The sequence below is a fragment of the Kaistella sp. SH40-3 genome (assembly GCF_030686865.1).
In the GTDB taxonomy this organism is placed as follows: Bacteria; Bacteroidota; Bacteroidia; order Flavobacteriales; family Weeksellaceae; genus Kaistella.
The window spans coordinates 403701-459590 of record NZ_JAQYUS010000002.1 but is presented as its reverse complement, the minus strand read 5'-3'; the positions used below and the strand labels follow the sequence as shown (position 1 = coordinate 459590).

At 35.1% G+C, this 55890-nt stretch carries 48 protein-coding genes, 1 rRNA gene and 1 riboswitch (1 of these 50 cut by a window edge); of the genes, 27 read left to right on the top strand and 22 right to left on the bottom strand.

The features are described 5' to 3' along the window. Positions 1–132 precede the first annotated feature (132 nt). Both rrf and PUH65_RS05875 read left to right on the top strand, forming a co-directional pair. Positions 133–240 (top strand): 5S ribosomal RNA (gene rrf / locus PUH65_RS05880). Between the two features lie 486 nt (positions 241–726). Continuing rightward, positions 727–1572 carry a DUF2911 domain-containing protein gene (locus PUH65_RS05875; protein ID WP_305518888.1) on the top strand — a complete coding sequence of 282 codons (846 nt, stop codon included), beginning with the start codon at positions 727–729 and terminating at the stop codon, positions 1570–1572. 279 nt (positions 1573–1851) lie between these two features. Here the strand turns inward: PUH65_RS05875 and PUH65_RS05870 are convergent, their stop codons facing one another. Beyond that, positions 1852–2583, bottom strand: coding sequence for a hypothetical protein (locus PUH65_RS05870; protein WP_305518887.1), 732 nt, complete (start codon positions 2581–2583; stop codon positions 1852–1854). Positions 2584–2661: 78 nt separating this feature from the next. Here PUH65_RS05870 and PUH65_RS05865 point away from each other — a divergent pair, with 78 nt between their 5' ends. The 4 genes from PUH65_RS05865 (at position 2662) to PUH65_RS05850 (ending at position 5851) form a co-directional block, all read left to right on the top strand. Then, positions 2662–2874, top strand: a complete 213-nt coding sequence (locus PUH65_RS05865; protein ID WP_305518886.1) for a hypothetical protein — start codon at positions 2662–2664, stop codon at positions 2872–2874. 315 nt (positions 2875–3189) lie between these two features. Further along, positions 3190–4461 (top strand): DNA cytosine methyltransferase, encoded by a 1272-nt coding sequence (locus PUH65_RS05860; protein ID WP_305518885.1) that lies wholly within the window; start codon positions 3190–3192, stop codon positions 4459–4461. Then, a complete protein-coding gene (locus PUH65_RS05855) occupies positions 4458–4784 on the top strand; it encodes a hypothetical protein (protein ID WP_305518884.1) in 327 nt (108 codons plus the stop codon). Before PUH65_RS05860 ends, PUH65_RS05855 begins: the two co-directional genes overlap by 4 nt. Next, entirely contained in the window at positions 4778–5851 is a 1074-nt protein-coding gene (locus PUH65_RS05850; RefSeq protein WP_305518883.1) for an HpaII family restriction endonuclease, read from the top strand. Before PUH65_RS05855 ends, PUH65_RS05850 begins: the two co-directional genes overlap by 7 nt. Before the next feature lie 68 nt (positions 5852–5919). On the opposite strand, the gene PUH65_RS05845 is transcribed toward PUH65_RS05850, so the two are convergent. After that, on the bottom strand, positions 5920–7584 hold the full coding sequence (locus PUH65_RS05845; protein ID WP_305518882.1) for a sodium:solute symporter: 1665 nt from the start codon (positions 7582–7584) through the stop codon (positions 5920–5922). Between the two features lie 440 nt (positions 7585–8024). After that, the gene (locus PUH65_RS05840) at positions 8025–10397 is read right to left on the bottom strand and encodes a PIG-L family deacetylase (RefSeq protein ID WP_305518881.1); all 2373 of its coding nucleotides are present in this window, start codon (positions 10395–10397) and stop codon (positions 8025–8027) included. Positions 10398–10915: 518 nt separating this feature from the next. Between PUH65_RS05840 and PUH65_RS05835 the strand changes: the two genes are divergently transcribed. Genes PUH65_RS05835 through PUH65_RS05825 form a run of 3 tightly spaced genes read left to right on the top strand, consistent with a single transcriptional unit; the run spans position 10916 to position 13442 of the window. After that, entirely contained in the window at positions 10916–11698 is a 783-nt protein-coding gene (locus PUH65_RS05835; protein ID WP_305518880.1) for an ABC transporter permease, read from the top strand. After that, positions 11699–12451, top strand: coding sequence for an ABC transporter ATP-binding protein (locus tag PUH65_RS05830; protein WP_305518879.1), 753 nt, complete (start codon positions 11699–11701; stop codon positions 12449–12451). A 4-nt stretch (positions 12452–12455) separates the two neighbouring features. Beyond that, positions 12456–13442: an MlaD family protein gene (locus PUH65_RS05825; protein ID WP_305518878.1), complete on the top strand. Its 987-nt coding sequence runs from the start codon at positions 12456–12458 to the stop codon at positions 13440–13442. A 78-nt stretch (positions 13443–13520) separates the two neighbouring features. On the opposite strand, the gene PUH65_RS05820 is transcribed toward PUH65_RS05825, so the two are convergent. Further along, the gene (locus PUH65_RS05820; protein ID WP_305518877.1) at positions 13521–14816 is read right to left on the bottom strand and encodes an O-acetylhomoserine aminocarboxypropyltransferase/cysteine synthase family protein; all 1296 of its coding nucleotides are present in this window, start codon (positions 14814–14816) and stop codon (positions 13521–13523) included. Between the two features lie 135 nt (positions 14817–14951). Further along, positions 14952–15057, bottom strand: a riboswitch (SAM riboswitch). A 175-nt stretch (positions 15058–15232) separates the two neighbouring features. Here PUH65_RS05820 and PUH65_RS05815 point away from each other — a divergent pair. Next, positions 15233–15433, top strand: coding sequence for a dodecin family protein (locus tag PUH65_RS05815; RefSeq protein WP_370692018.1), 201 nt, complete (start codon positions 15233–15235; stop codon positions 15431–15433). Between the two features lie 82 nt (positions 15434–15515). Here PUH65_RS05815 and PUH65_RS05810 read toward each other — a convergent pair whose 3' ends face one another. After that, positions 15516–16082 (bottom strand): hypothetical protein, encoded by a 567-nt coding sequence (locus PUH65_RS05810; RefSeq protein ID WP_305518876.1) that lies wholly within the window; start codon positions 16080–16082, stop codon positions 15516–15518. A gap of 103 nt (positions 16083–16185) precedes the next feature. Beyond that, entirely contained in the window at positions 16186–17676 is a 1491-nt protein-coding gene (gene hutH, locus PUH65_RS05805; protein ID WP_305518875.1) for a histidine ammonia-lyase, read from the bottom strand. A 193-nt stretch (positions 17677–17869) separates the two neighbouring features. Here hutH and PUH65_RS05800 point away from each other — a divergent pair, with 193 nt between their 5' ends. Then, positions 17870–19684 (top strand): hypothetical protein, encoded by a 1815-nt coding sequence (locus tag PUH65_RS05800; protein WP_305518874.1) that lies wholly within the window; start codon positions 17870–17872, stop codon positions 19682–19684. Positions 19685–19784: 100 nt separating this feature from the next. After that, positions 19785–21578 (top strand): excinuclease ABC subunit UvrC, encoded by a 1794-nt coding sequence (gene uvrC / locus PUH65_RS05795; RefSeq protein ID WP_305518872.1) that lies wholly within the window; start codon positions 19785–19787, stop codon positions 21576–21578. 3 nt (positions 21579–21581) lie between these two features. Here uvrC and PUH65_RS05790 read toward each other — a convergent pair whose 3' ends face one another. The 4 genes from PUH65_RS05790 to PUH65_RS05775 all read right to left on the bottom strand — a co-directional run bounded on the left by PUH65_RS05790 (position 21582) and on the right by PUH65_RS05775 (position 27340). Then, on the bottom strand, positions 21582–22391 hold the full coding sequence (locus tag PUH65_RS05790; protein WP_305518870.1) for a hypothetical protein: 810 nt from the start codon (positions 22389–22391) through the stop codon (positions 21582–21584). 50 nt (positions 22392–22441) lie between these two features. After that, positions 22442–25252, bottom strand: coding sequence for a T9SS type A sorting domain-containing protein (locus tag PUH65_RS05785; protein WP_305518869.1), 2811 nt, complete (start codon positions 25250–25252; stop codon positions 22442–22444). Positions 25253–25397: 145 nt separating this feature from the next. Then, positions 25398–26480, bottom strand: coding sequence for a PorV/PorQ family protein (locus PUH65_RS05780; RefSeq protein WP_305518867.1), 1083 nt, complete (start codon positions 26478–26480; stop codon positions 25398–25400). Then, a complete protein-coding gene (locus PUH65_RS05775) occupies positions 26480–27340 on the bottom strand; it encodes a DMT family transporter (protein ID WP_305518898.1) in 861 nt (286 codons plus the stop codon). The genes PUH65_RS05780 and PUH65_RS05775 overlap by 1 nt, the downstream gene beginning before the upstream one ends. Positions 27341–27673: 333 nt before the next feature. On the opposite strand from PUH65_RS05775, the gene PUH65_RS05770 reads away from it, so the two are divergent. Together PUH65_RS05770 and PUH65_RS05765 are read left to right on the top strand one after the other, a co-directional pair. Beyond that, positions 27674–29302, top strand: a complete 1629-nt coding sequence (locus PUH65_RS05770; RefSeq protein WP_305518865.1) for an acyl-CoA carboxylase subunit beta — start codon at positions 27674–27676, stop codon at positions 29300–29302. Positions 29303–29325: 23 nt separating this feature from the next. Next, positions 29326–29934: a hypothetical protein gene (locus PUH65_RS05765; protein WP_305518864.1), complete on the top strand. Its 609-nt coding sequence runs from the start codon at positions 29326–29328 to the stop codon at positions 29932–29934. 50 nt (positions 29935–29984) lie between these two features. On the opposite strand, the gene ygiD is transcribed toward PUH65_RS05765, so the two are convergent. Then, positions 29985–30812: a 4,5-DOPA dioxygenase extradiol gene (gene ygiD / locus PUH65_RS05760; protein WP_305518863.1), complete on the bottom strand. Its 828-nt coding sequence runs from the start codon at positions 30810–30812 to the stop codon at positions 29985–29987. Between the two features lie 65 nt (positions 30813–30877). Next, positions 30878–31387, bottom strand: a complete 510-nt coding sequence (locus tag PUH65_RS05755; protein WP_305518861.1) for a YceI family protein — start codon at positions 31385–31387, stop codon at positions 30878–30880. Between the two features lie 119 nt (positions 31388–31506). Here PUH65_RS05755 and PUH65_RS05750 point away from each other — a divergent pair, with 119 nt between their 5' ends. From PUH65_RS05750 to PUH65_RS05740, 3 genes are all read left to right on the top strand, one after another. Continuing rightward, positions 31507–32214: a phosphatase PAP2 family protein gene (locus PUH65_RS05750; RefSeq protein ID WP_305518860.1), complete on the top strand. Its 708-nt coding sequence runs from the start codon at positions 31507–31509 to the stop codon at positions 32212–32214. Between the two features lie 110 nt (positions 32215–32324). Next, positions 32325–34466, top strand: a complete 2142-nt coding sequence (locus tag PUH65_RS05745) for a DPP IV N-terminal domain-containing protein (RefSeq protein WP_305518859.1) — start codon at positions 32325–32327, stop codon at positions 34464–34466. A 2-nt stretch (positions 34467–34468) separates the two neighbouring features. Then, positions 34469–34927 (top strand): DUF1801 domain-containing protein, encoded by a 459-nt coding sequence (locus tag PUH65_RS05740; protein WP_305518858.1) that lies wholly within the window; start codon positions 34469–34471, stop codon positions 34925–34927. Positions 34928–35528: 601 nt separating this feature from the next. On the opposite strand, the gene PUH65_RS05735 is transcribed toward PUH65_RS05740, so the two are convergent. Next, positions 35529–36095, bottom strand: a complete 567-nt coding sequence (locus PUH65_RS05735; protein WP_305518897.1) for an L-threonylcarbamoyladenylate synthase — start codon at positions 36093–36095, stop codon at positions 35529–35531. 132 nt (positions 36096–36227) lie between these two features. On the opposite strand from PUH65_RS05735, the gene PUH65_RS05730 reads away from it, so the two are divergent. Beyond that, the gene (locus PUH65_RS05730) at positions 36228–37247 is read left to right on the top strand and encodes an LLM class flavin-dependent oxidoreductase (protein ID WP_305518857.1); all 1020 of its coding nucleotides are present in this window, start codon (positions 36228–36230) and stop codon (positions 37245–37247) included. A 109-nt stretch (positions 37248–37356) separates the two neighbouring features. On the opposite strand, the gene PUH65_RS05725 is transcribed toward PUH65_RS05730, so the two are convergent. Both PUH65_RS05725 and sbcD read right to left on the bottom strand, forming a co-directional pair. After that, positions 37357–40395, bottom strand: a complete 3039-nt coding sequence (locus tag PUH65_RS05725) for an SMC family ATPase (RefSeq protein ID WP_305518856.1) — start codon at positions 40393–40395, stop codon at positions 37357–37359. 3 nt (positions 40396–40398) lie between these two features. Then, positions 40399–41604 carry an exonuclease SbcCD subunit D gene (gene sbcD, locus PUH65_RS05720; RefSeq protein WP_305518855.1) on the bottom strand — a complete coding sequence of 402 codons (1206 nt, stop codon included), beginning with the start codon at positions 41602–41604 and terminating at the stop codon, positions 40399–40401. A 140-nt stretch (positions 41605–41744) separates the two neighbouring features. Here sbcD and PUH65_RS05715 point away from each other — a divergent pair, with 140 nt between their 5' ends. Further along, the gene (locus PUH65_RS05715; RefSeq protein ID WP_305518854.1) at positions 41745–41993 is read left to right on the top strand and encodes a VF530 family protein; all 249 of its coding nucleotides are present in this window, start codon (positions 41745–41747) and stop codon (positions 41991–41993) included. 185 nt (positions 41994–42178) lie between these two features. On the opposite strand, the gene PUH65_RS05710 is transcribed toward PUH65_RS05715, so the two are convergent. From PUH65_RS05710 to PUH65_RS05690, 5 genes are all read right to left on the bottom strand, one after another. After that, the gene (locus tag PUH65_RS05710; RefSeq protein WP_305518853.1) at positions 42179–42556 is read right to left on the bottom strand and encodes a YchJ family protein; all 378 of its coding nucleotides are present in this window, start codon (positions 42554–42556) and stop codon (positions 42179–42181) included. Between the two features lie 5 nt (positions 42557–42561). Continuing rightward, positions 42562–43074: a DinB family protein gene (locus PUH65_RS05705; protein ID WP_305518852.1), complete on the bottom strand. Its 513-nt coding sequence runs from the start codon at positions 43072–43074 to the stop codon at positions 42562–42564. 166 nt (positions 43075–43240) lie between these two features. Further along, entirely contained in the window at positions 43241–44380 is a 1140-nt protein-coding gene (locus PUH65_RS05700) for a cystathionine gamma-synthase (protein WP_305518851.1), read from the bottom strand. A 47-nt stretch (positions 44381–44427) separates the two neighbouring features. Then, on the bottom strand, positions 44428–44754 hold the full coding sequence (gene gldC / locus PUH65_RS05695; RefSeq protein WP_305518850.1) for a gliding motility protein GldC: 327 nt from the start codon (positions 44752–44754) through the stop codon (positions 44428–44430). A gap of 48 nt (positions 44755–44802) precedes the next feature. After that, on the bottom strand, positions 44803–45783 hold the full coding sequence (locus tag PUH65_RS05690) for a gliding motility protein GldB (protein ID WP_305518848.1): 981 nt from the start codon (positions 45781–45783) through the stop codon (positions 44803–44805). 43 nt (positions 45784–45826) lie between these two features. Between PUH65_RS05690 and PUH65_RS05685 the strand changes: the two genes are divergently transcribed. The 4 genes from PUH65_RS05685 (at position 45827) to PUH65_RS05670 (ending at position 48467) form a co-directional block, all read left to right on the top strand. Beyond that, positions 45827–46375, top strand: coding sequence for a GNAT family N-acetyltransferase (locus tag PUH65_RS05685; RefSeq protein ID WP_305518847.1), 549 nt, complete (start codon positions 45827–45829; stop codon positions 46373–46375). Positions 46376–46544: 169 nt separating this feature from the next. Continuing rightward, positions 46545–47336 carry an NAD(+) synthase gene (nadE, locus tag PUH65_RS05680; RefSeq protein ID WP_305518846.1) on the top strand — a complete coding sequence of 264 codons (792 nt, stop codon included), beginning with the start codon at positions 46545–46547 and terminating at the stop codon, positions 47334–47336. A 110-nt stretch (positions 47337–47446) separates the two neighbouring features. Further along, on the top strand, positions 47447–47971 hold the full coding sequence (locus PUH65_RS05675) for a ribonuclease domain-containing protein (protein WP_305518844.1): 525 nt from the start codon (positions 47447–47449) through the stop codon (positions 47969–47971). A 202-nt stretch (positions 47972–48173) separates the two neighbouring features. Continuing rightward, the gene (locus PUH65_RS05670) at positions 48174–48467 is read left to right on the top strand and encodes a barstar family protein (protein WP_125023807.1); all 294 of its coding nucleotides are present in this window, start codon (positions 48174–48176) and stop codon (positions 48465–48467) included. Positions 48468–48528: 61 nt separating this feature from the next. On the opposite strand, the gene PUH65_RS05665 is transcribed toward PUH65_RS05670, so the two are convergent. Together PUH65_RS05665 and PUH65_RS05660 are read right to left on the bottom strand one after the other, a co-directional pair. Next, on the bottom strand, positions 48529–49752 hold the full coding sequence (locus PUH65_RS05665; protein ID WP_305518843.1) for a hypothetical protein: 1224 nt from the start codon (positions 49750–49752) through the stop codon (positions 48529–48531). 33 nt (positions 49753–49785) lie between these two features. Next, on the bottom strand, positions 49786–52380 hold the full coding sequence (locus tag PUH65_RS05660; RefSeq protein WP_305518842.1) for a TonB-dependent receptor plug domain-containing protein: 2595 nt from the start codon (positions 52378–52380) through the stop codon (positions 49786–49788). Between the two features lie 192 nt (positions 52381–52572). On the opposite strand from PUH65_RS05660, the gene PUH65_RS05655 reads away from it, so the two are divergent. From PUH65_RS05655 to PUH65_RS05640, 4 genes are all read left to right on the top strand, one after another. Next, positions 52573–53250, top strand: a complete 678-nt coding sequence (locus PUH65_RS05655; protein WP_305518841.1) for a response regulator transcription factor — start codon at positions 52573–52575, stop codon at positions 53248–53250. Positions 53251–53276: 26 nt separating this feature from the next. Continuing rightward, positions 53277–54308 (top strand): cell wall metabolism sensor histidine kinase WalK, encoded by a 1032-nt coding sequence (locus tag PUH65_RS05650; RefSeq protein WP_305518840.1) that lies wholly within the window; start codon positions 53277–53279, stop codon positions 54306–54308. 128 nt (positions 54309–54436) lie between these two features. After that, positions 54437–55012, top strand: a complete 576-nt coding sequence (locus tag PUH65_RS05645; protein WP_305518839.1) for a hypothetical protein — start codon at positions 54437–54439, stop codon at positions 55010–55012. 248 nt (positions 55013–55260) lie between these two features. Further along, positions 55261–55890, top strand: partial view of an alpha-amylase family glycosyl hydrolase gene (locus tag PUH65_RS05640; protein WP_305518838.1) — the 5' end (the start) only. The gene runs 645 nt beyond the window's last position; 630 of the gene's 1275 nt are visible here — the first part of the coding sequence; its start codon is at positions 55261–55263; the stop codon falls past the right edge of the window.

Below are 55890 nucleotides of genomic sequence, written 5' to 3'. Positions count from 1 at the left end.
AGTGCAACAAGGTTTGCTCTTTGTGATATTTTTTATCGATATTTATAAGGTATCAGTTATAAGGTATTGGGTATTAGTTTAACAACTACAACCTATTCCCTACTAACTACCTCCTTCATATAAAACAACTTTTAGGGTGGTTTTAGCAGAGGGGCTCACCTGTTCCCATTCCGAACACAGAAGTTAAGCCCTCTAGCGCCGATGGTACTGCTAACGCGGGAGAGTAGGTCGCCGCCAGTTTTTTTAAACCTCATACATTTATTTGTATGAGGTTTTTTTGTGCAATAAACTCAAAGATAAATAGACGAATAGATAATAGACATAAGACCAAAAGAGAATAGACGAATAGAGAATAGATGCAAGGTTCAAGATGCAAGATGCCAGAGTTGATACACATGATCAACATGAACTACGAGACTCGAAATTGAGATCATAGTTATGATGACTAATTTCCCTTTGTAAAAGAAAACCGACTGAAGTTATAGCCCGGATGGGAGCGGCATCCTTTTTTGATTAGGACGGGTTTTATTTTAATCGTAAATGTTATAAGCAAAAAAGATAGAGCGGACAGCCGGACGGGTTTTGTAAGAAGCGAAAGTTTTGTTGCTCCTTATGGAGAAATTAATTATTTCATTTCTTCTTAATTTTCACTTCACGCTTTTTCTTGTCAATGATTAAAAAATGGAGTAGATTTAAAGATTGTAAAAAATATTAAATTAAATAATAATGAAGAAAAATTTGTTGTCTTTATTTTTAGTGGGTGCATTTGCAATGGGTAATGCACAAGTGAAAACGCCGCAACCGAGCTCGTCTGCGAGTGTAAAACAAACGATCGGACTTTCTGAAGTTAGCGTAGATTATTCGCGTCCTTCTGCGAATGAGCGCAAGGTTTTTGGGAATTTGGTTCCGATGGATGTGGTTTGGAGAACTGGGGCGAATGGTTCTACGGATATCACGTTTGGGAATGAGGCGAGTTTTAATGGGATTAAAGTACCAGCAGGGAAATATTCTTTATATACTATTCCATCTGCTAACGAGTGGGAAGTGGTTCTTTATAAAGATACGGAACAGTGGGGCGCGCCGAAAGAATTGAAAGCGGAGGAAATTGTGGCCAAAACGAAAGTGAAAGCGGAGAAAAATCCATTGTTTGTAGAAACTTTTTCAATCGGTTTTAATGATCTAAAGACTGATAGAGCCAATTTAATTTTAAGTTGGGAGAATACGATGGTGAAAGTTCCGATTGTTATGGATTCGAAGAAGGAGGTGTTGGAGTCGATTAATGCTACTTTGGGTAAAAAGGAAGCGAAGGCTTCTGATTATAATCAAGCGGCAGGTTATTATTTCCAAGAGAAGATGGATTTAAAAAAGGCTCTGGAATATGCGACGAAAGCGAATGAAATGCAACCGGATGTTTTTTATATGCTGAAGTTGAAAGCGGAGATTCAAGCGGCAAATGGAATGAAGAAAGAGGCGATCGAAACCGCGAAGAAATCAATGGAGTTGGCAAAGAAAGCGAGCAATGATGATTATGTGAAAATGAATGCGGATAATATTGCGAAGTGGAGTAAGTAGTAATATTGTTTTCGCTTATAAAAAAAATGGATACCAGATTTTGGTATCCATTTTTTTTTGATTGTAATAGAGATTTCTGATGGTGTGTCCGATTATTTGTTCTGTGAATGAGATTATCTTATCTGTGGATGCTGTATTCTAATTTGCGGTTGCAAGGTTCAAACTTGTGGATGAGATATTCTAAGTTGAGTGTCACATAATCAGAGTTGAGTGTCACATAATCGGATTTGAGTGTCAGATAATCGGATATTAGTGTCAGATAATTCTTTTTGTGAAGGGTTATAAATTGGGTTTCACAATTTTAATTCCTTTTACCTGTGCGAATTCTGGACTTGTGGAGCCGAATAGCGCTTTGATGTAGAGTTTTATTTCTTTGGCGATTTCGTAGATTGAGTTTTCGTTGGTGTAAAGGTTTTTGTTTCTGATGATTCTTGAATTGCTTACCGCGGTGTAGGTTTGCGCAACTGCTGTATTTTTCTGGGTAAGGTCTTCGATTTTTGCATCGATGGTTGCTATTTGGAGGTCTGTTTCATTTGGGGTGTAGGAGACTTCTGCTTCTAATACTGCTTTTAAACCTGCTAAATGCTGAATGATTTGATCATAAGATTGCTGACTTGTAGAGATAGTTTTGGGAGGTGGATCATTTGGGTTTAAAGGTGGTTTTTGAGTGGATGAGCCTTTGCCCTGAATTTTGTTATTGAATGTTTTTGCATCTGCAATGGTTTCTTTGGAAGCATCTGTGGTTTGCAGGGCTGCGATGAGCCTTGTTGCCAGGGCTCGTACATCGCTAAAGGCATCAACACGTAGATTGACTTTGTTATTGTAGTCTGTGTTTTTGGTGATGACTTCTGCGAGATTGTTTTCGGCCTCTGCTTTTTGCGCGATAATTTGGGGCAGTTTGAGGGTGTTTTTTGAGGGGTTGTAGTTTGCTCCGTAGGCGGAAATGAATTCGATTAGGTCTTGGAAATTAGCGACATTTTTCGCGTGTCCCACTTCTGATGTTGATGCCATGTTTTTGATTTTTTAGTTAATTAAATGTGAAACTAATTAAAATATGGTTTACTATGTACCGTTAAAAGACCCTTATTTATGAATTATTTTTTCAATGTTACTGTTTTTGGAAGAAATGTGAGTAGGGATATGATTGGTAAATGGTGGTGGGTTGTGGTTTGGGGGCACTGGGAATATGGTGAAGTTTTTGGAAAGCCTTTAATTAATGAAGGTTTTTTTGGTTATAGAAGTTATTTAATTTTTTTATTTTCTAAACTAATTATGGGATCTATAAAAAATTTGTCTTTTTAATATTGTATTTTTGCATTCAATGTTTTTTATTTTTGGACGTTGAAATTGCAAGAGGTAGTAAAAAGGTTTGTAATGAATTGAAAAAATGATTCGACCAAAATGACATCAATAAATGAGATGAAAATTAAAATAAATATGTAAAATTATTTGACGAAGTTGAAGGTCTGGAAGATTGAATAGAAAGACTTCAACTGCAAATAAATAGGGTACCGAACATATTAAAAAGATCGAAAATATATTTTTTATTAAAATAATTTTTGAAACAATAAAAAATTAGGAGTGTAAGTAATGAGCGGGGAGATAATAGAATATAAAATGAAGTTAACAGAAAAAATATCTTTGGAGTCAATCGGTGACAAAAAATTTAAAATTAAATTAATAGAACCAGAAAATAATCAAGAAGCAGTTCTTACACATTATTTACAAAGTTTAAAAAATAAAAAGATTTCTAATTTCTTTAAAGATGATGCGATTAATTTTACTAAAGAGATTTTAGAGAATAAGTATCCTGAAAATATAATTACTAATAAAGTAGCGGAAGAGGCATTGCAAATGGGACTTTTTGAAATGTTAGAAGTTCCATTTCCACCAGTAGAAAATCCCAAGTTTACATTTATCGATTTATTTGCAGGAATTGGAGGATTTCGTTTGGCGTTGCAAAACTTAGGAGGAAAATGTGTTTTTACAAGTGAATGGGACAAAGAAGCAAAACGAACGTATAAAGCCAATTTTGGCGAAAAACCTTTTGGTGATATTACAAAAGAAGAAACAAAATCATATATACCAGACGAATTTGATCTTCTATGTGCTGGTTTTCCATGTCAAGCGTTTTCAATTGCTGGGAAACGCGGTGGATTTGAAGATACGAGAGGAACATTATTTTTTGATGTTGCCGAAATAATTAAACGCAAAAAACCGAAAGCAGTATTTTTAGAAAATGTGAAAGGTTTGAGAAGTCATAACGGAGGAAAAACTTTAGCAACAATTTTGAATGTTTTGCGAAATGATCTGGGTTATTTCGTTCCTGAACCACAAATTGTAAACGCGAAAGATTTCGGCGTTCCCCAAAATAGAGAGAGAATTTATATTGTTGGTTTTAGAAATGATTTAGGAATTGAAAGTTTTGAATATCCAAAACCATCATCTCAAAAAGTAACTTTTGCCGATATTAAAGAAGAACATGTACCACCTACGAAATATTTTCTTTCCACCCAATATTTACAAACTCTAAAAGATCATAAGGCAAGGCACGAAAGTAAAGGCAATGGTTTTGGGTATGCAATTATACCTGATGATCAAATAAGTAATGCTATTGTGGTCGGTGGAATGGGGAGAGAAAGAAATCTGGTTTTAGACCACAGAATTACAGATTTTACTCCGACAACACATATTAAAGGAACAGTTAATCGAGAAGGAATTCGAAAAATGACACCAAGAGAGTGGGCAAGACTACAAGGTTTTCCTGATGACTATTTAATCCCAGTTGCTGATGCTTCGGCATATAAACAATTTGGTAATTCCGTTGCGGTACCTGCAATACAGGCAACTGCAAATGAAATCTTAAAACAATTAAAAGTAAAAAGATGAAATCAATAAAAAAACACACTCAGAATTTATATGTTAGTTTAGGTTCAGAAACAGATGTTATACGTTTTTCTCAACTTTCTAATAATGCACAATTAGAAGAATTGATGAAGCCAGCGGAGTTTCTATACATTCAAATTAAAGACTTAAAAGAAGCAAAGATAATTTGTCAAAATTTTATAGAATATTTTAATCTTGGAGGATCAAACTGGATTGGTGGTCGAATTATAGATGAGGATAACAACTTTATTGCTAGCATATCTTATAACGGTAAAATATGGGATAATGAAGATTGGAAATTAGCAAAAGAGATTGAAATATGTTAACAGGAAACAAAGGAGAATGGAGCGAAATTTACGCACTTTTTAAACTGTTAGGTGATAAAGAATTGCATCCAGGAAATAAAGATATTAAGAAAATTAACAATCTTGTATATCCAATTTTAAAAATAATTAGAAACGAAGTTAGTAGTAATTTTGAATATTCGATTCAAGATGATATCGTGATTATATCGGGAAATAAAGAAATGTTTCGCATTCCAATCGTTGAATTTCAACAAAGAGCAAAATATCTACTAGATGAAATAAAAAGTAATTCAGGCACTTTTTCTGTTCCAGAAATAGAGGATTTTATGAAAAGTATAAATTGTATTTCATTGAAAGCAAAATCTACTTCCAAAACTGACATTACAATTGTTGTTCATGATCAACGGACAGGGCTTCAACCCGCTTTAGGATTTAGCATAAAATCACAATTAGGTCATCCTTCTACTCTATTAAATGCAGGAGAGACAACCAATTTTATTTTTAAAATAATCGGTCGAAAATTCAATAAACAGGAAATAGTTGATATAAACAATATTTCATCAAAAAGTAAAATTAAAGATAGGATAGTAGAAATTGAAAATAAAGGTGGGAAATTGCAATTTGCAAAAACTCAAAGAAGTATTTTTGGTAATAATCTAATTCTAATTGATAGTTTATTACCAGAAATCTTAGCAAATATTGTCTTAGATTTTTATTCAACTCCCTACTCTCATACTTCCGATTTAGTGCAACTTACAGAAAATAAAAATCCCTTAAACTTTGATATTACAGATAAACATTTATTCTATGGTTATAAAATAAAAAGATTTTTAACCGATGTGGCGTTAGGAATGATGCCTTCAAAAGTTTGGACAGGCGATTATGAAGCGACAGGAGGTTATTTAATTGTAAAGGAAGATGGAGATATTCTATGTTATCATATTTATAATAAGAACGAATTTGAAAATTATTTACTTTCCAATACAAAACTCGAAACCGCCAGTAGTTCAAGACACAACTTTGGAGAAGTTTACGAAGAAGATGGAGAATTGTTTTTCAAACTAAATTTACAAATTAGATTTTTGTAAGATTTTTAAATAACGAGACTTAATATAGATTCTAAAACTAATGGACACCCAATCTCGGTGTCCATTTTCTATATCGTTACCTTCTTAAACATTCCCTCCAACAAACTCGCAGCCCCAATCATCAACAAACACCCAATCGGATTCAACCACAAAAACTCCAGTTGAATCACCTCTTTTACATCTAAAAAATAAAGTAAAATAATCACAGGTTCAACAATCAGAATACTCCACATTGTTGCTTTACCGCCGATTTTTGGGAAGAGAAATGCAATTGCAAATACGCCGAGAATTACACCATAAAACAAGGAGCCAATAATATTAACGGCCTGAATTAAGTTTTCAAACAAACTCGCATTCACGGCAAAGAATATGGCGACCATTCCCCACATCAGCGTGAAAAGTCTGGAGGCGTTCAAGTATTTTTTCTCTGAAATATCGGGTGCGAAATTTCGCTTATAAATATCTACGACTGTCGTTGTTGCCAAAGCATTCAGTTCGGAAGAAGTAGAACTCATGGCGGCAGAGAGAATAACGGCGATCAATAATCCGACAATTCCGGTGGGTAAATAATTAAGGATATAATAAATGAAAACGTAATCCTTGTCATTCGATTCGATTTCCGGAGCGACTTTATTAATTAACTTTTTAACATCTTCTCTGATGACCACTTCTTTTGCCTGAAGATCTTTCAACTCCGACATTGTTTTTTCGGAATGATCGGTTTTCCAGGCGATAATTTTTTCTTTTTTCTCCTCGTGAAGTTGATCAAAATCAGAATTTAAGATTTTGTATTCTGTATTATTTTTCAGTGTTTGAGAAAGTGGATTGAAATTTAAAGGCGTCTTTTCAAACTGAAAAAAAACGAAAACCATCACTCCAATGAAGAGAATAAAGAATTGCATCGGGATTTTGAATAAGCCATTAAAGAGCAAACCCAATCGTGCTTCCTTCAAACTTTTCCCGGTCAAATATCTTTGAACCTGACTTTGATCGGTCCCAAAATAACTCAAAAACAAAAAAGTTCCACCCAAAAAGGCAGACCAAATATTGTAGCGGTTATTCAAATTAAATTCAAAACTCACCGGATTGAGTTTCCCCATTTGTCCGGAATAGAGGAGCGCGTCATTTAAGCCTAATGGTAAATTTTCAACGATGAGAAAAAACGCCAAAAACATCCCGATAAAAATAACAATCATCTGCTGTTTCTGCGTCTGACTCACCGCTTCTGTACCACCAACTAAAGTATAAATGGTGACCAAAGTTCCGATCACAATATTGGTTAAAATAAGATTCCAGCCCAAAATGGTGGACAGAATAATGGCCGGCGCAAAAATCGTAATTCCTGCCGCCAAACCTCTTTGAATTAAAAATAGAATCGCTGTTAAAATTCTGGTAGAAAGTCCAAACCGTTTTTCTAAATATTCATACGCCGTTAAAACGTTCATTTTGAAAAATTTCGGAAGTACCCAAACGCAGAGAATCACCATCGCAATAGGCAATCCAAAATAGAATTGCACGAATCCCAAACCGTCGTGATAGGCTTGTCCGGGCGTTGATAAAAAAGTAATCGCACTCGCTTGAGTCGCCATAATGCTTAAACCGACCATCCACCAGGGATTGGTTTTTCCGCCCAAAAAGGACGCAGAAGTCTTTACTTTTTTGGATTTATAAATCCCGTAAATAACGATAAATAATAACACGAAAATTAAAACCGCCCAATCTAAATTCTTCATTTATAATAGTTTTGAAAGAGTAACATCGCCACAATCATCAAAACTGTAATGACTAAAAGAGAAGTGTAAAGGGTTTTCCAATTCGTGTTTTTTTCTTGATTCATATTTTAAAATTTACTTAAAACCGTAAAAGTTTTTACCACAAAGTCACAAAGATTTTCTTTTATTATTCTTCTTTATCATGTTTTGAGAAATCATAGAGTTTATATTGAACTTTTTGACATTGTTTTTTTTTTTAACACATTAGTCACATAAGTTTTTTTTAGTTAGGTCAAGAACACATGAGTTTTAAAAATCTTTGATTTTTTACTTTGTGCACTTTTAGTAAGTTTACTATTACTTAATACTAATGTGACTAATGTGTCAAAAAATTATAGTATCATTAGTTTACATTATTCTTTGTGACTTTGTGGTTTAAAAAATCTGTGAAATCCGTGCGATTACTTTTTCGTGTTTCCCAGCGCCAATATATTCATAAATAATTTATACGCACCCGGAACGCCCGCCGGTAATTCTCTGAAGAACGATAATCCCGTATAAACATAAGTTCCTTTTCCGTACTTTCCTGCCAGCAAAATTCCTTTCTGTGGAGATTCTCCTGTATCATTTCCTTCTAAAAGTGGAATTAAATTTTGATCATAAGAATCGGCAAAATACAATCCTCTTTCCTGAACCCAATTCTTAAAATCGTCTTCTGAAATTTTATTGGGCGTATTAAAAACTGGACTGTTTGGAACCAGGAATTTCATTTTTGCATCTTCTTCGGAAATTCTGTTGGGTCCTAATTTTAATTGGAAAGGTGCAATTTCTTCCGTCAATAAACCGCGATTAACATTATATTGATTAATCACCAAACCACCGTTTTCTACGAATTTCCAAAGGTCTTTATTGATCAAAGCCATTTCAGGCTGCGTATTATAAATTCTGATTCCTAAAATTAAAACATCATAATTTTTGAGTAGTGATGGATTCCAGTTTTTGAGATCCAATTCATCAACCTGTAAACCGATTGCTCTTAATGAAGAAGGGATTTCGTCGCCCGAACCTTTCAAATAAGCAATCTTAATATTCGGGATTTTTAAATCTAAATTTTGAACTTTTGCCTGCGCATTTCGAAGCCAGATCTGTCGGTCGATATGCGGATAATCGACCACATTTAAAGATTGATTATAGATTTTCCCATTAGATTCAATGATGGCGCTTAAATTAGAATTTGCGTTTTTTGAAAGAGGTTCAACCGTAAATAATAGTTTTTTCTTTTCACCAATTTCCTTGAAATCAATTGTTTGTGGCGCAGATATTTTCCAGTCTTTACTGCCATTTAAAGAAACTTTTGCAGAAGAATTTGCGACGAAACTTTCCACTTCAACCGCTATTTGTTTGGGTTGATTGCTGAAAATAAAGTTTTCCTGATCGAAATTGGCCACAAAAGCAGGAACCGTATAAAAAGGTTCGTAACGCTCACCAATAGAAGGATTCACTGTTTTTTGCTTTAATGGAATATCGTAATCAATTTTTGTAGACCCAAAATTAATGGTAATTGATTTTTTTATTGGATTCAAAATTTCAGGTTGTCCAATATCTTGTGGATTATTTACGACGTACAGATTGTTTTTCGGAGTTTCTTGTAGCCAATAAGGATTAGATAATTTAGCATCATCGATTTTTAATTTCTCTGTTGATTTAAATGATTCGTTGGCTAAAATTTCTTTGTCAGCACTTCCGGAAATAGAAATATTAATATTTTTATTGCTTCTATTGGCGATTTCCAATTGAGTTGTAATTTCTTGGTTTAATGTTCCGAAACCTTTTGGTGTCGTCCATTCAAAATAAATTCCCTGCGTTTTTAAAATCAAATCTTTGACTTGTTTTAATTTTAAATCATCTGCATTATTTTTTTTCAATAAGGCATAAACTTGAAGTAGATTATTTAAGGAAAGTTGCGGATCATTAAATTGATAATCAGAAATCAATTGGTCCATTTGGGTTTTAAGCGGTCCATTTTCTGTGGATAATTTTATTCCTTCGAAAATATCATTGGATTTCGGTTTGTCACCTTTTAAAAATTTTAAATATTCGATATCAGAACCTCTTTCCAGCGCCATTCCAAAACCTTGACAAGCGTGTTTACTTCTTGATTTAGAGGATATTTCATTATTAGAAGTTCCAAGTGTCGAATAATAAGTTCCAACATTGATGGAGAATAAATTGGTTTTATCGGCTTTATCAAAGTTTTCTTTGCTGCCAAAAAACCACCAACTCGTATTGTAAAACATTCTTTTGGGTTTCCAAACTTTTACAGAGTTCAACTGTTCCGGAAAAGCAGTTGGATCTCCTGCCAAATCAAATGCTTCCATTGCTAAAAGTGCAGAAGCAGTATGATGGCCATGAGTTTCTCCATTTGAATTTGGATCAAAACGGGTAATGATAATTTCAGGTTTATTTTTACGAATTGCCCAAACGACGTCCGCTAAAATTTTCTGCTTATCCCAAAATTTCAAAGTTTCTGTAGCCGTTTTAGAATATCCAAAATCCAAGGCTCTGGTAAACCATTGTCTTCCTTTATCAACTTTTCGTGCTTCCAAAAGTTCCTGGGTTCGGAGCAATCCTAATAATTCTCCTTTTTCAGTACCGATTAAATTTTGTCCACCATCGCCACGAGTTAAGGAAAGATAAACTGCATCAACATGTTTTTCATGAGTGAGCCAGGAAATAATTCTGGTATTTTCGTCATCAGGATGTGCAGCCAAATACATGACTGTGGTATTATTTTGCAACCGAAGTAGGTCATCGTAAATTTCTGCTGAACTCATTGGAACCGATTGTGCTGAAAATAAAAGGGATATAAAAAGACTCATCCCAACTAAAAACTTTATCATTGGCTAAAGATAAAAAAGTTATTCGAAAATTATTTGATAATGGAGGAAAGCTTTCTGCCCATATTTTTAATTGTTCTACTATGAAAATATAAACAAGTACTACATTTTTTATAACCTCAAAAGATGTAAAAGTTTAAGTGTAATAATTGGATCCAAAGTTTGAAAAGCATTATGAAATTAAGATTTTACTATTATTCTTTCTTTGTAAATTTTTATGAATACAATCTTTTATCCTTCCAAAGTTCGTAAATGGTTGATAAAATCCTTTTCAAATATGAACTGAATGAAGTTCTAGCCCCGATGGAAACGGCATCCCCCGAATCCGCGACAGCGGTGAGGGGATATAGTGTACAGCGGGACGGGTTTTGTAAGAAGCGAAAATGTAGTGCTCCCGTTATTTTGTACGATACTATTTTGCCGAATTATAACTATATTTACTTATACATTTTTGTATGTTCAACTTAACTTCAATATTGCATTCTTTAAAATCTTTCTTTAATGAAATTGGCGATATTACGTTATTTGCCGGTCGATTTTTTCGGGAAGTTTTTACTGCTCCTTTTGAGTTTAAGGAACTGTTGCGACAGTGTTACAACATGGGAAACCGTTCTTTATTGCTGGTTGGTGTTACGGGATTTATTTTAGGATTGGTTTTTACATTGCAATCTCGGCCGACGCTAGAACAGTTTGGCGCTACTTCCTGGATGCCTTCTATGGTTAGTATTTCTATCGTGCGGGAAATTGGTCCTGTAATTATTGCCTTGATTTGTGCCGGCAGAATTGGGTCTGGAATTGGAGCTGAACTCGGTTCTATGCGCGTGACAGAACAGATTGATGCCATGGAGGTTTCGGGGACCAATCCTTTTAAGTATTTGGTAGTGACCCGTATTCTTGCAACAACTTTTATGTTGCCGTTATTGATTATTATGGGAGATGCGATTTCGCTTTTCGGATCCGCGATCGTCGAGAATTTGAAGGGCGATGTTTCTTTTGTGCTCTACTTCAATAAAGTTTTTGGGGCGTTGAGTTTTAGCGATATTCTGCCTGCTTTTATCAAGTCATTTTTCTTTGGTTTTGCTATTGGATTAATTGGATGTTATAAAGGGTATAACTGTTCGAATGGAACGGTGGGAGTTGGTGAAGCCTCGAATTCGGCGGTGGTTTATACCTCGATGTTGCTGTTTGTAATTGATTTTATTGCGGTATTTGTAACCGATATAATTTTTGAAATTTAGATGAATAACCAGGATCACAAAAAAGTAGTTTTAGAACTGAAAAACCTGACTAAAAGTTTTGGTGATAATCATGTATTGAAAGGTTTTAATCTTAAATTATATGAAGGTGAAAATCTGGTCGTCATGGGAAAATCTGGTTCTGGGAAATCCGTCATGGTAAGATGTTTGGTTGGTTTGATTCAACCTGATAGTGGCAGTATTTCGATTAAAGGCGAAGATATTATTACAATAGGACACAAAGAATTGGATTTGCTTCGTACAGAAATTGGTTTTCTTTTTCAAGGAAGTGCGTTGTATGATTCCATGACGGTGCGTGAAAACCTGGAGTTTCCGTTAAGACGGCATAAAGATAAAATTAAGAATTTCACGGGAACAGAAGTTTTGGTAAGGGAAGCGTTGCAAAATGTTGGTTTGGAACATGCAATTGACTTAATGCCGGCAGAACTTTCCGGTGGTATGCAACGTAGAGTTGCGCTGGCGAGAGCCTTGATTTTGAAACCCAGCATTATGATGTACGATGAACCGACGACAGGTTTGGATCCAATTACGGCAAAAGAGATTATTCAATTATTGAGAAATATTCAGGTAAAATATCAGACTTCATCCATAATTATTACGCATGATGTGGATTGTGCCAGAGTAATTTCTAACCGTATGATTTTGTTGGTTGATGGTATTAATTATGCCGAAGGAACTTTTGAAGAACTTTCTAATTCCGAAGATCCACAAGTTCAGGCATTTTTTAAAAATTGAAAGTATGGGAAAATATAATTCAGAAAAAATAAAGGTGGGTATTTTCGTTTTAGTTGGAACCATTCTTCTGGTGGCTGCACTTTATTTGGTTGGAAAAAAACAACATCTTTTTACGGATAACATTAAACTGTATGCGGTATTTGCTAATGTGAACGGTTTGCAGATTGGAAATAATGTTCGCTATTCTGGTGTTGATGTTGGCACGGTGAGTAATATTGAAATGATTGAAGAAGGAAAAATAAAGGTTGAAATGTTAGTCGAAGAAGAAACTTCTCATTTTATTAAAAAGGATGCTACGGCTTCGATTGCTTCGGACGGATTGGTGGGAAGTATGGTCGTGAATATTTTGCCTGGAAAAGATGAAACTGCGAAAATCGTAAAATCGGGTGATACCATTCGAACTTCAAAAAAAATAAGCATAGACGAAATGCTTGATACCTTAAGCAAAACCAATGAAAATGCTGCTTTATTAACTTCTGATCTCGTAAAGATTACCAACAAAATTCTGGATGGTCAGGGCACGATTGGATCATTGTTAAATGATACTTTAATGATTAAAGACATTCGTCAATCAGTAGCAGAATTAAAAACTACAGCGACTGGAACTTCAGAAGCGATTGGTAAAGTGAATACGATTATTTCAAAAATAAATTATGACCAAAGTGCAGCCGCGGTTTTTTTGAGTGATAAAAATTCGGCTGATCAAATAAAAAATGTGTTCAGCAATTTAGAAAAATCCAGCAAAGAGATTAATTTGGTAACTAAAAATTTAGATGATTATATGCTGGATATTAAATCTGGAAAGGGAACTTTAAATCATATTGCAAACGATCCAGTTTTGGTTAAAAACATAGACTCTACCGTTGTTAGTGTTAAACAGGCAGCCGAAAAATTAAATGAAAATATGGAAGCCCTCAAACACAATTTCCTCTTCCGTGGCTATTTTAGAAAACTGGAGAAACAAAAAGAAAAGGAGGCTTTGAAAAAGTGATTTTTAAGCATTGACGAGAGCATCAATTAAATAAGAAAAAGAGTGAAAATTTTCACTCTTTTTCTTTAACCTTAAAAACTAAATAATCGAAAAACCTGATTCTAAATCAGCGATAATATCATCGATGTGTTCGATCCCAACACTCAATCTTATTTGTCCCGGGCGAATTCCGGCTTTTTCTCTTTCTGCATCAGACAATTGTTCGTGCGTGGTTGAGGAGGGATTGATGATTAATGTTTTTGAATCTCCCACATTAGCAACGTGACTGATCAATGACAAATGATTAATAAATTTCACAGCGGATTCTTTTCCGCCTTTAATGTCGAAACTTAGGACTCCACCGAATCCTCTTTTTAAATATCTCTTCGCATTTTCATGATCGGGGAAATTGGGTAATCCTGGATATAAAACCTTTTCAACTTTCGGATGATTTTCTAAATATTCTGCGATGGTTTGTGCATTGCTCACTGTTCTTTCTAATCGAAGTGACAAAGTTTCTAGACCTTGCAACAAAAGGAAAGAGTTGAATGGAGAAATCGTTGGACCGAAATCTCTCATGCCTTCGACTCTGGCTTTAATGATAAATGCGATATTTCCGAATTGAGAATTTACTCCAAAAACATCGGTGAAAACCAAACCGTGATAACTTTCACAAGGTTCTGATAGTTGCGGGAATTTCCCATTACCCCAATCAAAATTTCCGCCGTCAATAATGATTCCGCCAATTGAAGTTCCATGTCCGCCAATCCATTTAGTAGCCGATTCTACCACGATGTTCGCCCCATGTTTCAATGGTTGAAAAAGATAACCGCCCGCACCGAAAGTGTTGTCGACGATTAATGGAATTCCGTGTTTTTTTGCCACTGCTGCAACTGCTTCAAAATCGGGAATATTTAAACTCGGATTTCCGATGGTTTCCAAATAAATGGCTTTTGTATTTTCATCGATAAGTGTTTCAAAACTTTCGGGTTTATCGTTGTCGGCGAAACGGGTTTCGATTCCTAATTTTTTAAAAGAGACTTTGAACTGATTATAACTTCCGCCGTATAGATAAGGCGAACTCACGAAATTATCGCCGTTTTGAAGAATATTAGTTAATGCTAAAAACTGGGAAGCATGTCCGGAACTTGTTGCCAAAGCTGCAACACCGCCATGCAGGGCTGCCATTCTTTTTTCGAAAACATCGGTGGTTGGATTCATCAAACGCGTGTAAATATTCCCGAACTCTTTTAAACCAAAAAGATTGGCTGCATGATCTGCATCATTAAAGGTATAACAGGCGGTTTGATAGAGCGGAACTGCTCTGGAGTTGGTGGTTGAATCTACGGTTTGACCGGCGTGAACTTGTAAAGTTTCAAATTTTAAATTGCTCATATTTTAATTTATTTGTTTTAAATTTTGGGCAACTTATCCTTTGAAAATATTGGTCGAAAGAGCATAAAAAAAGCTCTTTCGACAAATCAAAAGAACTTAATATATAGAATTTCTATTTTCTAAATTTTAATATCTGACTTATCTTTCCCGCGCTGGCGAGTTGAATTTTGCACCTTATTTATTTCTAAACAGGTTGCCAAAGTTTCAAAGGGTCAATTCCCTCCACTTTTCTGAATAAGTTGCGATTTTTTAAAGAACGTCTTTAGTGCTGCAAATCTATAAAATTATTTTTGAAGTAAATGAGTGTTGAATCAAAAAAATAAAATTATTTATTTAACTCCTTGTATTAAAGTTTGTTAAATGCTCTTTTGTTCGTGAGGATTTAATTAATTTTAATGAAATTAAAACCAAATATTATGATTGTAAAAGTACTTGAAGTAATTGCTACTTCAGAAATTAGTTTTGATGATGCTATTAAAAATGCTGTAAAAGAAGTTTCTAAAACGGTAAAAAACATTGATAGCGTTTATGTAAAAGACATGAAATGTCATGTAAAAGATGGGGAAATTTCCACTTATGGATGCGTCTGTAAAGTATCTTTCAGAGTTGAATCTTAAAAGTTTCCTGCTGAAAAAATCCATTTTGCACAAACAAAATGGATTTTTTTATGGCTTTTAATTGTCGGTAGTTTTGAGAAATTTATTCTTTCGTTCCCCAAGGTGCGCCTGGAGTTTCAATTGCTTTTGTCAAATCAAATCTTACCGTAAACAATCGTTCGCTCCCTACACGACGAAGATTATAAGTAAAACTTTCCTTATCGATTGTAAACCACCAAACATTGGTTGCCGCGGCTGGAATCAATTGAGCTGTGTGCGCATCTGCAGGAAACATTTGAAAATTTTCTAAACCAACATTAGAACTGGTTCCGCCATATTGAGTCGATTTTTCTTCAGTTCCGTCTGGATTGCGGTGATCGTGTTTTAATCTTAAAATTTTATCTGCATTCATATGCAAAACCCAAGTTCGGGATTTATCTTCACCCACAAAAAATGGAATTCTGATATCATTTTTTTCACAAGACCGAACGTGCATGACCAGTTTTTTTCCGGTAAAACCATCGCCTTCTTTACCGCCAGATATTATTTCACCTTCATAGGCTTTTCCACAATGGGTTTCTAATTGGTTCCAGAATTTTTCAGAAGGCTTTTGTTCCTGCGCAAAAAGACCAATAGGAATTAGGAGTAGTAAATAGAGCAGTTTTTTCATGTTTTCTTTTTAAATAATTTTTTCTTTTATTAAAAGCTAAACATACGGAAATTTCCTGTGAGAACTTATCTTCAGAAGGAATAGGAATAACTAAATTTTTTTATTAATTCACCTTAAATTTTCGCTCTCTGATCAAATCCGCAATCGCCAGCATATCTTCACCAATCAATCGGTCATTCTCTAATTTCGCTACTTTTGTTCGGATTAATGAATACGCGTTTTCGACATATTTAGAACATTTTGCCGGACGTCGGAATTCTAATCCTTGCGCACCAAACATAAGTTCTACGGAAAGAATGTTTTCTAAATTTCCTAAAACCTGGTTGAATTTTCTGCCAGAAATACTTCCCATCGAAACATGATCTTCCTGTCCCAAACTCGTCGGAATAGAATCTGCCGATGCCGGGAAACATAACGTTTTATTTTCTGTAACCAACGCCGCAGAAGTATATTGTGGAATCATAAAGCCGGAATTTAAACCTGAACTTTCCGTCAATAATCTTGGTAAACCATATTTCCCTTCAAGTAAAAGATAACTTCTTCTGTCAGAAATATTCCCTAGTTCTGCTGCTGCTAAAGTTGCGTAATCTAAAGGTAAAGCCAATAACTGCCCATGAAAATTTCCGCCGGAAATCGATTCTTCCGCGCTTAAAACAATCGGATTGTCAGTCACAGAATTTAATTCTGTTTCTGTTAAATGTTTTAAATGCTCGTACGCATTTCTGCTCGCACCATGAACTTGCGGAACACATCGCATTGAATAAGGATCTTGAACGCGATCACAGAATTCATGACTTTTTAAATTATCAGAATCCTTTAGAAACTTTCGCATTCTTGAGGCTACTTTTCTGCTGCCATCAAACGGGCGAATATCATGAAGTTCCTTTTTAAATGGACTTGCTGATCCTCGATAGGCTTCTAAACTTACTGCTGCAGTTAAGTCGGCCAAGTCAAGTAAATATTTGAATTTATTTAAACCTAAAATAGCGTGTGCTAAAATAAACTGCGTTCCATTAATTAAACCTAAACCTTCTTTTGGTCCGAGTTGTAAAGGTTTTATCCCATGTTTTTTTAAGGCTTTTTCAGTTTCTACGATTTCATTGTTCTGCCAAACTTTTCCTAACCCTAAAAGTGGTAAAACCAAATGAGCCAGTGGTGCCAAATCTCCGGAAGCACCTACAGAACCTTGTTCTGGCACAACTGGAATAATATCTTTTTCCAGCATTAAGATTAACCTTTCAATCACTTCCAATGAAACTCCCGAAAATCCTTTTGATAAAGCATGAATTTTTGCAATCATCATCACTCGAGAATAGTCTTTAGCAATCGGTTTTCCAACACCAACGGCGTGAGAAATAATTAAATTATGTTGAAGTTGAGCAGTTTCCTCTTCGGAAATTTTAACGTCGCAAAGTGGTCCGAAACCCGTATTAATTCCATAAACCGTTCGGTCGGACGCAACGATTTGCTGCACGTTTCTCTGAGATTTCAGAATCTTTTGTTTTGCTTCTTTATTCAGTTTTGCATTGCTGGGATTTTTTAAAATCGCCATGATGTCTTTGATTGTAAAAGTATCTACGCCGTAAATTTTCATTGATAAGAATTTGTCTAAAAATACACCTTTTTGAGAAGTTAGGAAAATAGTTGAAAGTTATTTTAATTAACTGATAAAAGTCATAAATTCAAGCCACTAATAAAAATGTTATCCTGTACATAATTAAAAATTTAATTCTAATTTTGATGGTTATTTAAAATTATCTATTAAAATAAAGAGACCCTTAAAAAATATGAATAAGAAAAAGCCCGCACATAACTTTCACATTCCGGTAATGGGATTGGCGTATACGATCGACAGTCCGATTCGTGTTGCGCAATACGGAATCTCCTCCGTGATTTCGATTATCGATGATGAGATTATTGAGAAAATGAACAGCCTTTATCATAAGAGAAATAATTTTTCTTATAGCGAGATTTCCAACAAAATTGAAGATTACCGCGCCAAAAGAATTACAGCGTACCTTGATATGGTGCACGATGTGGTGAATATGAAATTTGAAAATTTCAAACAGGAATTAAGCAAAAGCAAAGAAGCATTGAATGAATATATCGACATGCTTCCGAATAAATCTGACCTTAAAAAAGGTTTAGAAAACTTAGTGGAACAAAAAGAAAACTTTACTGAAAATGTTCGCAAGTTTTTAGAAAACAATCTGTCTCCCGGAAGTATTGACGTAAATGTCATGACCAAAGTAGACAAAGATAATTTTGTGAAAGGTGAGCAATTGCCGGTCATGTATAATGACGCTCACGTTTCTTTGCGAGGATTTGCCAACAGTAAACTTTCTTCTTCAATTGTGCTTTCTGCCGGAATGAATCCAAGATTGTACAGTTATTTTGAATCTTTTCCAGATTTTTTTCCGAACGAAAAAGGAGAACTCAAAAAGAAAATTATTTTAAAAGTAAGTGATTTCCGGTCAGCGATGATTCAGGGGAATTTCCTGGCAAAAAAAGGGCTCTGGGTTTCAGAATACCGCGTAGAATCTGGTTTGAATTGTGGAGGTCATGCCTTTGCGACAGATGGTTTATTGCTCGGTCCGATCATGGAAGAATTCAAACAAAAGAAAAACGACCTCGTTGCTTCTGCTCACGAATTAATGGTGAATGCTTTAACACAAAAGGAAATTCCTGTTCCGGCACAACCATTAGACATGAAAATTACCGTTCAGGGTGGAGTAGGAACTGCAGAAGAACACGAGTTTTTATTGGAGAATTATAAAGTAGACAGTATTGGTTGGGGTTCGCCATTTTTGTTGGTTCCTGAAGCGACGTCTGTGGATAAAGAAACCCGTGAATTATTATCGAAGTCCAAAGAGCAAGATTTCTATTTAAGTAATATTTCACCACTTGGAATTCCGTTCAATACGGTTAAAGGAAGCACGAATGAGTTTTTCAAACAGGAAAAAATTAATAAAGAAAGGGCCGGAAGTTCGTGTCCGAAAAAGTATCTGGCTCTAAGTAAAGAATTTTCACCAGAAGGAATCTGTACTGCTTCCAGAAAATATCAAACGGTACAACTGAAAGATTTGGAAGAAGTAAAAGAGGAAATAACTTTAAAAGAATACGATAAAAGGAAAGCAAAGATTACCGAAAAATCTTGTCTTTGTGTCGGATTGGTCAACTCTTCTTATCTGGAAAGTGAAATTCCTATTAAAGGTGAGAAACAAGGAGTCGTGGTTTGTCCGGGACCTAATTTGGCGTATTTTGATAAAGAGGTTTCTCTTGCCAATATGGTAAAACATATTTACGGAAACGAAAATGTCATGCCCGAAACCAATCGCCCGAATATTTTCGTGAACGAGTTGAAAATGTATGTTGATTATTTGAAAAATGAAATCGAAGAATTCTCTGACAGTTTCACCAATGCTCAAACTAAAAAATGGAAAACCTTTAAGAATAATTTGATTGAAGGCATCAATTATTACGAAACGTTATTTGCAGAAACTTCTTTTTTCAAAAACAATTTGAAAACGGTTGAAATTCAACTGGCAGATTTTAAGAACAAAATTATTGGGATTTATATCCCTGAAAATGTAAAAGCATAATATTTTTAAAATGTATTTTAAAACCAGTCTGTCAATTTCGGCAGACTGGTTTTATTTTTAGCAGTTCTTTTTTTACAAAGCAAATCCCTATTTTTGTATCATGAATGCTGATCTTGAACTTCAATTAAAAACTTTGCCGTCTGATCCTGGAGTTTATCGATATTATGATAAAAACGGAAACTTATTATACGTTGGTAAAGCGAAGAATTTAAAGAAAAGAGTTCTTTCTTATTTCAATAAAAACCAGTCGGGTTACCGAACTCGAATCATGGTTGCCAAAATTTTCCGTCTCGAAACGACCGTTGTAAACAGTGAATACGACGCTCTTTTGTTGGAAAATAATTTAATTAAAGAACATCAGCCGTTTTATAATGTAATGCTCAAGGATGATAAAACCTATCCCTGGATTTGCATTAAAAATGAAGATTTCCCCAGAGTTTTTTTAACGCGGACTAAAATTAAAGATGGTTCCGAATATTTTGGACCTTATGCGAAAGTTCGTCCTGCTAAGGTTTTGTTGGATACCATTAAACATCTTTACAAAATTCGAACTTGTAATCTAAATCTTTCGCCGAAAAAAATTGCGGAAGGAAAATACAAAGTTTGTCTGGAATATCACATTAAAAACTGTGAAGGTCCGTGTGAAATGCTTGAAATGAAAGAGCATTACGATAAGAAAATTGAAGCAATTCGCGGGATTGTAAAAGGAGATTTCCGAACTGCTAAAGAATATTTGATCAATCAAATGATGGTTTTTGCAGAAAATTTAGAGTTTGAAAATGCGCAGGCGATTAAGGAAAGAATCGACTTGCTTGAAGATTATCAGCACAAACATACGGTCGTAAATCCCAATATTGATGATGTTGATGTTTTCGGAATGACGAGTGATGAAACTGCGGCCTACATTAATTATTTCAAAATTCAGAACGGAAATATTATCCAAAGTTTTACGACAGAAATTAAGAAAGTTCTGGAAGAATCTGATGAAGATATTTTAGAAGAAGCCATGATTGAAATTCGCCAGAAGTTTGATTCTAATTCAAAAGAAATTCTGATTCCGTTTCATTTAACCTTAGAAATTCCCAATGTGAAATTGATTGTTCCTAAAATGGGTGACAAGAAACGAATTGTGGAACTGTCCGAAAAAAATGCGAAAGAATATCGTGTTGAAAAACTGAAGCAAGTTCAGATTGTAGATCCAGAAAGACATACGAACCGAATTATGGCAGAAATGCAGAAGTTGTTGCGAATGCCAACAGAACCCCGCCATATTGAAGGTTTTGATAACTCAAATATTCAGGGAACAAATCCTGTTTCGGCGTGTGTCGTTTTCAAAGATGGGAAACCGAGCAAAGCAGATTATCGAATTTTTCACCCGAAAACCGTTGTCGGACCTGATGATTATAAAACGATGGAAGAAGTGATTTACCGTCGCTACAAAAGAGTTTTAGAAGAAGCCGAACCTTTGCCACAACTTATTTTAATTGATGGTGGAAAAGGTCAACTTTCCTCTGCGGTAAAGAGTTTGAAGTTACTTGGTTTGTACGGAAAAATCACCATTATTGGAATTGCAAAACGCTTGGAAGAAATTTATTTCCCCGAAGATTCGATTCCGTTATATTTAGATAAGAAATCTGAAACGCTCAAAATTCTGCAAAGAGTTCGGGACGAATCGCACCGTTTTGGCGTAAGACATCATCGGACGCGCAGAACAAATTCTACCATTAAATCTGAACTGGACGGAATTCCGGGTGTTGGTGAAAAGACCGTAGAACTTCTGCTTCAAAAACTGAAATCAGTGAAGCGGGTTAAAGAATCGAATTTAGAAACCTTAGAAGAAATCTTAGGGAAATCGAAAGGGAAAGTGGTTTGGGAATATTTTAATTCTAACTAGGATTTACTTTTTCGAAAAAACTTCTGTTCTGAAACTTCCGTCAGCGTTAACCAATTCTACTTCTATTTTTCCATCTTCCAAATAACCTATTGTTGATGTTCCATTTTCAAGTTGAACTCTATAAACGTCTTTTTTTCCAGAAGGTTTAAAGGTGGCGTACGGAACTGAATTGTTGGGATTTACTAAAATAAATTCTCCATTGGCCAGAAAAATTCTGTTCAGTGTTAAAGAACCATTGCTATAAACTTCTGCTTTTATTTCGGCAGTTGCTTGTATTTTTGGCGTTGGAACAACTTGTTTGGTGTTTTTTTGGGGGACTATTGCGACTTCTGTATTTGCAATTTTTGTCGTGGGAATTTCTTTCGTAAGTTCGTCGGTTTTTTTTGCATACGGCCTTTCCAACGGTACCGACAACGGGATTTTTTTTGATGCATCTTCTAATGCATCGCGCATTCCAGGTTCAAATTCCTTTATTAAAGATTTTCCATCGAGGGATAAAATTGATTTATTTTCACAATCTTTAAAATCAATACTCACTTTGTTTTTGAACATACTGCTCGTGTCAGATAGTTCTGCCCTGAGCACTTGGCAAGGATTTCCTGCCAGTTCCGCAGGCCAATTTTCTACACTTTCTTTAATGATCATAAACTTTTTCTGTTTTAATTTTAAAGTAAGCAATTCATTCAATCCATGTTTATTTGCTTTAACATTACTAAATGTTTCTGGAACATAAATGTATTGATAGTCAGAAACCTGCTGTCCGTAGAAAAACGCAGCAACCAAAACAGTAGAAATTTGCAGAATTTTTTTCATATAAAAAAGTTTCAAAAATTAATAATCAATTTATCTTTTGATAAAACTAGTTATTTTTTAATAAACTGTTGCGAGAATTGAGTTCCGTTTTTAGTCGTAATTTCAATGAGGTAATTTTCTGCATTTAATTGCGAAACATCAATGATTTGATTTTCATTGGTGTATTTCCCAGAAGAAATAAGCCTACCCGAAAAATCAAAAATGGTATAGTTTTCCACTTTTAAACTACCAGTTTCTTTAATTTTAATAAAACTTGAAGCCGGATTTGGAAATAGAATTAACTTCAGTTTTTGAGCGCCTGATTTTACATTTCCTGTGTTAAGATAAATTGGCAATTCGGTGGTTACAGCATACAATTCTTCGCCAGATGTTTTTGTATTTGCTACAAAATATAAAGTGTTTTCTAAATTGACCAACTTTAAAATCTGATCAGTATCTGCAATTTGTTCTTCATTTACAACGTTGACTGGTATTGTGATAGTGCTTTCCGCAGTTCCATTGGTTCGCCAAATTTTACTGCTATTTTCCTTAGTGAAATAAAGATAATTATTAATACACGTCAAATTAGAAATGGCTGGGGTGTTAGCGTTTATACTAATTTCTTTATAAGAATTGTTATTGATATTAATGCTCCATAAATTGTTGCTTTTCCCTTCGTAATTACTTGTACCAAAGTAAAGCGTTGAACCACACTTGTTAAAATTTGCAAAAACACCCATGTAATTACTGCTTAAAATTTCGGTAGGAGGAGTTTGTAGATTATCAAATTTATAAATGGTACCGTATCCGTTTTGAGACAATAAATATAACTTGTCATCAACTTCGATTATTTCTTGAGAAACATTCCATTGACCATATCCCCAGTCATTAGCCGGAAAAGGAATTTCGGTTACGACTTGCGTGCTGCTGTTGTACTTAAATAATCGGTAATTTTTAGCAATGAGAAGTTGATGATCAAATACGCCTAAAATCTGTGTTGCGTTGTTATAATATTCTTCATCTGGAATATTGAAAGCGATCACAGTTCCCTCCGCTGAACCATCTGTTTTCCAAATTTCCTCCTTATAAATATCATTAGAAATCATGAAATAGAGGGAGTTGTTATATAAGATTGATTTAGTTCGGGGTGATGATCTACCTGGTACTTCTTTAAGTAATTCTAAAGTATCACTATTAATGTCATTTTTGAAAACACGAATCTTTGAGCCATCACCTGCATTGTAATACGTAGTGGTGATGAGCGACTCATCATTTAGATTTCCGAATTTACTATTTGCACTAACTTCTGTATTTTGTGGCAGCGTCATTTTCTTTGTTCCCGCTTCGGTTCCGTTTGTTTTTACAATTTGTGAGGAGTAAGAATTTGGGGTGATGTAGTAAGAATTTCCAACTCTAAACAATTCGCCTTCCGGTACATTGGTGTAGATTGAATTGCTGATTTTAACGGCTTCGGGTTCGTCGCCTTTCTTTGCTATTTTGTAGAATTGATTGTTGTAATACTGATCAAAGGCGGTGAAAATTAAACCATGATCTGCCGTAGCAACTGCGTTAATAGGCTTACTTCCTTGCTCGTGCATCGTATCTTTAAATAGAGATACTTCTTTAGTTTCCAGGTGATATTGAAAAAGTTCTTTTCCATATTTTTGATTCTCATAAGGGAAAATCATTTTCCCAGCGATTTCAATTGAATTGTGTAATCTATTCTCCCCGAGGAGAATTAAATTTTCAAACTGATCCATCAAATAAAAAGTCGTGTGTCCAGAATTTTCAATTAAAATCATTTCATTAATGGGAAAATATCGAAGCATATTTGCTGAAAAATCATTTGGAATGATAACGTTGGTCTGCACGGTTCCACTTACCGTTCCGTCGGTTTTCCAAAGGCGGTTTCGTTCCTGACTGTAAGGAAAGAAGTAAATAGAATTCCCTAATTTTTGTAAACCAAGTTCATACTGGTTAGATGACGCGAAATGCATGGTTGAACTAAGTACTTTGGTGTTTTCAGGAGTTCCATCGGTAACGAAAAGATTAGAGCCATTTTCAATAGTATTACCCATGAAAACAAGTTTATTATTTAAAATTTCGCCTGAACTTAAATCTCCTCTTGTAGTATAAATAAATTTCGCTGTTTTGGTGGCAAGATCTAGTGACCATAAACCAGTTTGTGTACCACTAGCATTTCTAGCGCCAAACAATATCGTCCCATTTAAATTGAAACATTTTAATGTAGTGTGAATGTATAATGGATTTTCAGTACCGGCAATTTTTATTTTCGTAGTAGTTTCATCAATGCTGTTCGTGATCCAAAGTTCATTACTGTAATTAGCATTTTTTGCGGCATACATAAAGTGAGAATTAAACTTGAATGCTTTTGACTCTAAAGTCTGCCCTTCCATCTGTTTGAGCAATTTTGTTCCCGCAGAAGTTCCATCGGAAATATAAATATTGTTTCTTTCGGTGATGAGAATTTTGTTTTCATCAGCCGTGATTTGCATTACGTAATCATCTGGAAATTCAAAAATCTGTTTGGTTCCAGTTTCTGTTCCGTCGGTTGTCCAAAGTTGTGTTTTCGATGAAACATCGACCAAAAAATAAACCTTGTTTTGGAATAAGGTAAATTGAACATCGCTCGAAAATTGCGGTGTGTATGGAAATATCTTTTTAATTAAAGTACTTTTTTTGGTCGTAAAATTATAACTCCACAGATCGCCGCTCCAGAAAAGTAACTGGTCATTGTATTTCTGTAAATACTGAGGATTTACGCCGGTGTTTTGATTAATTTCGTAAATCTCGGCATCAATAGTTTGAGAGAAATTTGCAATATAAAAGAGGGAGAAAAAGAAGAAGTAAATTTTTTTCATAAATTTAATTTGTGCTAATGTACTAATTTTTAGAATTTAAGAATTTTTTTTGTCTGAATTTCTTACTATAAAAGCAAGCGCGAATCATTTCTTAGATTCATTTCTGAGAAATAGTAATCGTCTTCAAAAGGTTTTGAATCTGTTTTTAATTTCTAAAATCACCCATATCCAATTTCAGAGAAAAGAAATTAGAGTAAAAATTAGATCCGCCAATTCCAGAATTAGTGATAGCGTAATCGAGTGTTAGACCTTGATATTTAATTCCGATTCCGGCACTTGGCTGGAAGGAAACTTTTCTTTTTAAATTTTCAATATCGGTAACGGTTTGAAATCTATTTAAACCAACCCGTACAAAAATCATATCCTGAAATTTGAGTTCAGCGCCAGCATACGGTGTGATACTCGCAAAATCGGTAGAAATAACTGCGGCAGTTTTAGCGAAATCAACATTAATTCCGGCTTCTGGCATTAATTCTAAATCACGGTTAATTTCGAAATTTCTGCTCATTCCTAAATTGAGTTTAGGCATGGTCAATTCCATTTTATCTTTCGGTGCGGGATTAAATTCTTCGCCATTCACTACGGCAGAAAGTTCTTTTTGATTTACCGTCCAGAAGTTGACTGTAGTGGTAATATCTTTCATTACGGCACCGTAATTCCAGCCATTATCGGAATGGTAAATTGCGCCCAAATCAAATCCGAAACCGTAACCACTCGCAAATTTTCCTACATTTCTATAGACCAGTTTTGCATTGACTCCCACATCTAATTTTTGATTTCCACCCGGATGAAAAGCGTAAGAAATTAAGGCTGCATAATCTGATTGGGAGAAACTCGTAATTTTATCGTAATCGATATTCCCTTCAGGATCAATTAATTGCGTTGTGTTTAAAATATTATCTACCCCAAGTCGTACGATTGAAATTGCGAAAACGCCCCCATTATTATCCAAAGGTTTTGCATAGGCGATATAGTCGTACTTCGCAATAGATTCAAAATATTCTGCATGCATGGCTGCACCTTGCCAATCGCGGTCTACACCGAGTAATCCTGCCGGATTCCACATAGGGGAATACACATCATTTTGATTAGAAATTACTGCACCGCCCATTGCCAGTCCCCGTGCTCCAGCACCGATATTTAAAAATTCGTTCGAATATTTCCGCACGATTTGAGCTTCAGAAGAAATTCCGGAAGTCACTAAAACGGCAAAGAGTAATTTTTTCATCAATCCAGTTCTTTTTTTGCGGCTGTGTTTTTTCTTGATTTCAATATACCATTAACAATAATCGCCGATATCATAACTAAAGAAGCGCCGTAAAATATAGGGCTCATTTTCTCTGACTCTCCAAAGATAAAAAAAGCAAGGATAATCCCGTATATTGGTTCTAAATTTACAGTTAAAATTAAGGTAAATGGCGAAATATACTTCATCAAGTTTACAGATTCCAACATAGGGAATGCCGTAAAAAAGCTTGCTAATATGATAATTAACGTTAAATCTCGTCCACTTATTTCATTGAGTTGAAAAATTTGCCCGGTTAAAAGATAAAAGATACTTAGAATAATTAACCCAGAAAAAATTTCATAGAAAATAATATTGCCAGAACTTGTTTTACCAAATATCTTTCCATTAAAAACAGAAAAAATAGTCCCAAATAAAGCGGTTAGAATTCCATAGAAAATTCCTTCTTTGTATTGAAATTCAGTCTTGAAAATTAAGCCCATACAAATCACGATGACGATTCCCATAATGACTTCCGAAATATCGATTTTCCTTTTAAAGATAATCGGCTCCAGAATAGCGGCAAATAAAGTAGATAAAGACAAACAACTCAATGCAATCGAAACATTGGAAACCTTGATAGAATAAAAGAAACAAAACCAGTGAAAAGCCATAAATCCACCAATTACAGAGAGTTGAATAAATAGTTTCTTAGAAATTTTGATGCTTTCTTTTTTATAAAAACGAATGAATATAAATAAAAATAAGGCTGCAAAAAGCATCCTGTAGAAAGTTAATATTTGGGCATTGGCATGAATTAATTTTCCTAAAATTGCAGTGAAACCCCAAAGGAAAACAATCATATGAAGCCGGAAAAGTGCAGAATTTTTAACCACTATTTATATATTTTAACTTTTGCAAATCTACAGATTTTCGATTGAGTTTAAAGGTTGATTTGAGGATAAAAAAAACCCTAAAAATTTTGGGAACTTTTAGGGTCTTCAAATAATAAACTACTAAAAAAATAAACTAGGAATAATTCCTAAGAGGTATAACGGCATTTTTGTATTTTTATTTTGAACGGTTCTATATTATTTTCAAAATAAATTTCTGTAAGTCAAATCGTTAGTTTCAATGCACTTTAAGGGAAATAGTATTTTAAAAAAACTTACCTTTAAGCCAAATTTTTCCGACCTATGAATTTAGAATTTAACAAAAGAGAAGATCAAAATAAGTTGAAACTTGGTGCAATTACCAACTTGCTTTCTGAAATAAAGAAAGGTGGTGGTGAGAAACGTTTGCAAAAACAGCGTGATGAGGGTAAATTAACCGCACGCGAAAGAATCGATTATCTTCTCGATAAAAACTCTGATTCTATAGAAATTGGCGCTTTTGCAGGGTATGAAATGTACGAAGAACAAGGCGGTTGCCCCAGCGCTGGAGTAGTGGTGAAGATGGGTTACGTTTCTGGCAAACAATGTTTGGTCGTTGCAAATGATGCCTCGGTAAAAGCGGGTGCCTGGTTTCCGATTACCGCAAAGAAAAATCTTCGTGCTCAGGAAATTTCAATGGAAAATAAACTACCAATCATTTATCTGGTAGATTCTGCCGGAGTTTATTTGCCAATGCAGGATGAAATTTTTCCAGATAAAGAACATTTTGGCCGAATTTTCCGGAACAATGCAAAAATGAGTTCCATGGGAATTATTCAGATTTCTGCGGTGATGGGAAGTTGTGTTGCGGGTGGCGCGTATTTGCCAATTATGAGTGATGAAGCCATGATCGTTGATAAAACGGGTTCTATTTTTTTAGCTGGAAGTTATTTGGTGAAAGCAGCCATTGGCGAAACCATTGATAATGAAAGTTTAGGAGGTGCAACAATGCATTGCGAAGTTTCGGGTGTGACCGATTATAAGGCGAAAGATGATAAAGATGCGCTGGACAGAATTAAAAATATTATGAAATCAATCGGCGATTACGAAAAAGCCGGTTTTGACAGAACTGAAAGTTTTCCACCAAAACAAAAAATAGAAGATATTTTCGGACACATGCCGGTTTCAAGATCGGAACAATATGATACTTTTGATATTATTAAATGTTTGGTTGATAATTCAGAATTCGAAGAATATAAAGGAGATTATGGTAAAACGATTATTTGTGCTACCGCCAGAATTGATGGTTGGAGCGTAGGAATTGTGGCGAATCAAAGAAAATTGGTAAAAAACGGAAAAGGAGAAATGCAGTTCGGTGGTGTTATTTATTCGGACTCTGCAGATAAAGCCACGCGGTTTATTGCTAATTGTAATCAAAGAAAAATTCCATTATTATTCTTACAGGATGTTACCGGATTTATGGTAGGCTCAAAATCAGAACAAGGTGGGATCATTAAAGATGGAGCAAAAATGGTAAACGCCGTTTCTAATTCTGTAGTTCCGAAATTTACCGTTATTACAGGAAACTCTTACGGTGCAGGTAATTATGCAATGTGTGGAAAAGCCTATGATCCGAGATTAATTGTAGCTTGGCCTTGGGCAGAACTTGCCGTAATGGGAGGTAGTCAGGCGGCAAAAGTTTTGGCTCAAATTCAAACTTCGACTTTAAAGAAACAGGGAAAAGAAATTTCAGCAGAAGAAGAACAGGAAATTTTGAAAACCATTTCAGAAAGATATCAGAAACAAACCGAACCAACTTATGCTGCAGCGAGATTGTGGACAGATGCAATAATTAATCCTGTAGATACCAGAAAATGGATTTCAATGGGAATCGAAGCGGCAAACCACGCGCCGATTACCGAGAAATTTAATTTGGGCGTAATTCAGGTTTAATTAAACTTCTAAAAACTTATACCATGAAAAAAATTTTATTAATTGGTTTTCTGTTCATTTTTGCAGGATTATTTGCCCAGTGCAACATTACTGGTGCAGATCAAATACAAGTGGGAGAAAGACAACAGTATTCTGCAGAAAATGCTATTGCAGATTGCGTTGATTGCTACGACTGGTCTTATATGGATCAAAAAATTATTTTAGAAGGCAATACTCATATTAATCCGCTTACTATAAAAGGTGCAGTTCAGGGTAATGCGATTTTATCATTAGAAATAAAAACGGTAACTGGAACTTCGAAATGTAAAAAGTCTATTCAAGTAATTGCTCCCACTTCAAAAGTACTGGATGTGAATGCACAGAAATGTAATATTGAAATCGATGCTTTTAAAGAAGTTAGAATTTCTGATACCAATGTAGTTTTAGAAGCAATTGCGCCAAATAATAATTTTAATTATCAATGGACAGTTCATTACAGAAATGGCTCTAAAAAAGTTTCTAATGAAAAAGTAGGAACGTTCGCTTTCTCCAATGAAAAGGGAATCGATTTAGTAGAATTAAACGTTACCGGTAAACAATGCATTAAAAAAATATCAAAAACGTACAATCACAATTTTTGGTATTTTTTCTGAATTTCCTAAAATAAGAATGTTCAGAACTAATTTTATGTATTTTTTTTATTTTAACCAATCCTTACACTCGTCATACTCAGGCTTCCACCAATTAATTCATCATTGAATAATGACAGGTTTTCTGATTTTTCCTTTAAACCTAAAGAATAAATTAAAGGCAGATAATGATCGGGGGTTGGTACAGCAGTTTGCAAAAATGTTCCCTTTTTTTGGTAATGGATTAAATTCTGAAAATTACCGTCGAGAATCCAATTATTGGTTTTTTCGCGTGCTTCAATTGCCCAATCATAACCGTAACCTACGGTATCAATATTCCTGAAATCTACCAATCTTAGATTATGGATGATATTTCCACTTCCGATAATTAAAATCCCTTTTTCTCTTAATTTTGAAAGTTTTTGCGCCAGGTCAAAATGATATTGTGGAGGTTTTGTATAATCAATACTTAATTGAATCACGGGAATATCTGCATTGGGGTAAAGGTGTTTGATCACGCTCCATGCGCCGTGATCTAATCCCCAGTTATGGTCTTCTTCTGCTACATTTTGACCCAGTAATTCTACCGTTTTCTTTGCCAACTCCGGACTTCCTTTTGCCGGGTATTGTACCTCAAAAAGTTCTTTGGGGAAACCGCCAAAGTCATGTATGGTTCTCGGCATATTCATCGCGGTAACAAAAGTTCCGTGGGTCAACCAATGGGCTGAAATGCAGAGAATGGCGTTGGGTGTCGGGATTTCTTTAGAAATGTTTCGAAAGCCGTTTACAAACTCGTTTTCTTCAATAGCATTCATGGGCGAGCCATGTCCTAGAAAAAGAACCGGCATTTTTTCGGTTCGTTGAAAGCTATCGGAAATCTTAGATAAGTCGTTGATATTCATTTAATTTTTTTTAAGAAAAAAGTTCACCGTATAAGGTGAACTCTTCTTTTTTATTGGAAGCGAAATTATGCTTTCACAAACTGAAGTTCTCCAGCGATTTTTACGTCGTCAGAAACCATTACACCACCTGCTTCAAGCGCTGCATTCCAGTTTAATCCGAACTCACTTCTTTTAATTTTTCCCTCAAATGAAAAACCTGCTTTGGTTTGTCCCCAAGGATCTACATTGATTCCACCGAAATCAACATCCAATTGAATCGGCTTAGTAACGCCATTCATAGTCAAGTGACCTGTGATTTCATTACTTAAAGAATCGGTTTCAAAAGTAATTTGCGGATTTGCTTCTACATTGAAAAATTCTTCTCCTTTCAAATGTGCATCTCGATCTGCACTGTTCGTACTGATAGAATCAGTCTGAATGGTTGCTTTTACTTTTGCATTTTTAAAAGTGTCATCTTCTGCTTCCATTTCTGCAGTGAAGGTGTTGAATGAGCCTTTAACATTAGAAATCATCATGTGTCTTACTTTAAAAGTAATTTCGCTGTGACTTGGGTCTAAATTCCATTTATTTGCCATAATAATATATTTTATGTATTTTTAATTTTGATAATGCAAAGATATGCCGGTATAAATGTATATCCATTGATGTAGGTTAAGAAAGTATTAATTTTTACATTTGTTACTACGACTTTACTATGAAAAAATATTATGCTTTCTTATTGATGTGCTTTTTTATGAGCAACAATTACGCTCAACAAAAAGATTCCGTGAAAATTAAAAATCAGCGTTTCGATTTCCAATATAAAAAATTGTATGTGCCCGCTGGATTAATGATTTCCGGAATCATCGCTGACGGGCGCGGGAAAGAATCGCTAAAAAATGAAATCGTAGAAGAACGTAATGAACATCTTTTTGGTTTTGAAAATCACCTGGATGATTATGCGCAGTTTTTACCCTTCGCCGCAATTTATGGCTTTGAAATCGCAGGTATGAAACCCAGAACGGATTATAAGAACCGAACGGCGATTTTAGTTAAGGGACAATTAGTCAATTTAGGTTTGGTCTATATGCTGAAAAAATCTTTAAAAGAAACCCGTCCCGATGGGACCGCATATTCTTTTCCTTCCGGTCACACTGCTAATGTTTTTGCAGGGGCGACTATGCTTTCTATCGAGTATGGGGAGCAGCACAAATGGGTTCCGTACGCTGCGTATGGCGTTGCAACAACCGTGGGCGCGATGAGAATGATTAATAATAAACATTATATTTCCGATGTTCTTTTCGGCGCTGGTTTAGGAATTCTCTCCATGAAAGCGGCGTACTGGACCCATCAGTACAAATGGAACCGCCCGAAAGCTGACCAAGATCCGCTCACCGTTTTGTACACTTCGCCAAAGAATTAGGAGCTTTATTGAAATCAATTTTATTTATTAATTTTAGCCATCCTTTGATAGAGGCTTAAAACCTATAATTAAAGGGTTCTTTTCTATTTTAAAATAATATTTTATATCTAATGAAATTATCTAAACTCTCTTTTCTTGTTCTGTTTTCCGGAAGTTGTCTGTTTGCCCAAAATCAAAAATTCACCATTGCTGAAGCCGTAAACGGTTTAAGAAGCAATCTTGCCGTGAAAAACATTTCCCAGTTTTCTTGGTCTGATGATGGCAAATCCTATTATCAAGCAACTAAAAATGGTTATTTGGTAACTGACCTTGCTACGCAGAAACAAGATACTTTGGTTTCATTGCATCAGTTGAATACTACATTGTCTTTGGATAAAAAATTAAAATCTTTTCCCAGAATTACATTTGTAGCTAAAGATAAGGGATATTTCAGTCAGAACTCTCAAAACTTCTGGATTGAGCGTTCCGGCAAAGTGTGGAAAATAAAAGAAGGAATATCGCTGGATAAAGAAGCGGAAAACGCGGAAGCATTTAGTGATAATGAAGGCTTTGTCTATACGATTAAAAATAATTTATACTATACTAAAAACGGAAAAGTAACGCAGATTACCAATGATTCCAACGAAGATATTCTGAACGGACAGGCAGTTCATCAACGGGAGTTTGGAATTACGAAAGGAATTTTCATTTCACCGGACAATTCTAAAATTGCCTTTTACAGAATGGATCAGTCCATGGTCAAGAATTACCCAATTATTGACTGGAGTGCCGTGCCGGCAGTGAATAAGAATATTAAATATCCGATGGCGGGAACTCCGTCTCATCATGTGACTTTAGGTATTTATGATATTAAAACGAATAAAACTACTTTCTTAAATGTGGAAGGCGATCCCGAACAATATTTGACGGTAGTTACATGGAATCCAGATTCTAAATCCATTTTTGTTGGAGTTTTGAATCGGGATCAGAATGATTTGAAAATGAATCAATACAATGCTTCTACCGGAAGTTTCATGAAAATGTTGTTTGAGGAGAAATCTGATAAATATGTTGAACCACAACAGCCCTTATTATTTTTTCCGAATTCAACGACCGATTTTATTTGGCAAAGTCAGCGAACAGGCTATAATCATTTGTTCCATTATAATATTGATAAAGGATTGGTTGCTCAGTTGACGAAAGGTGTTTGGCTGGTGACTGATGTTCTCGGTTTTAATGAAAAGAAAAAAGAAATTTTCTACGTTTCTACGCAGGAATCTCCGCTGGAAAGACATCTTTACAAAGTAGACTGGACGAATTTTAAAACCCAGCGATTGGATCAGGGAGCAGGAATGCACTCCGGTATTTTGAGCAAAGACGGAAATCATTTGTATGATTCGTATTCTAATGCGACTACGCCCAGAAGTGTAAATCTTATTAATACCAATACTTTAAAAAGTAAAAATATACTTTCCTCTGAAAACACTTTAAAAAATTACCAAAGACCGGAAATTAAAAATGTCACATTGAAAGCAGATGACGGAACACCTTTGTATGGTAAAATTATTCTGCCAACCGATTTTGATGCGAACAGGAAATATCCAGTGATTGTATATTTATATAATGGTCCGCATGCTCAATTGATCACGGACAGTTTCCCAGCCTCAGGGAATTTGTGGTACGAATTTATGGCGCAAAAAGGATACATCGTTTTCACTATGGACGGAAGAGGTTCGTCTAACCGTGGATTAAAATTTGAACAGGCCATTTTCAGAAATGCGGGCGAAACCGAAATGAAAGATCAACTTCAAGGAGTTGCTTATTTGAAATCTCTGCCTTATGTAGATGCCGACCGATTGGGAATTCATGGTTGGAGTTATGGCGGATTTATGACCACAAGTTTCATGCTGAAACATCCAGATGTCTTTAAAGTTGGCGTCGCTGGTGGTCCAGTGATCGACTGGAATATGTATGAAATTATGTACACCGAAAGATATATGGATTCTCCACAAAACAATCCCGAAGGTTACAAACAGGCCAATCTTTTAGATAAAGTTCAAAATCTAAAAGGTCATTTATTAATGATTCATGGAGCGCAAGATAATGTTGTGGTTTGGCAACATTCGATTAACTTTCTAAAATCGGCTGTGGACCATGGTGTGCAGATGGATTATTTTGTTTATCCAGGACATGAGCACAATGTTTTAGGAAAAGACAGAGTTCATTTAATGCAAAAAGTGACTGACTATTTCGATGAATATTTGAAAAAATAAAAATGAAAAGCGAGGCGAAATCAGTCGAAGAATATTTGACTCAGGTTCCAGACGAACGAGCAGAATCCTTTAAAAAACTGTACGAAATTATTACGCAGAATTTACCGGCAGGTTTTCATAATCAAATCAGTTATGGGATGATTGGGTGGAGCATTCCTTTGGAAACCTATCCGCCAGGTTATCATTGCACACCAAATACGCCTTTACCTTTTATTAATTTGGCTTCACAGAAAAATTTTATTGCCTTGTATCACATGGGAATTTATGGCAGTCCAGAATTGTTAAACTGGTTTGTTGCCGAATATCCAAAATATTCTAAAAGAAAATTAAACATGGGAAAATCCTGTATTCGATTCAAGAAAGTTGAAGATATTCCGTTTCAATTAATTGCGGAGTTATGTCAGAAAATAACTCCCAAAGATTGGATTACCTTGTATGAGAAGGAATTTAAAAAGAAGTAAGCAATTGCTTTTTGTGAACTCTGCTGCGATACAATTTTCACTTTAATAAGGACAAAATCTTTGTGACTTTGTGGTTGAAGAACTCTTGTAAACAACCTTTTGTGAACTTTTCAGCGATACAATTTTACTTAAATAAAAAAAATCTTTGTAGTTTAAAAAACTTCCAATATTGCTTTTTATGAACTTTTACGAAATATAATTTTCAAGTAAGTAATCATTAAACTTTTGTGGTTCAAAATATTTTCAAGCATTATCTTTTATGAACTTTTATGCAGTGTAATTTAGACCTTAATAATCACTAAACTTTTGTGGCTTTTGTAGTTCAAAACATTTTCACGCATTATCTTTTATGAACTTTTATGCAGTGTAATTTAGACCTTAGTACTCACTAAACTTTTGCGGCTATTGTTGTCCAAAACATTTTCATGCATTATCTTTTATAAATTTTTATGCAGTGTAATTTTCACCTTAGTAATCACTAAACTTTTGCGGCTATTGTTGTCCAAAACATTTTCACGCATTATCTTTTATAAACTTTTATGCAGTGTAATTTTCACCTTAGTAATCACTAACTTTTGTGCCTTTTGTGGTTTAAAAAAAATTATTCCCGAATAACCTTAATTCGTCCATCATTCCAAATTCTAATCACGGAAGACCCAGAATATTCCGAAACTTTATCGTGGTTTTCTTCCGCCACAAAATCTACAGAATCAATAATTTCCTGTGAAATATCTGAAAATTTCATTGGTGATTTTTCTCCGCTAAAATTCGCTGAGGTAGAAACCAAAGGTTTATTTAATTTGGTAATAATCTTCTTTAAAAATAAATCATCGACTAACCGAATTCCAATACTTCCATCTTCTGCCAGGATTTCTTTCGGTAAACCTTTCGGATTATCATAAATTAAAGTTACCGGCTTTTCCGATAAATCCATAATTTCCCAGGCCATTTCGGGAACTTCAACCAAATCTTCCAAACGTTTTGCAGATTCTACCAGAATAATCATCGACTTATTTTTCTCCCGTTTTTTGATTTCAAAAATTTTATTGATGGCTTCAATATTGGTCGCATCACACCCAATTCCCCAAATAGTGTCGGTAGGATAGAGGATGGTTCCGCCGGATTTTAAAGTTTCGATGAGTTTTTCCATGGATGATTTATGGTGAATTTTTTTTAAAATTTCAATAGATGCAAAAGTAATTAAAAATTTGACGTTAATTTTTAAGATCGGTTCTTATCAGTCATCAATGCTTTTAAATTTCAATTAAAGTAATTTTGTAAAATCAAAAATCAAAGTGTTATGGAATTAGGAATTGGAATGTTTGGCGACTTAGCCGTTGACCAAAATACCGGAAAATATAAAGATGCGGGCGTTAAAATCCGCGAAATTTTAGGTCAGATAAAATTAATGGATGAAGTCGGAATCGACGTCTTTGCCATGGGGGAACATCACCGCCAGGATTATGCGGTTTCATCTCCTGAAATGGTTTTAGCCGCGGCCGCAAGCATCACGAAAAACATCAAATTGGCAAGTGGAGTAACTGTTTTAAGTTCCTCAGAACCTGTAAAAGTATATGAGGATTTTGCAACTTTAGATTTAATTTCTGATGGTCGTGCTGAAATTTTCGTTGGTCGTGGCAGTTTCACCGAATCATTTCCGCTTTATGGTTACTCACTAAATGATTACGAGCAACTCTTCGATGAAAAACTGGATCTTTTACTTAAAATAAATTCTGAAGAAAACGTTTCCTGGACCGGGAAACTTCGGGCACCGATGAAGAATCAGACGGTTTATCCACGGGCTAAAAATAACGGCAAACTCCCAATCTGGCGAGCCGTGGGCGGAACACCACAATCGGTTTTAAGTGCCGCGAAATTAGGCATGCCGCTTATCGTGGCCATCATTGGCGGAATGCCGGTTCAGTTTAAAAGTCTGGTCGATTTTTATAAGCAGGAATATCTGGCCGCAGGTCACGCAGAATCTGACATGCAGATCGCTATTCATTCGCATACTTTTGTAAGTGATGATCAAAAAGTGATCGATGGATACTTTGAAAATTATAAAGCACAAATGGACCGAATCGGCGCGACCAGAGGTTGGGCACCTTACACGAAAATGCAGTACGACGGCGGTAGAAGCAAAGACGGCGCATTATTTATCGGAAATACCAATGAAGTTGCAGACAAAATTCAGCAGGTAAAAGAGATTTTCGGTCTCACCCGATTTATTGGACATATGGATGTTGGCGCACCGGAAAATGACGTGATGATGAAATCAATTGAACTGTTCGGTGAAAAGATAGCACCTTTGGTCAGATAGATTTTTCAATAAAAGAAATACATAAAAAAGGCGGGTTTTACCGCCTTTTGTTTTATAGGAAATTTTAATCTGAATACTTTTTATTCCTTAATATTTCTCCGCCATCACATTAAATTACCTCGATCAAACTTCCCCTTTCCTCATCTTTTGTGATATTCAGGGAAACCGGCATTTTCTCTTTCAGTTCCTCAACATGGGAAATTATTCCCACAATTCTGTTTTCTTTTTGAAGATTGGTTAAGGTTTCAAAAACCACATTCACCGATTCCAAATCCTGCGTTCCGAAACCTTCATCGATAAAGAAAAAATTTTTTTCTGCCTTTGCATTTGACTGTACACTTTCGGCGAGCGCTAAAGCCAAACTTAGGGAAACCTGAAATGCTTGTCCGCCGGAAAGGGTTTTTACACTTCGGCATTTTCCTTCATTCAAATAGTCGATGATCTCAAAATCATTATTTTCATTCAGTTGCAAACTCAGTTGATTTCTCGTCATCCGATGAAAACGAACATTGGCGTGATCACACAATTGTCTTAAATAAATAGAGGAGACAAACTGCACAAAACCCGCTCCTTTAAAAAGATTAAACATCACCTTCAGATCATCTGACCGTTTCTGAAGTTTTGCTAAATTTTTTAATAAAGTTTCTTTTTTCTTAAATTCTTTTTCCAGTCTTTCGAGGTCAGCATTTGTTTTTACGACCGCATCATTTGCGATTTTCAATTCCTGTTCAGCAGTTTGAAATTGAGTTTCAACCTTCGTAAATTCTTCTTCATCAAAAGAAAAATCTTTCAGTTTCAATGCCAATTCGTCAACACTGTTCTTTAAAGTTTCAAATTCGATTCTGAATTTCTGAATTTCATTTCTAGATTCCGTGACCTTAATATCCTGCGCTAAAATGGCTTCAACCTCTTTGAAATCACCGAAATTTTGAGTGATTAACGATTGACTTAAAAGTTTTTCATTATCCGAAATTTCTTTTTCTAATTCAATGATTCTTTTTACTAAATGATCGACACTTGTTTTTTGAGCAGCGAATTTGGGCGAAATTTCCTTCTCCTTTTCAACCAACTGCTTGTAATTTCGTTCTGTTTCAAGATTGCGTTTTGATAATTCCTGCAAAGATTCTTTGACGTCATTTATTGATTTTTCCTCATAATCATTCCAGTTTAAAACTTTAAGATTGGAAAGATTAGAATTAATCTGCGTTTCTTTTTGCGCTTCTTTCAGTTTAAATTCTTCCAAAACCTTGCTGTATTTTTCCAAGGTTTCCCGCTCTTTTTCTTGGTTTTTCTGCTCGGTTGAAATGGATTGACCTAATTCTTCAATTTGCTTTTCGATACCAAAAGAATGGAGGCGTTTCTGCTCAAATTCAGAGTCATTTTCGGCGTTGAATTCTTTCCAGATAAAATCCCGCTGATGCTTATCAAGTTGAGTTTTTGTTTGGCTGAATGTTTTCTGTTCCACATTTAATTGATCTTCAAAAGTTTTTTTTCGATAAAGGATTTTCTCAATTTCTCCTAAATTTTTCTGAAGTTCTTTCTGTTGATATTCCGTTTTTTCAAGTTGTTTTAAAATTGAATGCAATTCAGATTCGACATCTTCGAAAGCAACAATATTCGGATGTTCCAAAGCGCCACAAAGCGGACAGGATTTGCCATCATGCAAATCAGTTGAAAAATGCGCTAACTTTTGTTGAACTTCCAGATGCGTTCTTTTTTCGGAAAGTTCTTTTTTTAGAATTTCTATTGCTTCATTTTTTGCTTTAAAATCTTCATTAAATGTTTCAACATTAATTTTAAAAGGTTTTAATTCAATTGAAATATTACTGATTTTGATTTGAAGTTCTTCAATTTTTTTAGTTTGAATTCCCAGATTTTCTTTCAGTTTTTTGTTTTCTGAAAACCAACTTCCAACATTTACCAAAAGATTCGAATCTAATTTTTGGGCTTTTAATAACTCTGATTTTTCAGAAAGATCTTTAATATGTTGCTGAATGTTTTTAATGTTTTGCTCAACTTTTTTAACCTGTTCTGAACCATCTTTAGTACGAACTTTTAGTGTTTTTATTTCTTCCGAAAACTGCAAAATTTGCAAAATTAAGTTCAAATCATTTTCCTGAATTTTGGATTCATTCAAGGCTTCATATTTTGGAAGAATTAATTTTAACTGTTCATTAAGCGACTTCACTTCAGTTTCAATTTTCTTTAAAAGTTCGTCCTGATTTTCTTTTTCCTTTTTCTGGCCTGAAATTTCTTTTTGCAGTTTATTTTTCTCTAAAACCAACGGATTGAAAATTCTAAAAACTTGGTCAAATAGTTCTGTTTTTACTTCTAAAGCATCGATTGCCGATTTTCTCTCCGACAATTTTGTGAAGTCTTCTTTCTTCTGTTTCAGAATTTGAAAATCTGTTTTTAAATTTTTGAGTTGTTGATAATGTTGATCAATTTTTTTAAAATTGTTTTCAGTTTCATTAAAATGAATTTTCTTCAGTTTTAATTTTTCAGTTTGAACTAAAATCTGTTCTTCATTTACCTCTTCAAAACCTTTTAATTCACCTTCCAACTGATCGAGTTCAGATTTATTTTTTGTGTTTAATGCAGAAACATTATTTTGCAAATCAAAACGGTGAAGACCAAAAATTTCCTTCATCATATTGGTTCGTTCCGTGGCACCGAGTTCGATAAACTCTTTAAACTGACCTTGTGGGATAATGATGGTCCGTTTGAAATTGGCGTAACTCAATCCAATAATTTCTTCCGTACTGGAACTTTCCAGCGGAATCCATTGCTCGCCTTTCCATTCATATAAAATCACATTTGGAGATTTCACATCTTCGAAATTTTTAGAATTCCTCTTAAATTCTCGGGTTGCACGAAATTTTTTATTTTCAAAATTCATGAAATCAAACGCGATAAAAGACCGGTTCGATTTCAGATTCATCATATTGTAAGCACGCTTGTCGCGAGAATTCAGTCTTTCAGTTTCGCCATAAAGCGCAAAAGTAATCGCTTCTAAAATCGAAGATTTGCCCGAACCAACGGAGCCGAAAATTCCAAATAAACCAGCGTCTGTCAATGCTGTAAAATCGATTGTTTGGCGCTCCTGATAAGAATACAAACCTTCTAAAGTCAATTGAATAGGAATCATTTCTTATGCATTTAAAATTTCGTTAAACAAATTGAGTAAGTCTTCATTGGGTTCCTGCGCATTGTTTTTAGATTTAAAATAATCTTTAAACAAACTCTGAATATCCTGATTGAGATTGATATCGTGCAATTGCTTTTGATTGAATTCCTGATTTTTAACTTTCGGAATAAGGTGCACAATTCCGTGATGCGCATTATTGATCATTTTTCTTTCTTCCGCTTTTAAGTACGTTTCACTTTCTAAAGTCAGTTCGACGAAAGTATTCTGATTTTCAGACAACCATTCAATTGCTTTTTCAACCTCATCAAAAGTTTTACGGACCAAAGATTTCCCATTTTTCAAGGCGATCTTTTCGTAAGAAACATTTTGATTCGGTTTGGCTTCAATAATAGCAACATATTTCGTCTGACCGGCTTCGCTAAAACTGTAACATAACGGTGAAGACGAATAAACAACCGGTTTTTCTTCCGTTCCAATATTTCGAAAAGCGTGCAAATGTCCCAAAGCCGTATATTGAATTTGTGAAGGAATCGTATCCGAATAAATCAAATCAGCATTTCCGATTTTGATGGGTTTTTCACCGTCTGGTTCTTCCAGAACTGGTGCGCCTCTTTTGTTCATATACAAATGAGTCATCAGAATATTGACGCCATTTTTATCACAGAATTCGTCCGCAATAGTTGCCCAGTTTTCGGCCAAAACCTTATTGAGTGCGTCTTCTTTATTTTCACCGAAATATTCTTTTAACCGGATCTCATTGGCAAAAGCGGTATGTACAATTCGAATAGGGAAATCGTAGCTTTTTAATTCTATTTCAATCATCCCTTCTACTGAATTTGAAATTTTGAAACCTTGAACTTCAAACGGAGTTACTTTTGCTTTCGGATGACCAATTAAAATAATTCCACATTCCCGGGCTAAAGGATCCGGAGCATCAATTAAATAGGGAGAATCATGGTTTCCGGAAATGGCGATTACGGGACGTTTTCCATTCTGAGATAAACGTTTCAATGTTTTATAAAAAAGTTCAATCGCCTCAACGCTCGGATTAAAATTATCGAATAAATCTCCGGCCACCAAAACCATATCGACGTTTTGTTCATCGGCAATCTGAACAATTTCGTCCATGACTAAAATTTGTTCCTCTAAGCGAGAAAAACGATCCAAACGTTTACCCAAATGCCAATCGGCGGTATGCAGAATTTTCATATCTCAAATGTAAGAAACAAAAAGAGGATTTGAAATTGGTACGTGAAGTTTTAATCAATTTAAACTTGATTTTTTTTGTTAAAGAAGCAGAATTGTTTTGTGAATTGTGAATTGTAAAATCCTTATTTTTACCAATAATTATGGAACAGAAATCAAAAGATCCTTTACACGGAAAACGCTTAGATGCAATTCTTGAAGAACTGGTAGAATATTACGAGGGTTTTGAAGAACTCGGCGAGCAGATTAATATCAAATGTTTTACGGATAATCCGAGTATTAAATCTTCTTTGAAATTTTTACGAAAAACCGATTGGGCCAGAACCAAAGTGGAAAGTTTGTATCTGTACGTTTTAAGACAGAAAAAGAAACAGGAAAGATTAAAAGAATAATTTTTTTTAACGCAATGAATCAAAGGTTTAGAATAATTATTGTTCAAAAATAAAGGACGCAAATCAAAGATTCATCGATTCCATTAAAATCAATAAATAAATGAGATAAAGGCGTTTGACTTCGTCGAATCTTCGACTTCACTCAGCAAAGGGAATTGTTTTTTTTTAATTATTCTTAAAAAAATCTACTCTAAAAATTTCCCCGAAACATAATACCAACGCTCATTTACTTTGCGGAAAGTAGAAAGTTCATGATGAACTTGTGGTTTCCCCTTTTCATCGGTATAAAATGCTTTGAATTCTACTTGGTTGATGTTTGGCGTTTTTACAATTTCCAGTTTCGTCCATTTATTGATTTCTCCCCATTCCTGCAAGTCTTCGGTATTGTGAAATTTTCTTTTTGAAGGTAAAGTGGTTTCTATTAAATAGATTCCATTTGGAATTGCAAAGGCGGAAAATCTGGAACGCATTAAAGTTTCAGCAGTCGGTGCATTTTTTTCACCGCTATGAAATGTTTTACAGCAGTCTTCGTAGGTTGTTCCGGAGCAACAAGGGCAATTCATTTTTATTATATCTGATTAAGAATTGGCAAATACCTTTCTTTGATAATGTTGAGATGGTGAATATTGTGACCCACAATTAATTTCCCAATCGTTTCAACTGAGATTTCATTTTTATTCGCAATGCCTGTTTGAGAAAGAAGTTCTTGATTTAGATTTTCAAAAAAATGGATCGTTGATTTCCTTAAACTTTCATATTCTGAAAGTAAATTTTTAAGAGAAACATTTTCAAGGTCATATTCTTTTGCATATAATTCTTCATCCCAACCTGCCAATTCCGTCGGGTCTTTTCTGGAAAACCTTAAAGCACGATATACGAAAATACGTTCCGCATCGATGAGATGTTGTAAAAGAATTTTTAAACTCCATTTTCCTTCTGCATAAGCAAAGTTGGATTCCTCTTCAGAAAATTCCTGATAAATTTCCATCGTTTGATTTCCCGAATTTTTCATTTCTTCGAGCCAATTATCGCTTGAAATTAAATCCAGATACCTTTGAATATATTTTTGAAATTCATTCATCGAAAAATTTTATTTTAAACCACAAAAGTCACGAAAGTTTTTATTAAAATTAAATACTTTTTAAAGTGTAAATAACGATATTGATTGATTTTATTTGACTTTTAAAAAGCAAAATGTTTCACTTTCTCCTTTGTAACTTTTGTGGTTATAAATTTCAAAGTAAGTGCTACCCAAACGCTTTTTCCAAGTCAGCAATTAAATCTTCTTTATCTTCAATCCCTACGCTTAAGCGAACCAAATCATCACTAATACCTAATTCTGCACGTTTTTCTGCAGGAATTGAAGCATGTGTCATTAATGCTGGATGATTCGCCAAAGATTCTACACCACCTAAAGATTCTGCTAAAGTGAAAACTTTTACTTTTTCTAAAAATTTAATCGAATCTTCTTTTTTTCCTGATTTAAAGGTGAACGAAACCATTCCACCGAAATCTTTCATTTGTCTTTTCGCCAATTCATGTTGTGGATGAGATTCCAATCCTGGATAAAAAACTTTATCTACCGCCGGATGGCTTTCTAAATATTTTGCAACTGCAATCCCATTTTCAGAATGTCTTTGCATTCTTAAAGCCAAAGTTTTAATTCCTCTCAATACTAAATAAGAGTCGTGAGGACCCAGAATTCCGCCACTTGCAAACTGAATAAAATGTAATTTTTCTCCGAGTTCTGCAGTTTTCGCAACCAAGGCTCCGGCAATAACATCGGAGTGACCACCTAAATATTTGGTTGCAGAATGCATTACAATATCCGCTCCCAAATCCAAAGGAAGTTGCAGATAAGGCGATGCGAAAGTATTATCAACTGCTACTAAAATATCTTTTCCTTTCACTAAATCGGTTACTGCTTTGATATCAACCAATTTCATCAATGGATTGGTCGGAGTTTCCAGCCAGATCAATTTGGTTTTATCGGTGATTACATCGGCGATTTTTGAAACATCATCAAAATTAACAAAGGTGAATTTTAACTGGTATTTTTCAAATAAACGGGTGAACATTCTGTAAGTGCCACCGTATAGATCGTCAACTGCGACTACTTCGTCTCCGGGATTTAATAATTTCAAAACACAGTCAATTGCGGCCAAACCAGAACCGAATGCTAATCCTCTCGCTCCGTTTTCAATGGATGCCAAACTGTCTTCTAAGGCTTGGCGGGTTGGATTTGCAGCTCGGGAATATTCGTAGCCTGAATGAATTCCAGGTGATTTCTGTGCAAATGTTGAGGTTAAAAATACCGGAACATTTACCGATCCTGTCGCTGATTCGTGGTGCTGACCACCGTGTATTACTTTGGTGTTGAAGTTCATATTTTTATTTTTTTATTTAAAAACAACTTGGTGTTTTAAAGGGAGTTTTACATTTTAATCGCAGCTTTCTGTGCAAATTCTTCCGCCATTTGTTCCAGCCAGAATGCAACATCTTCTTCGCCAGTCGCTCTTTCGTAGGTGTTTCCCATAGAAAGAATGATTTGATGCAGAAACATTTTCATTTGATCAACCGGCATATCTTTCGTCCAGAGGTCAATTCGCAATGCTTCTCTTTTTTCGTCGTCCCACACCGAAATCATGGTTGCTTTGGTTTCCTGTTTTTCAACGCCGCCGTCTTCTGCATTCCAGGTCATTCTTTCGGGAACATGGTTTTCGTCCAGTTCTACGTCTATTGTGATTTGAGTCTTTTTCATATTTAATTTTTAAAGATGATATTTTTTAAAGAAATGTTTTATTTAACTTTAATTTTTAGGTTTATAATTACTTTGATTAAAAATTTCCTGAGCGTTCATTTTTAGAAAAACTGCTAATTTAGTCTCAGGTTTTTCTTTATAGAATTTTCTGCAAATCTGCCAACCGCTAAATATTCCGATTTGGGGCGATGATTCATTATCGATCTCGGTGTAGAATTTAGAAAACGGCGCCGGGTTGATGAAACGTTCTGCCAGTCTTTGATCATCACTGAAAACCAGATTGTTCTCCACGAAATAATTCCAGATATTCACTTCATTTGCTTTTGCCCATTCATATTGCTCTGAGGTATAATTCATTTTTAAAGCATCAGGTTCCTGAGGTAAAAAAGCATCCTGCAAAGTCATCAGTTTGCCGTAATACACGATGTTATCAATGAATTTTTGATGTTCAAAATTGTGGGGGACAAAATGTTCAGCAAAGATTTCAGAAACTTTTGGCAAAATATTTTTCGGATTCATACTTTTCTGAAAGTATTGTTCCAGACCTTTGTAATTCGGATTGTTTTCGCCCATAAATGCCGCGATGTCAATGAATAACATTCCTTTCTCCGGTTCATAGAAAATGGGATCCATAATTCCCTGCAAAGCAGATGAATAAAGAAAAACTTGTGGTTCTTTAAAATCAGGGAAATAATTTTTGATATGTGAAAACAAATCGGCTAACTCTTTATTGAGTTTGGTAACATCTATTTTAGAAATAGCTTCCTTATAGACTTTAATTTCCTCCGGATCTTTTCTTCTCTCCACAAAATCTTCATTAGGAACGGTTCCCTGAAAGAAAGGATATTTCTGAGTGAAAATTTCCAGTGAAACATTTGGATCGTATAACTCTTTCGAGATGTCAGTTATCTGTACTTTTTCAACGGGATTTTTAACCTCTACTTTCCAAAGGTTTTCAGTATCTTTTTTACACGAATTCAATCCTGTGAGGAATGCGGCGGAAAACAGGAGATATTTAAAAAACTTCATTATTTTTACATCGAATTTTGAAACGCAAAAATAAGGAAAATTAATGGCAAAAGTATTCATTGAAACATCCAGCCTCATTTTAAGAGAAATTGTTACTGAAGATGTTGACAGAATATTTTTACTGGACAGCAATCCGGAAGTCATGAAATATATGATCGTAAAACCGGTGACGAAACTGGAGGAATCCGAAGAAACCATTAATAAAATCCGAAAACAATATCAAGAAAACGGAATCGCAAGATGGGCAGTCATTGAAAAGGAATCTGATCTTCTCATTGGCTGGAGCGGTTTGAAATTATTGACGGAACCCATCAACGGTTTCAACAATGTATACGAATTAGGATATCGTTTTTTGCCTGAGTTTTGGGGAAAAGGTTACGCCACAGAAGCAGGAAAAGCCGTTTTAGATTATGGTTTTAATGAAATGAAGTTAGAGGTCATTTACGCCTGTGTCGATATTGAAAACAGTAGTTCCGATAAAATTTTGAAAGACAAATTAGGCTTTGAATCGCAGGGAACTTTCGTTGATCCACTCGATAACGCCACTTGTTTTTGGTATGAACTAAAGAAAGAAAAATATTCAGAGATGTAAATGTTATTGTGAACTTTGCTAAGTGGAACGCCTTTGCGACCTTAAAAGAAAAGTGAAAAACAGCATTTTTGTAAAGAAAACTTTGCCATTCTTTGCATTAAAAAAGACCAAGACCATTAAATTTAGTACGCATATTTTTAGATGAGATTTTAAATAAAGAAAAAATTAAATGCAAACAGATAAAATAACAGAAAAAATCGTTAGTTGGCTCAAAGATTACGCTGAAAAAGCACATGTAAAAGGATATGTAGTCGGAGTTTCTGGCGGAGTTGATTCCGCAGTCGTTTCTACGCTTTGTGCCATGACAGGCCTAAAAACGTTATTACTCGAAATGCCGATTCGCCAGAATCAGGATGAAGTGAATCGTGCCTGGGAACACATGGAATATTTGAAAAAACGCTTCCCAAATGTAGAAGCGATTTCAGTGAATTTGACGCCCGCTTTCGAAGAACTCTATAAAACTTTTGATGTGAAAGATGAAGACTTTCCGGCGGAGAAACTGGCCTTTGCGAATACCAGAAGCCGATTGAGAATGTTGACTTTATATTATTACGGACAAATAAACAGTCTTCTCGTTTGCGGAACCGGAAATAAAGTAGAAGATTTCGGGGTTGGTTTTTTCACCAAATACGGTGATGGCGGAGTAGATGTTTCGCCAATTGCAGACTTGTACAAAACTGAAGTTTACGCTTTGGCAAAATCATTAGACCTTGTAGAATCCATTCAAAATGCAATTCCGGCAGATGGATTGTGGGACGAAGCCAGAACCGATGAGCAGCAGATTGGCGCAACATATCCGGAATTGGAGAAAATTCAGAAAGAGTGGGGAACGAAAACAGAAGCAGATTATTCAGGACGGGATTTAGAGGTTTTTAAAATTTTCCAGAGAATGAATCGTGCTGCTCAACATAAAATTCAACCTATTCCGGTTTGCGATATTCCGGAAGAATGGCGGAATTAATTGGAGATTAAGAGTGTTCCGGAGGAACTTTATCTCTGTAGCAATTAATAAGAAAGAAAGTCGCGTTCCGGAGGAACGCTATCTAAAACAAGAAGTAACATTTGAATCATATGAACAAACAAAACATAAAACTCTTCTTATTTTTCATCATCGGATTGCTCACGGCATTTCTGGCGATGTATCTGATCAACAATTACCGCATCGAAAAGAAAAATAAAGAGGTCATCAATTCGGAGGTTTCCATTAATGAAAATAATAATGAAAACTTTAAAGAAAATAAAACTTCAAAAGAATCAGATTTCTCCGGAAATATTGATGAACTCACGAACGAAGATACCGTCATTAATTACGTGAAATCCAATCACCGACTTCCGGATTATTATATCACCAAAGGTGAAGCACGCAAACAGGGTTGGGTTGCCTCAAAAGGAAACCTTTGTGATGTTCTTCCCGGAAGAGCAATTGGCGGCGATAACTTCAGCAATCGGGAAAAAACACTACCAGCCGGAAATAAATATTTCGAAGCCGACGTCAATTACAACTGCGGAAACCGAAATGCCGACCGAATCGTTTTCACCAAAAATGGAGAAGTTTGGTTAACGAAGAATCATTATAAGAGTTTTGAGAAACAATAAGATAAGAACCAAGTAAAAAGTAAAAAGAGCCAAGTGAAATGCTGGTGTATTTTCCTTTGCTAAGCGAAGCGCCTCTGCGATCGTAATTTTTTTAGAAGAAAATAGAAAAAACTTTGCGTCTTTGCGTTAAAAAAAGATTTTCACTTTAGATCAATAAAATTTAGAACCAAAACCTACTACCTAAAACCCACAACCTAAAAACATGAACACTGTATATATAGACTTTACAGAAATCGGAGATATGGAAGATTTCTTCGATCAGTTAAAAGAAAAACTGAAACTGCCCGAAACTTTTGGCGATAATCTGGATGCGCTTTACGATTCGATTACCGGATTTGTAGAACTTCCTTTACATATAGAATTTGTAAATATGAGCGTGGAACAACTTGAAGATTTCGAAGATTTGCTCACGACTTTAGAAGATGCCGATGAGGAACTTGAAGATTTTTCTTTCGCATACTATCTGGAGCAATACGAAGACGAGGATACAGAATAAAAAAAAGGGCTTTTCAAAATATTGAAAAGCCCTTTTAATTTGATATGAAAAAATGAAGAATTTATTGAAGTGGCGCAAGTAAGTTTTGGCCGTTTACCGTTGCCCAAGCGCCGCCAACCATAGAAACTTTGGTCACCGTTGCAGCATTTGTGTAGGTTAATGGATTTGTTGAGGTAAAGCCGTATCCAAATTTTAATTGATTATCGTTGTTGGCTGTTGTAAATAGCGGTTCAACTTTAATTTTACCGGTTGCCAATTGACTCGTTTCCGTGGCTAAATCCTGGATTAATACTGCAAATGCATTTTTCCCGCCCGTATTTTTGTAGCCGTCGATATAGACATTGGAGAAAATTCCGGTTCCCTGTTTTTTAAACTGAATGGCTGAAACTTCTGCGGAACCTGAAACTTCAGGTAAAGTTCCTGCGGCTCTCATCAAAGTGATATTGCTCACTTTTGGTGCGATATTATCTGCGTTTGAAGAGGCTTCGATTTCCATTCCGAAATTACCAATTCCCGTTTGGTAAGCAAACCAGTTGGAGTTGTTTTGTCCGCTCCAGGAATCCTGCCAGTCAAAAGCATCATCGTAATTTCCGTAAGAAATCAGATTTTTAGCGCTTACCGTTCCACCGAAAAATTCGTAACCGTCATCGGTTCCTTTGTACGCGACTAAGTTTTCTAAAGTCGTTCCGGCACCAACTGCATAAAAAGTCATCGAGTTCGTTTCCGAAGTTCCGTCGCCAATTTTACGTCCGCCATATTCCACTCTTACGAATTTCATCGTTCCGGAGTTTGAATTCGCATCAGAGCCACCGTAATATTGATTGTTACCATCTTCAGAAAGTGCAGTTGTTGCGCCGTTTAAGGCTTTAATTGGTGCGTCACCATACAAAGTTACACCGCCCCAATCTCCCGGCGTTTTGTTATCAGAGGTGAAAACGATGGGTAAATCAGCAGTTCCAACCGCATTAATTTTTGCACCTTTTAAAATGACCAATCCGCTTACATCGCTTGTGGTTGCGGTAAATGTTGCGCCCGGTTCAATCGTAAGCGTTGCTCCTGAACCAACTTTAACAATTCCTTTCAGCGTGTAATTTCCTTTTTTAATCAAAAGATCTTTTGAGATTTCACCAGATAAAGTTCCGGTTCCGTCCATTACATTTCCTGTGGTTTGTTGGTTTCCGCCTGTGTTTGTTGGAATGTCATTATCTTCACGAATGTCTACCGTACAAGAGGTGACCGATAAAACCAAGGCCAGCGATACTAAAGTTAAAATGTTTTTTTTCATTTCTTTTTATTTTTTATGAGATTTAAATTTGAGTTAGAAAGTGTAACCAACGGTCATATTAAATGAAGTTCCCTTTTTATAATTTTCCATCATCAGCGAACTTTCCTGAACCTGAACCAAACTGTTGTCGCCCAGTTTCAGTTGATATTCTGAATTCAATAAATTTTGAATGGTCAGTTTTACGTTCCAGTTTTTAGAGATTTGATTATTGTAAACGAAATCCAGTTGATGGAAAGGCATTTCGAAAATATTATCGAGTAGGGAGAAACCAACGCCGTAAATCTTCTTACCGGAAACATTATATACTAAGGAGTACGTTTTGGTTAAATTTTGACTGTTTTTGTACTCGTATTTCAAGTCTGCGTTCACGGTCCAGGGCGCTGCGCCTTGCAGCGCACGTTTTCTATTCGCTTCAACATCGGTTTCTTGGTTTTGATCGGCGCTTCTTTCGACATCAGAATACATCAATGTTGTGTTTGCTGCTAAAGTCCATCTTGACAAAGATTCACTGATTCTACTTAAAGATAAAATCCCTTCCAGTTCAACTCCAGCCAGATTTGCGGTTTTAGCATTGAAAAAGGTAATTGTTTGTCCGTTTGAATTTCCGGAAGCGATGTAAGAACGTTCAATTGCATTGTCAATTTTCTTTGCAAAAAGGTTGACCGCAAACATTTCTTTATTGCTTGGGAACATTTCATATTTCAGATCAATATTATAATTTTCACTATTGCTCAGATCCTTATTTCCGAAGATGTTTTCGTTGTCCGGATTGATATAAGTGATCGGCATATATTCAATAAGGATCGGTCTTGTAATGGTTTTACTGGCTGCGAAACGGATGTTTGATTTTTCATTCAAAGCACGCTTAACCGATAAAGATGGGAGAATATAATATTGGTTTTTCGTGATATTATCAAAATTATCATTAATACCAACACTGATGGGTTTGTAGCGCGTAATATTGATGTTATTTTCAACTCTTCCGCCAATTAAAATATCCCACAATTCCGAGGGTTTGTAATTAATGTTAAGGTAACCCGCATTCACAAACTGATACAAATTGTTTTTATATTCCGACGTTGAACCTTCGCGATAATGGTAAGTTCCATTTAAAATCGACTGATCAAAAATCGCTTGCGGATTATCTCTGTCCACCGTAACTTGTGATTGTGAAGGATCATTTAAAACAGAATAAATAAATCGGTAAGACGTATTTCGAATATCTGCGAAGCCATTATAACCAATCGCCAATTGCCACGGATAATCTTTTTTATCACCTTTCTCTCCAAGGTTTAACGCATATTCCGCAAATGCTGAAAAGTAGTTTTTACCATTTACGTCCAAATATTGCCGAAGTAAATTGTTTCCACCAAAAGATAAATTAATATCGTTTCCTTCACCAGGTTGTCCGTACATGATTTTTCGGTCCGGTTGCTGATAGAAATTGTTTACCCAACTTGCGCCTGCTTTTATGAAATGTCTGTCGTTGATTTTCTGTGATGCCGTTAACTGTAAATCTGTAAATCTTGAAATATCCTGTTGATTTACGCGGATGAACTGCTGATTATTCGTTTCTCCATTTCTAAATCCTAAATAATCCTGAATCAGGTTCTCGGAGTTTTGAAGAAAAAATCCATTTAAATTAATGGCGGTCCCTTTATTTTTTAAACCTAAACCTAACAGTACAGATGATTCGGTTTCATAGGTATATTCTTTTCGGTTGAGGTTGTTATTATAATCAATCGAATTTCCATTTAAACGAAACTGGTTTTTTACGCCATCTTTGTATTCATAATGGTTTCCTTGATTTAATGAAAAGAGAAAACCTAAGTTTGAAGTTTCACCGATTTTAAATTTCTGAGCCGTCGTAAAACCCAAACTCGTATTCGGTAAAGATTTAATATTATCTACATTCCAGCCTTCGCCAAAAGAATTTCGGGACTGATTTGCATTAAAATTATAACTCGATGGTCGATAGCCTTTAATCTCATTTGGCAATTGTTTGTCTCTTGAATTCAAACCCACATAACCTTCGATAGAATTCGCGTTTGGATTAATTTTAAAATCATTTCTAAACGTACTCAAAGTATTCACTCCTATTCCAAATTCAATTTTAGAAAATGGCTTTTCGTAAGTCAAAGTTTCAATATCGAAAGTCGCTCCCGCAAAATCCGCGTATAGATTAGAATTAAAAGTTTTGTAAATATTCAGTTTTCCAACCACATCAGTTGGGAATTGTTTCAACGCAATAATTTTCTGAAAAGGATTATTTGATGGTGAGCCCAATCCATTAATTAGCAAGGTATTATAACGGTCTTCTAAACCTCTTACAAATAAACCTCGTCCTTCAACGCTGGTGATTCCGGTCACTTTTACCAAAGCCTGTTCGATATTTGAAATTCCTTTTCGGGAAATTTCTTCAGAACCCATTGATTGTTTTTGGATAATGGCTTTCTTTTGATCCACCAAGAGAGCGCTTTCTGATTTCCTGTTGGAGGAAGTTTTAAGGAGAATTTCTTCGATGTTTCTCTCTTTACTCACGGTATCCATTTTTGTTTTTTGTGCATACAAAAAAGGCGTGGCAGAATTTAGCAATACAACTGCAATACTCAGTTTTCTGATATTCATTTCTTCTTTTTAATTAGATTTCTTTCGAGGCAAAGGAAGAAATAAAGGCTTAATTTGATGTTGCGTCAGTTTTAACTTTACTTTACCATTCCTTTAACAAAAAAGCAGTCATATTAATTAATTATGAATTCTGAAATTGATGGGTTTTGGAACCTTTAATTTGACTAATTTTGAAAGAATAAAAAGTTAACAATGCACAAGAAAAAGATTCTTTTGATCGACGATGAGGTTGATATTCTAGAAATTCTCTCTTATAATCTTGAAAAAGAAGGATATTTGGTGACCACCGCAACCAATGGCAATGAAGGAATTCAGAAAGCGAAAGAAATGATTCCCGACTTAATTCTCCTAGATGTGATGATGCCGGAAAAAGATGGAATCGAAACGTGTCAGGAACTTCGCCAGATCAAAGAATTGCAAAATACACTCATTGTTTTTCTTTCTGCCCGAAGCGAAGAGTTTTCTCAGTTGGCTGGTTTTCAAGCCGGAGCAAACGATTATGTGGTGAAAATCATTAAACCAAAAGTGCTTACTTCAAAAATAAATGCGCTTTTACAGTTAACTTCAAAAGTTAGCAACGACGCAAAAGTTCTTAAAATTGGTGATCTGATTATCGACAAAGACAATGTGAAAGTCACCAAAAGTGGACAACATTTTTTATTGCCTAAAAAAGAATTTGACCTTTTATATCTTCTGGCTTCCAATACGGAAAAGGTTTTTAAACGAGAAGAAATTTTAGAAAAAGTATGGGGAAATGATGTCGTTGTTGGAGAAAGAACCATCGATGTGCATATCCGTAGATTGCGTGAAAAACTGGGAATTAATATGATTCAAACATTGAAGGGAATCGGTTATAAATTAGTTGTGTAACTTTGGTAAATAAGCATTAATCATCAATGAAATTTTACCGCCTTACTTTTCTTGCCTCTTTATTCCTAACTGCAGTTATGCTTTTGCTTATCTATCTTTTCGATGAGGTGAAACATTACTTTTCTGATTCTGACCTGCGGTTTTTTATGACCATGCTCATCAGCAGTGTGGCACTTTTGATTATCAATTATCTGGTCGTTGATTTTCTTTTTAATTATTATGGAAAAAGACAGATCAAGAAAATTTCAACCATTTTACCGGAAGAAATTAGAGACGAAGAAACTGACTTAAATTTCAAAGAATTAAGTCAAAGATTTTCTGATCTGAACTTGAAGAATACCACCGAAATCGATACCATGAAAGAAATGGAAACCTATCGGAAAGAATACATCGGTAATATTTCCCACGAAATGAAAACTCCTCTTTTTACCATTCAGGGTTATGTGGATACTTTATTGGAAGGTGGCGTAGAAAACCTGGCAATTCGCGATAAATACTTAGAAAGAATTGATAAGTCTGTAGAACGATTACTGAATATAGTTAATGATTTAGACATGATGAATCAGTTTGAAAGTGGCATGATTACTTTGACTAAAAGCCGCTTCGACCTTAACCATCTTATTCGTGAACTAATCGATATCTTAGATTTAGAAGCACAGAAAAAGAATACTAAAATTGTATTGCAAACCACTTCAACCCAAATTTTTGTTCAGGCAGATAAACAAAAAATATCGCAGGTTTTACTCAATTTAATTTCAAATGCGATTTACTATTCTAATCGGGAAAGTGCCACTGTTACTGTGAAAACTAAAATTCAGAATCAAAAAGTTTTGGTAGAAGTGGAGGACAATGGAATGGGAATAAAACCAGAAATGCTTCCGCGTATTTTTGAACGTTTCTACCGCATTGAATCGAGTAGAAATAGAAATGATGGCGGCTCTGGTTTAGGCCTCGCAATTGTAAAGCATATATTGGAAGCGCATCACGAAAATATCACCGTAGAAAGCACCTATCTGGAAGGAACTAAATTCAGTTTTTTTCTTCAAAAATCCATTTAGTTCGGGGCAAAATTTAAGCAAAACTTTTTAATAAAAAGTCGGTAATAATTTTTTTGTCAAATTTCAATTGCTTTATATTTGCACTCGAATTATAAAGCTAATAATTAATCGAAAAAATTAAGGTAATAATGGTTTACAAGCTGCGGATTATTTTAGACACCAAGGATGATATTTTCAGAGATGTAGAAATTAAAGACAAGCAATGTCTTTGGAACTTGCATTTAGGAATCAAAAGTGCATTTTCATTAATGGGAGATGACTTGTCTGTGTTTAATATTTTAGATGAAGATGGTGTGGTTATTAAATCCGTTCCATTGGAAGATATGAGTGATGATGGCGACGGCGAAATTATGTCTGATGTATACATCAATGAAGCGTTCCAAAAACCGGGAGATAAAATTCACTTCCAGTATGGTTTTATGGATTTATGGGAGTTTTTCTGTGAATTGGTAGAAATTATCGATGAAAAACCTGCCGTAAATTATCCGATTACTGTTTTCCGTTTTGGTAAAATGCCGTTAAAAGCACCAAGTAAAACAGGAACAAAAGCGAAGAGAAATGGAGTAATGCCGTTATTAGATGATGACTTTCCTAGTTTTGAAGATGAACTGAAAGCAACCGCTTTTGACGATGAAGATGATGATGATTTTAATGATGAAGATGATTTCAACGACACTGATGATTTTGAAGATGATGAAGATTAATCAAAAATAGAAAACAATATAAATGACCCTGATGTATTCGGGGTTTTTTTATGGATAAAAAGGAATTTTAGAAAGTAAAGGTCAATAGTGTTTTATAGCATCAACTGCTAATATATACCTCTGTTTTCTTCAGGAATTTCAATAATAAACAATATATTTGTCCGAAATCTTAGCCTAAAAAAGACTCATTTTTTTTACAATTTCAGGCTTATTAATAATTTCCTGCAGAATCAAAAAAATACGACAAAATGGATTTACCCAGCGATTGGAAACACACAACCAATATCTACGAAGTTAACCTCAGACAATATACTCAGGAAGGAACTTTTCGTGCTTTCGAAAAGGAAATGCCGCGACTGAAAGAGATGGGGGTAAAAACGCTATGGTTCATGCCGATTACTCCCATTTCGCAGGAAGTGAAAAAAGGAAGTTTGGGAAGTCAGTATGCCGCGCACGATTATACCGCGATTAATCCTGAGTTTGGAACGATGGAAGATTTTAAAAATTTGGTTGATGAAGCCCACAAAATGGGTTTCAAAGTAATCATTGATTGGGTAGCAAATCACACGGGTTGGGATCATATTTGGACGAAATCTAATCCCGAATACTATCTGAAAGATGATGACGGTAAATTCCATATCGCTTCCGGAATGGATGATATTATCGAATTGGATTATTCCAATCCTGATTTGCGAATTGCCATGATCGAAGCGATGAAATTTTGGGTTCTTGAAGCCGATATTGATGGATTTCGTTGTGATTTAGCAAGTTGGGTTCAGGTTGATTTTTGGGAACAGGCAAGACCTGAAATCGAGAAAATAAAACCGCTTTTCTTTTTAGGAGAATTTGATGAACTCGATCATCCAGAATACGGAAAA

Bases quoted from the DNA above. Each gene is read 5' to 3' on its own strand.
- PUH65_RS05875 (WP_305518888.1), top strand. From the start codon at position 727: ATGAAGAAAAATTTGTTGTCTTTATTTTTAGTGGGTGCATTTGCAATG.
- PUH65_RS05870 (WP_305518887.1), bottom strand. From the start codon at position 2,583: ATGGCATCAACATCAGAAGTGGGACACGCGAAAAATGTCGCTAATTTC.
- PUH65_RS05865 (WP_305518886.1), top strand. From the start codon at position 2,662: ATGAATTATTTTTTCAATGTTACTGTTTTTGGAAGAAATGTGAGTAGG.
- PUH65_RS05860 (WP_305518885.1), top strand. From the start codon at position 3,190: ATGAAGTTAACAGAAAAAATATCTTTGGAGTCAATCGGTGACAAAAAA.
- PUH65_RS05855 (WP_305518884.1), top strand. From the start codon at position 4,458: ATGAAATCAATAAAAAAACACACTCAGAATTTATATGTTAGTTTAGGT.
- PUH65_RS05850 (WP_305518883.1), top strand. From the start codon at position 4,778: ATGTTAACAGGAAACAAAGGAGAATGGAGCGAAATTTACGCACTTTTT.
- PUH65_RS05845 (WP_305518882.1), bottom strand. From the start codon at position 7,584: ATGAAGAATTTAGATTGGGCGGTTTTAATTTTCGTGTTATTATTTATC.
- PUH65_RS05840 (WP_305518881.1), bottom strand. From the start codon at position 10,397: ATGAGTTCAGCAGAAATTTACGATGACCTACTTCGGTTGCAAAATAAT.
- PUH65_RS05835 (WP_305518880.1), top strand. From the start codon at position 10,916: ATGTTCAACTTAACTTCAATATTGCATTCTTTAAAATCTTTCTTTAAT.
- PUH65_RS05830 (WP_305518879.1), top strand. From the start codon at position 11,699: ATGAATAACCAGGATCACAAAAAAGTAGTTTTAGAACTGAAAAACCTG.
- PUH65_RS05825 (WP_305518878.1), top strand. From the start codon at position 12,456: ATGGGAAAATATAATTCAGAAAAAATAAAGGTGGGTATTTTCGTTTTA.
- PUH65_RS05820 (WP_305518877.1), bottom strand. From the start codon at position 14,816: ATGAGCAATTTAAAATTTGAAACTTTACAAGTTCACGCCGGTCAAACC.
- PUH65_RS05815 (WP_370692018.1), top strand. From the start codon at position 15,233: ATGATTGTAAAAGTACTTGAAGTAATTGCTACTTCAGAAATTAGTTTT.
- PUH65_RS05810 (WP_305518876.1), bottom strand. From the start codon at position 16,082: ATGAAAAAACTGCTCTATTTACTACTCCTAATTCCTATTGGTCTTTTT.
- hutH (WP_305518875.1), bottom strand. From the start codon at position 17,676: ATGAAAATTTACGGCGTAGATACTTTTACAATCAAAGACATCATGGCG.
- PUH65_RS05800 (WP_305518874.1), top strand. From the start codon at position 17,870: ATGAATAAGAAAAAGCCCGCACATAACTTTCACATTCCGGTAATGGGA.
- uvrC (WP_305518872.1), top strand. From the start codon at position 19,785: ATGAATGCTGATCTTGAACTTCAATTAAAAACTTTGCCGTCTGATCCT.
- PUH65_RS05790 (WP_305518870.1), bottom strand. From the start codon at position 22,391: ATGAAAAAAATTCTGCAAATTTCTACTGTTTTGGTTGCTGCGTTTTTC.
- PUH65_RS05785 (WP_305518869.1), bottom strand. From the start codon at position 25,252: ATGAAAAAAATTTACTTCTTCTTTTTCTCCCTCTTTTATATTGCAAAT.
- PUH65_RS05780 (WP_305518867.1), bottom strand. From the start codon at position 26,480: ATGAAAAAATTACTCTTTGCCGTTTTAGTGACTTCCGGAATTTCTTCT.
- PUH65_RS05775 (WP_305518898.1), bottom strand. From the start codon at position 27,340: ATGATTGTTTTCCTTTGGGGTTTCACTGCAATTTTAGGAAAATTAATT.
- PUH65_RS05770 (WP_305518865.1), top strand. From the start codon at position 27,674: ATGAATTTAGAATTTAACAAAAGAGAAGATCAAAATAAGTTGAAACTT.
- PUH65_RS05765 (WP_305518864.1), top strand. From the start codon at position 29,326: ATGAAAAAAATTTTATTAATTGGTTTTCTGTTCATTTTTGCAGGATTA.
- ygiD (WP_305518863.1), bottom strand. From the start codon at position 30,812: ATGAATATCAACGACTTATCTAAGATTTCCGATAGCTTTCAACGAACC.
- PUH65_RS05755 (WP_305518861.1), bottom strand. From the start codon at position 31,387: ATGGCAAATAAATGGAATTTAGACCCAAGTCACAGCGAAATTACTTTT.
- PUH65_RS05750 (WP_305518860.1), top strand. From the start codon at position 31,507: ATGAAAAAATATTATGCTTTCTTATTGATGTGCTTTTTTATGAGCAAC.
- PUH65_RS05745 (WP_305518859.1), top strand. From the start codon at position 32,325: ATGAAATTATCTAAACTCTCTTTTCTTGTTCTGTTTTCCGGAAGTTGT.
- PUH65_RS05740 (WP_305518858.1), top strand. From the start codon at position 34,469: ATGAAAAGCGAGGCGAAATCAGTCGAAGAATATTTGACTCAGGTTCCA.
- PUH65_RS05730 (WP_305518857.1), top strand. From the start codon at position 36,228: ATGGAATTAGGAATTGGAATGTTTGGCGACTTAGCCGTTGACCAAAAT.
- PUH65_RS05725 (WP_305518856.1), bottom strand. From the start codon at position 40,395: ATGATTCCTATTCAATTGACTTTAGAAGGTTTGTATTCTTATCAGGAG.
- sbcD (WP_305518855.1), bottom strand. From the start codon at position 41,604: ATGAAAATTCTGCATACCGCCGATTGGCATTTGGGTAAACGTTTGGAT.
- PUH65_RS05715 (WP_305518854.1), top strand. From the start codon at position 41,745: ATGGAACAGAAATCAAAAGATCCTTTACACGGAAAACGCTTAGATGCA.
- PUH65_RS05710 (WP_305518853.1), bottom strand. From the start codon at position 42,556: ATGAATTGCCCTTGTTGCTCCGGAACAACCTACGAAGACTGCTGTAAA.
- PUH65_RS05705 (WP_305518852.1), bottom strand. From the start codon at position 43,074: ATGAATGAATTTCAAAAATATATTCAAAGGTATCTGGATTTAATTTCA.
- PUH65_RS05700 (WP_305518851.1), bottom strand. From the start codon at position 44,380: ATGAACTTCAACACCAAAGTAATACACGGTGGTCAGCACCACGAATCA.
- gldC (WP_305518850.1), bottom strand. From the start codon at position 44,754: ATGAAAAAGACTCAAATCACAATAGACGTAGAACTGGACGAAAACCAT.
- PUH65_RS05690 (WP_305518848.1), bottom strand. From the start codon at position 45,783: ATGAAGTTTTTTAAATATCTCCTGTTTTCCGCCGCATTCCTCACAGGA.
- PUH65_RS05685 (WP_305518847.1), top strand. From the start codon at position 45,827: ATGGCAAAAGTATTCATTGAAACATCCAGCCTCATTTTAAGAGAAATT.
- nadE (WP_305518846.1), top strand. From the start codon at position 46,545: ATGCAAACAGATAAAATAACAGAAAAAATCGTTAGTTGGCTCAAAGAT.
- PUH65_RS05675 (WP_305518844.1), top strand. From the start codon at position 47,447: ATGAACAAACAAAACATAAAACTCTTCTTATTTTTCATCATCGGATTG.
- PUH65_RS05670 (WP_125023807.1), top strand. From the start codon at position 48,174: ATGAACACTGTATATATAGACTTTACAGAAATCGGAGATATGGAAGAT.
- PUH65_RS05665 (WP_305518843.1), bottom strand. From the start codon at position 49,752: ATGAAAAAAAACATTTTAACTTTAGTATCGCTGGCCTTGGTTTTATCG.
- PUH65_RS05660 (WP_305518842.1), bottom strand. From the start codon at position 52,380: ATGAATATCAGAAAACTGAGTATTGCAGTTGTATTGCTAAATTCTGCC.
- PUH65_RS05655 (WP_305518841.1), top strand. From the start codon at position 52,573: ATGCACAAGAAAAAGATTCTTTTGATCGACGATGAGGTTGATATTCTA.
- PUH65_RS05650 (WP_305518840.1), top strand. From the start codon at position 53,277: ATGAAATTTTACCGCCTTACTTTTCTTGCCTCTTTATTCCTAACTGCA.
- PUH65_RS05645 (WP_305518839.1), top strand. From the start codon at position 54,437: ATGGTTTACAAGCTGCGGATTATTTTAGACACCAAGGATGATATTTTC.